Genomic DNA, 57,145 nt, shown 5'->3' on the forward strand with positions numbered 1-57,145 from the left:
GGACGTGGCCGTCGCCGGTGACCACGTACTTGGTGCTGGTCAGCTCCGGCAGGCCCATCGGCCCGCGGGCGTGCAGCTTCTGCGTCGAGATGCCGATCTCGGCGCCGAAGCCGAACTCGCCGCCGTCGGTGAAGCGGGTCGACGCGTTGACCATGACCGCGGCGGCGTCCACCCGGGCCACGAACTCCCGGGCCGTCCGCTGCGAGTCGGTGACGATGGCCTCGGTGTGGCCGGTGCCGTACCGGCGGATGTGCGCGACCGCGTCGTCCAGGGAGTCGACCACGGCGACCGAGATGTCGGCCGAGAGGTATTCGGTGGCGAAGTCCTCGTCGGTCGCCGCGACCACCCCGGCGGAGTGCGCGGCGACCTCGGGGGTGCCGTGGACGGTCACGCCGGCCTCGGCGAAGGCGGCCAGCACGGCCGGCAGGAAGACGTCCGCGACGGCGCGGTGGACCAGCAGCGACTCGGCCGTGTTGCAGGTGGACAGCCGCTGCGTCTTGGCGTTCAACGTGACCGCCAGCGCCTTGTCGAGGTCGGCGGCGGCGTCCACGTACACGTGGCAGTTGCCCACGCCGGTCTCGATCACCGGCACTGTCGACTCCTCGACCACTGCGCGGATCAGCGACGCGCCGCCGCGCGGGATCAGCACGTCGACCAGGCCCCGGGCGCGCATCAGCTCCTTGACCGAGTCGCGCGAGGAGGAGTCGAGCAGTTGCACCGCGTCCGCCGGCAGGCCGGCGCCGGCGACCGCGTCGCGGAGCACCTCGACCAGGGCGGCGTTGGAGTGCGCCGCCGAGGAGGAGCCGCGCAGCAGCGCCGCGTTGCCCGACTTCAGGCAGATGCCGGCGGCGTCGACGGTCACGTTCGGCCGGCCCTCGTAGACGATGCCGACCACCCCGAACGGCACCCGGACCTGACGCAGCTCCAGCCCGTTCGGCAGGGTCGAGCCGCGCACCACCTCACCGACCGGGTCGGGCAGTGCGGCCATCTCGCGCAGCGCGTCGGCGATGGCGGCCACCCGGCCCCCGTCGAGGGCGAGCCGGTCCAGCACGGCCGCGGACAACCCGGCGTCGCGCCCGGCCGCCAGGTCCGTCGCGTTCGCCGCCAGGATCTCCGGGGTACGCGCCACGAGCGCGTCGGCCATCGCGTGCAGCGCGGCGTCCTTGGCCGTACGGGTTGCCGTGGCCAGGACCTCCGCCGCGTCCCGGGCCCGGCGGGCCTGCTCGACGACGCTCATCTGCGCTCCTCAGGTGTTAGGAGGGGCCCCTTGTTATGCAGAATGCGTTAACAAGGGGCCCCTGCTTACAGCAAAACGAGGTCGTCGCGGTGGACGACCTCACGTTCGTAGGCCGGGCCGAGCGCCGCGGCCAGCTCCGAGGTGGAGCGCCCGAGCAGGCCGGGCAGTTCCACCGCGTCGTAGTTGACCAGACCCCGGGCCACCGGCGCGCCGGCGGTGTCGACCAGGTCCACCGGGTCGCCGGCGGTGAACGCGCCGTCCACCGCGGTGATCCCGGCCGGCAGCAGCGACTTGCGCCGGCCGACCACGGCCTGCACCGCGCCGGGGTCGAGGTGGAGCCGGCCGCGGGGCGCGGTGGCGTGCGCCAGCCAGAAGAGCCGGGCGGCGGGCCGCCGGGCACTCGGGTGGAAGTAGGTGCCGACGGGCTCGCCGGCCAGCGCCGCCCCGGCCAGCGGCGCGGCGGTGAGCACCACCGGGATCCCGAAGCCGGTGGCGATCCGCGCCGCCTCGACCTTGGTCACCATGCCGCCGGTGCCCACCCCGGCCCGGCCGGCCCCGCCCACGTCGACGCCGGCCAGGTCACCCTCGCCGCGCACCTCGGTGATGCGGGTGCTGCCCGCGCGGGCGGGGTCGCCGGTCCAGAGCGCGTCCACGTCGGAGAGCAGCACCAGCAGGTCGGCGTCGACCAGCGCGGCGACCAGCGCGGCGAGGCGGTCGTTGTCGCCGAACCGGATCTCCTCGGTGGCCACCGTGTCGTTCTCGTTGACGATCGGCACGGCCCGCAGGTCGAGCAGTTTGCGCAGGGTCCGGTACGCGTTGCGGTAGTGCGCCCGCCGGGTCACGTCGTCGACGGTCAGCAGCACCTGCCCGACGGTGTGCCCGTGCCGGGCGAACGCGGTCGCGTACCGCCCGATGAGCAGGCCCTGGCCGACGCTGGCGGCGGCCTGCTGGGTGGCCAGGTCGCGCGGGCGCCGGGGTAGCCGCAGCGGCGCGAGACCGGCGGCGATCGCGCCGGAGGAGACCAGCACGACCTCGCGACCGGCGGTGGCGAGCGCGCCGAGCGTGTCGACGAGCGCGTCGACCCGGGCGTCGTCCAGCCCGCCCGTCGCGGTGGTCAGCGAGGACGAACCGATCTTGACCACGATCCGGCGGGCCGAGGTGACTGCTTCACGCACCCGACCATTCTGCGCGCTGCGCTCCGCGGGACCGTGGCGCGTTCCCATATCGTGGCAGCTCGTGACACCTGACGAATACGTCGAGGCGGTGCTGACGCTGGTCGAGCGGATCCCGCCGGGCCGGGCCATGTCGTACGGGGCGGTCGCCGACGCGCTGGCGGAGCGCTCCGGGCGGGCGTCGGCGCGGCTGGTCGGCTCGATCATGGCCCGGCACGGAGGCGGGGTGCCGTGGCACCGGGTGGTGAACGCGGCCGGCCGGCTCCCGCCGGGTCACGAGCGGGAGGCCCGGGCCCGGCTGCGCGCGGAGGGCTGCCCGTTGCGCGGGGACCGGGTGGACCTGGCGGCGGCCGCCTGGTCGCCGGAGGAGGGGATGTGACCGCGACCATAACGTGAGTAGCATTCGGCTCCATGACAGCTTCGGGCCTGCCCCGCCGGGTGCACCTCGGATACGCGCTGGGCTCCCTGGCCACCGGCGCGTTCGGCACCGTGCCCGGGCTGCTCCTGCTGCCGTACCTCACCGACACCCTGGGCGTGGCGGCCGGGCTGGCCGCGCTGCTGGTGCTCCTGCCGAAGGCGTGGGACGTGCTGGTCAACCCGGTGGCCGGGCGGATCTCCGACCGGACCCGCTCCCGCTGGGGTGCCCGCCGGCCCTACCTGCTCGGCGGTGGGCTCGCCCTGGCGGTGCTGTTCGCCGCGATCTTCGCCGCGCCGTTCGGGAACGGTCCGGCCGCCGCCGGGTACGTCGCGCTCGCCTTCCTGGCCGCCGCGACCGCGTTCGCCTTCTTCCAGGTGCCCTACGTGGCCATGCCGGCCGAGCTGACCGACGACCCGGCGGAGCGTACCCGCCTCATGACCTGGCGGATCGCGGTGCTGGCACTGGCCATCCTGGTCTCCGGCGCGGTGGCCCCGGCGGTGGTCGCCGCGGGCGGCGACGGCCTGCCGGGCCACCGCTGGATGGGCCTGTTCGTGGCCGCGCTGATCGTGGCCGGCGCGGTCGGCGCGTTCCTCGGCACCCGGTCCGCGCCGGCCGCGACGGTGGGGGAGAGCGAGCCGAGCCTGCGTGCCCAGCTCGCGGTCGCCGGCCGCAACCGGCCGTTCCGGGTGCTGCTGATCTGTTTCGTGATCCAGTCCGCCGGGGTGGCCACCGTGCTGGCCGGCGTCAAGTACTTCGCCGACCAGGTGCTGCGCGCGCCGGACAGCGGCCCGACGCTGCTCTTCGCCTGCTTCGTCGCGCCGGCGCTGCTGGTCATGCCGCTCTGGAGCCGGGCCGGTGCCCGGCTCGGCAAGCGGGCGTCGCTGGTCGCCGCGTCGCTGCTCTTCGCCGCCGGCGCGCTCACCCTGGTGACCGCGCCCGCGCTGCCGGCCGCCGGAGCGTACGCGGTGGTGGCGGTGATCGGCGTCGGGTACGCCGGCCAGCAGGTCTTCGCGCTGGCCATGCTGCCGGACTGCATCGCCTACGACACCGCGCGCACCGGGCGGCGGCAGGCCGGGGTGTTCACCGGGCTGTGGACCGCCGGGGAGACGTTCGGACTGGCCCTGGGGCCGGGCATCTACGGCCTCGTGCTCCAGATCTCCGGCTACGTCTCGTCGTCGACCGGGGTGGCGGCGGCCCAACCGGGCAGCGCCCGGCTCGGCGTGCTGCTCGGCTTCACCGTGCTGCCGGCCCTGCTCGTCGCCGCCCCGGTGGTGCTGCTGCGCGGCTACACGCTGACCCCCGCGCACCTGAGCACCGCGTCCGACGCCGTCCCGCCGACCGTGCGCGCGTGAGCCACCACGTCACACCCGCCGCCGCGGACCGTCACGAGAGGAACACCGGAGACCGATGACCGACACGGCAGGTGCGGGCGCGCTGCCCGCCGAGGGAATGCCCGCGCCGCGGGTGCTGGACGAGATCCGGGCGCTGCGGGCCGGCGACCGACCCACCCACGGTGGGCGGCTCTTCGCCTACGTCTACGACCCGGGCGTGGCCGGGCTGGACGAGCTGGCCCAGGCCGCGTACGCGGAGAGCGCGCACGTCAACGGCCTCGATCCGACCGCCTTCCCGTCGCTGCTGGCGATGGAGAACGCGCTGGTCGCCGCCGCCGCCCGGCTGCTCGGCGGCGGCCCGGGCACGGACGCGCCGGACGTGGTCGGCAGCGTCACCGGCGGCGGCACCGAGTCGCTGCTGCTCGCGGTCAAGGCGGCCCGCGACGCCCGTCCCGACCTCGCCGAGCCGCGGATGGTGGTGCCGGCCAGCGCGCACGCCGCGTTCGCCAAGGCGGCGCACTACCTGCGGGTGGCGCTGGACCGGGTGCCGGTCGACCCGGTGACGCTGCGGCCGGACGTGGCAGCGGTGGCCGCCGCGATCCGCCCGGAGACCGTGCTGGTCGTCGCGTCCGCCCCGTCCTACGCGCACGGCGTGGTCGACCCGGTCGCGGAGATCGCCGCCGTCGCGGCGAAAGCCGGCGTGCGCTGTCACGTGGACGCCTGCTTCGGCGGCTGGGCGCTGCCCTGGCTGCGCCGGCTCGGCGCGCCGGTGCCGCCGTTCGACTTCGCCGTGCCCGGGGTCACCTCGATCTCGGTGGACCTGCACAAGTACGCGTACGCCCCGAAGGGGGTGTCGGTGCTGCTGCACCGGGACGCGGCGCTGCGCTCCCCGCAGTACTTCGCGTACGCCGACTGGCCCGGCTACACGATGGTCAACCCGGTGATCGCCTCCACCCGCTCCGGCGGGCCGATCGCCGCCGCGTACGCGACGCTCCGCCATCTAGGCGAGGACGGCTACCTGCGGCTGGCGGCGTCGACCCGGGACGCGGTCGCCGGGCTGGCCGACGCGGTCCGCGCCGTCGACGGCCTGCGGTTGATGGCGGAACCGGAGTCCACTGTGGTCTGCTTCACCGCCGAGGACCCCACGCTCGACCTGTTCCTGCTGGTGGACGAGCTGACCGCGCGGGGCTGGCACACCCAACCCCAGCTCCGGTACGCCGACCTGCCGGCCAGCGTGCACCTCACGGTGACCGCCGCGGTGGCACCACGGGTGGCCGAGTTCGGCCCGGCGCTGGCCGACGCGGTCGCCGCGGCCCGCGCCGCCGGGCCGGTCGCGCTGCCGCCGGACCTGCTGGCGCTGGCCGGCGGCCTCACCCCGGAGGCGCTCACCCCGGAGTTGGTGGCCGGGCTGGCCGAAGGGCTCGGCCTGGGCGGTGGCGCCGGTGCGCCGGATCGGATGGCGGTGGTCAACACGCTGCTCGACGCCGCCCCGGCGCCGGTGCGGGAGCGGCTGCTGGCGGAGTTCGTCGGGCTGCTCCAGCGCCCGGCCTGGTGACCCGAAGACGTCCGGCCGGCACCCACGGGCGCCGGCCGGACGGACGAGGAACCGGTCAGGCCGCGTCGGCCACCCGGACGGTGAACGAGGCGGTGTTGTCGGCCGGGTCGGCGTCGGTCACGGTGTTGCCGTACCACTGGGTGCCGAGCTGGAACGAGACGGTGCCGAGGTCGCCCGGCGTGGTCTCCGGCTCGGCGCGCAGCAGCACGTCGAAGCTCCGCCGCTCACCGGTCATGAAGCGGTCGCCCGGAACCACGAAGTTGGTGAAGAAGCTCGGCGCGTCCTGCGGGTCGGTACCCCAGATCACCACTCCGGCCGGCAGCCCGGTCGCCTCGACCGACAGGTACTCGTGCGCGGTGTCGCCGGCCCACCCGACGGTCACCGGCAGTCGACCCTGGTAGCTGCCGTCCTCCTGGCGGGTCAGCGTGACCGCCCCGGCCGTGGTGATCGAGGCGCGGGCCTGGGTGTCCTGCACGTAGGGCACCGGGTTGCGCAGCGAGCCCGAGGTGGAGCGGAAGCGGGCGGCGAAGCTGGCCCGGTCGGCGACCTCGTTCCGGCCGTCGCCCACGTTGACCGAGATGCGCCCGCCCTTCGCGATCATCGCGACGTCCCGGGTCGGGGTGAGGACGTCGAAGCCGATCGAGAACGACCGGCTCTCGCCCGGTTCGATGTCGCCGCCGGGCACCGAGCAGGTGGCGGTCCGCCGGTTGTCCTTGGGGGCGCCGAAGCCGCACGCCTCCTCCGGGTCGAGCCGGCCGAGCGAGCCGGCGACCGGCTCGACCACGAAGACGCTGAAGTAGGTGGCGTCCGGGCCGTTGTTGGTCACCGTGACCGGCAGGCTGCCGTGGTAGCCGCGGTTCGTCGGTTCGAGCACCAGCCGGCCCACCGAGATGTCGGCGGCGGAGCTGTCGGTGGTGGGCGCGGCGGTCGCCGGAGCGGCGAGCGCCAGCAACGCGGCGCCACCGCCGAGCACGACGCCGGCCAGTCGACGTCCGGTGCGAGTGTTCATCTGGAAGGTCCTCCCGTGGTCCCCGTCACCGCACGGCTCGTCCGCGCGGTGTCACCCGTAGCACGCGACGGGTGTCGATCCGGTTGCGATCTTTTCTGGGTGAGATCCGACAGTGGTTCAGCGGTACGTGTAGCGGTCCTCGTTGTTCTCGTGGTCCTGGTCCAGCAGCGGGTCGGCGTCGGTGCCGACCGGCGACACCTCGGCGATGCCGGTGCCGCTGGCGCTGTTGGTGTTGCGGAGTCCGAAGCGGAAGGTCCGCTCCGCGCCGGGGCCGAGCGGGCCGAACCGGCAGACGATCGGTCCCTTCGGCGGCGCCCCGTCCCGGCAGGCCGACCAGTCGCCACCGTCCGCCACCGTGCCCACCTGCATCCGCAGGTGCAGCTCGACCAGGTCGGCCGGAACCGCGCCGAGGTTCCGCACCGTGACGGCGATCGTCCCGGTACGCGCGCCGTCCGCGTCCGGCGCGCTCCACGCCACGTTGCCGGCGGAGACCGTCAGATCGGTCAGGTGCGGGTTCGGGGCGAACGAGGTGGGCCCGTCCACCTGGGTGAAGCGCGTTCCGGACCAGCGGTAGCCGCGCCACTGACGCTGCGACCAGTCCAGCGACCAGCCACCGCCGGGTGAGCGGTCCGCCATCTCCACCCGAACCGTGCCCCGGTCGGTGACCTGCGTGTCCAGCAACCACCCGGGCGCCGTCTTCGCGGACCGGGTGACCTGGCCGAGCACGACGATCCGACCGTCGGCATCCCGGTCGAGCGCCACCACCTGCGACGGGCCCTGCTGGAAGATCAGGCAGCGGAGCAGGGCGACCGTCTCGACCGCGCCGTCGCCGTCCACGTCCCCGTGGGCGAGCTTCTCCAGGAGCACGTCGCCCTCCTTCCGGTAGCTGGCGGCGAGCCGGGTCGGCCCGGCCGTGCAGACCGCGCTCGGCGCCCACGCCGGCAGGTCGAGCCGGGCGGCCAGCAGTTGGGACCGGGTGATCCGCCCGTCCGGCGCGGTCGAGGCCGGGCCGCCCGTGCTCGGCGACGCGGACGGCGTCGGCGCCGGCGGTGACGTGCTCGCGGACGGGCTCGGGGTGCCGGTCTGCGCGGGAGCGGGCGACGGGTCGGGCCGCCGCTCCAGGGCGGCGTTCGCGCCCACCGGAATCGCCACGGCGAGCACCACGGCCGCCGCGGTGACCACCGCGGTCCGCCGGCGGCGCCGACGCACGGTCCGCCGGACCGCGGCGGTTCCGGCCGGGTGCACCACCGGGGCGTACGCGGCGCGGAACTCGGCGAACTCGCCGCCGACCAGGATGTCGTCGGGCTCAGTCATGATGGTTCACCTCGTTCGTCGTGGTGAGTTGCGCCGCCAGCGCGGCCCGCCCCCGGTGCAGCCAGGACTTGACGGTGCCCTCCGGCACGTCCTCCTGGGCCGCGATCTGCGCGACGCTGAGATCGGCCAGGTAGTGCAGCACCACCGCGCGGCGTTGGTTGGTGGGTAGGACGGCCAGCGCGGCGGTCAACGCGACGCGGTCCGGGCCGGGCCCCGGCACGTGCTCCTCACGCTGCCGGTGCAGCCACGCCTGGGCCGTCCGCAACCGCCGCCACCGGCTGGTCGCCAGGTTCCACGCCACCCGGCGGACCCAGGCCACCGGGTCGTCGTAGCGGGACACCCGGGACCAGCGCGCGAACGCCCGGCAGAACGCCTCCTGCACCATGTCCTGCGCCTGCGTCAGGTCACCGCAGTAGGCGGTGAGCTGGATGGTCAGCGACCGGAAATGCGCGTGGTAGAGGCCGTCGAAGTCGACCGTCTCCGGCCCGTCCGGGCGCCTCGCCGTCCTTTCGGGCGGCGGATCGTCGAGCCGCGGCTCCCTCGTCACCGTCATCTGGTCCTCCCCGTGAGCATGCCGCCGGCGCGGTCACACCGGTCACACGCCCAGACGTCGGCCCGGGTTGCGGGGTTGCCGCGTCGACGCCGGCGGGGACTGTCCGGTCGGGGACAACTCCGGGCGGTATGACGGCGATCACATTCCGGGAATCCCAACAACCATCGTAAGTATTTACGTTTATGGATTAATGGTGGTTTATGTGGATCTTTCCCATCCGTAGCGTCTTCCTCAACGGAACGACCGACACGGGAGGACACGACATGGACATCCGGAAGATCACACTCGTTGGCGCGACCGGCCTGGCCGGCCTGGCCCTGGGCATCGGCGCCGTGGCGGCGATCGGCCCCGGCCCCTCCGTCGCGCTGGCCATCGGCCCCGGCCCGTCCGTGCCGCTGCCGATCGGTCCGGGTCCGTCGGCGTTGGCCGGGTGGATCGGTCCGACGAAGATCGGCCCCGGCCCGTCCGTGCCGCTGCCGATCGGTCCGGGTCCGTCGGCGTTGGCCGGGTGGATCGGTCCGACGAAGATCGGCCCCGGCCCGTCCGTGCCGCTGCCGATCGGTCCCGGCCCGACCGTGATCACCGCGTGGCTCGGCCCGACCGGGATCGGCCCCGGCCCCGGCGTCGCGGGGAACTGACCGTCTCGACCGCCCGGCCGGCACCGCCGGCCGGGCCGTCGGCCCCACACCCCGGCCGGCGTCCGTCGCGGGCAAACGCCCGGGCGCGCGGGGCCGTGGCCGACCCTCGCTCGGTCGACCTGACGAGGGCGGGGGCGGCCGTCCGGTGCCGCCCGGCGTCAGCCGACCCGGCTCACCCGCACGAAGCCGGCCCTCGCGCGGGCGGGGCGACGGTCAGGGTGGCGGGGACGGCCGGCGCGCCGTCGGATGCGTACGGTCATGGTGTTCCTCCCCGTGTCGTGGACGGCCGACCGGCCGGCCACGTGGCCGGGAACCTACTCGCGCGGGAGCCGACCGGTCGCCCCGAGGGGCAAAGCGTGCAATCCGCCGCCGGCCCCGACTTCCGGTCCGACCGCTGTGGTTGACTGTCGGTCCGGGGACAGCGGAGGGAGGCCCGACGTGCAGCTGCCGGCCGTGCTCGGTGAGCCGATCCGGTTCGTGCTGAACTGGGGCCGCCGCTACTCGCTCTGGGTGTTCAACTTCGGCCTGGCCTGCTGCGCGATCGAGTTCATCGCGACCAGCATGGGCCGGCACGACTTCATGCGGCTCGGCGTGATCCCGTTCGCCCACGGCCCCCGGCAGGCCGACCTCATGGTGGTCAGCGGCACCGTCACCGACAAGATGGCCCCGGCGGTCAAGCGGCTCTACGACCAGATGCCGGAGCCGAAGTACGTGATCTCGTTCGGCGCCTGCTCGAACTGCGGCGGCCCGTACTGGGACTCCTACTCGGTGACCAAGGGCGTCGACCAGCTCATCCCGGTCGACGTCTACGTGCCCGGCTGCCCGCCGCGGCCGGAGGCGCTGCTGCACGGCATCCTCCGCCTCCAGGAGAAGATCGCCGCCGAGGAGTCCGGCGTCGGCGGCGTCCCCCGCCCCGACCGGCTCGCCCCGCCGGCGGACTCGGTCCCGCGGCCGGTGGAGGCGCTGACCGCACCCCCGGTGCGTCCCCCGGTCGGCTGAACCGCCGGGTGGCGCAGCGGGACTAGCCTGCGGACCATGACCGACTCCGCGGAGAAGCGTTCCGCCTTCATCGTCGACGTGCTGACCGAGGAGTTCGGCGCGTCCATGGCGATCGACCCGGCGGCGTTCCGCCGGAAGTTCCGCAAGATGGCCGCCTCACCGTTCGCCTTCTACCGGGGCAGCGCCTCGCTCTTCTACGCCGACCAGCTCGGCGACTTCGCCAGCGAGCGGTTCCTCGACGACCGGACCAGCCGGGTGTGGATCCACGGCGACCTGCACGCGGAGAACTTCGGCACCTACATGAACGCCTCCGGGCAGCTCGTGTTCAACGTCAACGACTTCGACGAGGCGTACGTCGGGCCGTTCACGTGGGACCTCAAGCGCCTGGCCGCGAGCGTGGCGCTGCTCGGTTACGCCAAGGCGCTCTCCGACCGGGTGATCGGCGAGCTGGTGACCGGCTTCGCCCGCTCCTACCTGGCCGAGTTGCGGGCCATCTCCGCCGGTGGGGACGACGCGATCGGCTCGATCACGCTGGAGAACGCGGACGGCGTGCTGCGCCGGGTGCTCCAGCAGGCCCGGCTGAACACCCGGGTGGACCTGCTCGCCGCGCAGACCACGATCGACAACTACGAGCGCCGCTTCTCCCTCGGCGACGGCGTGTACGAGATCGACGCCGCGACCCGGGAGAAGGTCTGCGCCGCGTTCGAGGACTACCTGGGCACGCTGCCGGAGTCGACCTCCCGGCTGCGCCCGGTGGCCACCACCATCAAGGACGTGGTGCTGCGCAAGGGGGTCGGCATCGGCTCGGCCGGGCTGCCCTCGTACAACCTCCTGCTGGAGGGGCACACGCAGGCGCTGGAGAACGACGTCGTCATCTACATGAAGCAGGCCCAGGTGCCGGCCGTGGCGCGGCACATCGACGACGAGCGGGTCCGGTCGTACTTCCGGCACCAGGGGCACCGCACCGCGGAGTCGCAGCGGGCGTTGCAGGCGCACGCCGACCCGTGGCTGGGGTTCACCGAACTGGACGGCGCCGGGCAGCTCGTCGCCGAGGTCTCCCCGTACGCGGCGGACCTCGACTGGGCCGACGTCAACGAGCCGGAGGAGCTGGGCGGGGTGCTCACCGACCTGGGTCGGGCGGTGGCCCGGATGCACTCGGTGGCCGACGACGAGTCCAGCCATGACCTGGTCGACTACTCGACCGAGGACTCGATCGTCGCGGCGGTGGACGCGGACGCCGACGGATTCGTCGACTACCTGGTCGACTTCGCCCACCGGTACGGGATCCGGGCCCGCGAGGACCACCAGCTCTTCGTGGACCTGTTCCGCAACGGCCGGCTGCCCGGCATCTGAGCGGGCACCCGCCCCGCCTCACTGCGCGAAGTCCAGCACCACCTTGATGTCCTCGCCCGTCGAGGCGTACGCCTCCCGGTACGCCGAGACCGGCACCCGGCGGGTGATCAGCGAGTTCAGCCACGACTGGTCGGCCCGGGCGAGCGCCTGGGCGGCCAGGTCCCAGTGCCGGCGGCCGGCGTTGACCGAACCGAAGACCACGTTGTTCTCCAGCACCAGCTCCCGGTTCAGGGCGCCCGCGTCGAAGTCGATGGTCCGGCCGCCGCTGGAGACGCCGGTCAGGCAGACGATGCCGGTGGGCGCGGCCTTGCACATCGCGTCCAGCACCACCGGCGGCGCGCCGGTGCACTCGACCACCACGTCCGGTTGCAGGTCCAGCTCGGCCACGGTCGAGCTGTGGTAGGTGGCGCCGAGCGCGCGAACCAGGTCCGGCTTCGGGCCGGTGGTGTTGCGGTCCAGCACGTGCACGGACAACTCCCGCTGGCTGGCCAGCAGCGCGGCCAGCAGCCCGATCGGCCCGGCGCCCGTGATCAGCGCGGTCTTCGGCTTCCACTCGGCCCGGCGGCCGATCCGCTCGATGTGGTCCCACGCCTTCGCCACCACGCTGGTCGGCTCCAGCAGCATGCCCACCGACGCGAGCGCCTCGTTCAGGCCGACGGCGAACTTGGGCTGCAACCGCCAGCGGTCCCGGGCGAACCCGGGCAGCCCCTTGATGCCGTGCTCGGTGTACTGACCGTTGCGGCACATGTCCCACTCGTCCATCGCGCAGTTCGCGCACGGCACCGGGTCGGGGTGGCGGACCACGCCGGCCACCAGGTCGCCCGGGTGCAGCGTGCCGGTCGGGTCCTCCAGCACCCGGCCCAGCGACTCGTGCCCGAGCACGAGCCGCTCCTGTCCCGGGGGCGCCTCGCCGTACTCCCCGGCGATGATCTCGTGGTCGGTGCCGCAGACGCCGACCGCCAGCGCCTCGACCAGGATCGCGCCCTCCTCGGGCTCCGGCTCGGGCCACTCGTCGGTCAGTCGGAGCGAGTCCGGGACACCCGGGGTCACAGTCACAGCGCGCACGGTCCTCATCTTTCCCCGCCGTGCGCCGGTCCGCCCGGCAAAGCGACGATCCGGGCCGGGCGGCCCGACCCGGCCCGCGGCCGCCGGCCATAGGATCAGCGCATGACTCCGGAAGAGGTCGGCCGGCGGGTGGTCGCGCTGCTCGCGCCCGTGGAGGCCGCCGCGTCGGTCTCCGGCGGTCAGGGGTACGCCCGCGCCACCGTCGACGTACCCCCGGCGAGCTGGGCCGACGCGGTGCGCGCGGCGCGCGACGACGCCGAGCTGGAGTTCGACTTCCTCGACTGGCTGTCGGCGGTGGACGAGCTGGCCGACGGCTTCGACGTGGTCGTGCACCTCTGGTCGGTGCGGCACCGGCACGGTCTGCTGCTGCGCACCCGGGTGCCCCGCGCGGCGCCGGTCGTGGCGTCCGTGGTCGACGTCTTCCCCGGCGCCGACTGGCACGAGCGGGAGACCCACGAGATGTTCGGCATCGACTTCGCCGGGCACGCCGAGCTGCGACCGCTGCTGCTGCCGCCGGAGTTCGAGGGGCACCCGCTGCGCAAGGAGTTCGTGCTCGCGTCCCGGGTGGCCAAGCCGTGGCCCGGCGCCAAGGAACCGGGCGAGTCGGAGGCCGGTGGCGGGCGGCGACCGGTCCGGCCGCCGGGCGTACCGGCGCCGGGGGAGTGGGGAACGACGCCCACCCCGGCCGGCGCGGCCGGGGCGGGCGAGGGCCCGCGCGGCGGTACGCCGGCCCGCCCGGCCCGGGAACGTCCGGCGCGCCCGGCCCCCGGTGGACGTCCCGCGCGCCCCGCGCCCGAGGCGGAGACCGGTGAGCCGGAGCCGCTCGGGCCTCCCGTGCCCGGGGAGCGGCCGACCGGGCCGCCCCGCCAGGAACCGCGGCCCGACGCGGCGGGGGAGTCCTGATGCCCGACTGGTTGGAGCTGGTCCTGCGGGTGGTGGGCGTGCTGGTCGCGTTCCTCACCCTGCCGCTGATCGTCGGGCAGGCCGAGCACAAGGTGATGGCCCACATGCAGGGCCGGCTCGGCCCGATGTACGCCGGCGGTTTCCACGGCTGGGCGCAGCTGGTGGCCGACGGGATCAAGTTCGTGCAGAAGGAGGACGTCACCCCGCGCGAGGCGGACCGGCCGGTGTTCCGGCTCGCGCCGGCGGTGGCCCTGGTGCCGTACCTGCTCGCCCTGCTGGTCATCCCGCTCGGGCCGGGTGACCTGGTCGCCCAGCCGCTGGACATCGGCCTGTTCTTCGTGCTCGCGGTGGTGGGCATCGGCGTGCTCGCGGTGCTCATGTCCGCCTGGGCGTCGGCCAACAAGTACAGCCTGCTCGGCGGGTTGCGCGGCGCCGCCCAGCTGCTCGGCTACGAGCTGCCGCTGGTGCTGGCCGCCGCCTCGGTGGCGATGGCGGCGGGCACGCTCAGCCTGCCCGGCATCGTGGAGGCGTGGCATCCCTGGTGGCTGCTCTGGCAGGCGCCGGCCATGGTGATCTTCTTCGTCGCCGGGCTGGCCGAGATCCGCCGCCCGCCGTTCGACATGCCGGTGGCCGACTCCGAGCTGGTCTTCGGCTACATGACCGAGTACACCGGCCTGCGCTTCGCGTTCTTCCTGCTGGCCGAGTACGTCGGCATCGTGGTGATCGCGGCGCTGACCACGGTGCTCTTCCTCGGCGGCTGGCAGGGCCCGTTCGCGGACGCCCAGCTCGGCTGGCTGTGGACGCTGCTGAAGGTGTTCGCGGTCGCCTTCGTGATCATCTGGCTCCGGGTGAGCTACCCGCGGCTGCGCGAGGACCAGCTCCAGCGCCTCTGCTGGCTGGTCCTGGTCCCCCTGGCCCTGGCCCAGCTGGTCCTCACCGCCGCCGTCCGCCTCGCCCTGTAACCCCCTCACCCCTCCTCGTCGATCTTGCGCTTCCGGCCCCGGCGAAAGGTGCGAAAAGCGCGAACCGGGGGCCCGAAGTGCAAGATCGACGAGGGGAGAGGGGTCAGGGCAGCGGGGTGTGCGCGGGGTCCACGCGCTCGTCGGGGGTGGGGGGCGGGGGTGGGGTGCCGTCGCCGAAGGGGCGGCCGCCCAGGTCCTCCCGGTCGTGCGGGGTGAGCCAGTTGCTCAGGTCGGGGCCGAGCGGCACGATGCCGGTCGGGTTGATGTCGCGGTGGACCTCGTAGTAGTGCCGCTTGATGTGGTCGAAGTCGATCGTGTCGCCGAAGCCCGGGGTCTGGAACAGGTCCCGCGCGTACGCCCACAGCACCGGCATCTCGCTCAGCTTCTGCCGGTTGCACTTGAAGTGCCCGTGGTAGACCGGGTCGAAGCGGACCAGCGTGGTGAACAGCCGCACGTCCGCCTCGGTGATCGTGTCGCCGACCAGGTAGCGCTGCCCGGCCAGCCGCTCGCTCAACCAGTCCAACCGGTCGAAGAGCCGGTGGTACGCCCGCTCGTACGCCTCCTGGCTGCCGGCGAATCCGCACCGGTAGACGCCGTTGTTCACGTCGGCGAAGACCTTCGCGTTGACCTCGTCGATCTCGGCGCGCAGCGGCTCCGGGTAGAGCTGCGGCGCCCCGGGCCGGTGGTGGGCCGTCCATTCGGTCGACAGGTCCAGGCTCATCTGCGCGTAGTCGTTGGTCACCACCTGCCCGGTGGGCACGTCCACCAGCGCCGGCACCGTGATACCCCGCTCGTAGCCGGGGAAGCGGGCGAAGTAGGCGTCGGCGAGCCGCTCGATGCCGAGCACCGGGTCCCGGCCGCCCGGGTCCAGGTCGAACGTCCAGCTCCGCTTGTCGTGGGTGGGCCCGGCCACGGCCATCGAGATGGCGTCCTCCAGGCCGAGCAGGCGCCGGACGATGATCAGCCGGTTCGCCCACGGGCACGCCCGGCTGACCGCCAGCCGGTAGCGGCCCGGCTCCACCGGCCAGCCGTCCCGCGCGTCGGCGGTGATCCGGGTGGCGATGTAGCGCTGGTCGCGGGTGAACTCGCCGCCCGGTTCCACGTACTTGCCGCCGGTCCGGTCGAGAACCTCGTCGTTGCTGCCGGCCACGCCCACCTCCCGAGTTGACTTCCGCCCCCATCATGGTCGCTCCGGCCGGTCCCGGCAGGCCGAGCGGGCCAGGCAGGGGCATAGGCTGCCGGCCGTGACCGATGTGGAGGCGGCGGCCCGACGCTTCATCGCCGACGTGTGGAACGCCGGCCGCGAGGAGAGCGCGTACGAACTGGTGGCCCCGGACTGCCCCGGGCTGGGCGGCACCGGGCCGGAGGCGACGCTCGCCTGGCACCGGGACCGGCGGGCGTCCTTCCCCGACCTGCGCTACAAGATCGTCGAGGTGGTGGCCGGCGGCGGACGGGTCGCGGTGCACTGGCGGGCCGCCGGCACGCAGGCCGGGCAGTTCGGCCCGGTGCCGCCGACCGGCCGGGTGGTCAGCTATTCCGGCGCGACGTTCCTGCGTTTCGACGGCGCCGGCCGGATCGTGGACGTGTGGAGCGTGAACGAGCTGTTCCAGGTGCTCCAGCAGCTGGGCGTGGAGATGCTGCCCCCGCTCACACCCGGTTGATCGTCCGCCAAGAGTCGGGGGGTGGTCGCGCGCGCACGGGCCACAGGGCAGGATGGGCGGCATGAGCGAGCACGGTGGAGTGCCCGGCGCCGGGCTGGTGAAGGGGCTGGCGGTCACGTTGAAGACGATGACCCGCCGCTCGACCACTCAGCAGTACCCGGACGTGGCCCCCGAGTTGCCGCCCCGCTCCCGCGGCGTGATCGCGCTGCTGGAGGAGAACTGCACGGTCTGCATGCTCTGCGCCCGCGAGTGCCCGGACTGGTGCATCTACATCGACTCGCACAAGGAGGAGGTGGCGGTGCCCGGCGCCGCCCGCCCCCGCCAGCGCAACGTGCTCGACAAGTTCGACATCGACTTCTCGCTCTGCATGTACTGCGGCATCTGCATCGAGGTCTGCCCGTTCGACGCGCTCTACTGGTCGCCCGAGTTCGAGTACGCCGAGTACGACATCAAGGACCTGCTGCACGACAAGGACCACCTGGGCGAGTGGATGGCCACCGTGCCCCCACCGCCGGCCCACGACCCGCTCGGTGACCCCTCGAAGGAGGAGACCACCGCCGCCCGCAAGGCCGCCGGCCCGCCCGCCCGTCCGGCCCCGACCCGGGTACGCCCCGAGGCCGACGAGCCGGGCGGAGGCGCGGCCTCGTGACCGGCGCGGACGTGCTGCTGCTCGCCCTCGGCGCGGTCGCGGTGGGCGCGGGCGCGCTGGTGGTGGCCACCCGGCACCTGGTCCGGGCCGGGTTGTGGCTGGTGGTCTGCCTGGGCGCGCTGGCCGGCGACTACCTGGTGCTCACCGCCGAGCTGGTGGCCTGGGTGCAGGTGCTGATCTACGTGGGCGCGGTGGTGGTGCTGCTGCTGTTCGCGGTGATGCTGACCCGCGCCCCGATCGGCCCCTCCGACGACCTGGACCGGCCCGGCTGGCCGGCCGCGCTGGTCGGCGCCGGCAGCGGTCTCGGCCTGGCCGTGCTGCTGGTCGACGCGTTCCGCTGGTCCCGGGTGGAACTGCCCGCCGCAGGCACCGCCGAGCGCCTCGGCGAGCAGGTGTTCCGCTCCTGGGTGCTGCCGTTCGAGGTGCTCTCGGTGCTGCTGCTCGCCGCGCTGGTCGGCGCGATCGTGCTCTCCCGGCCGGACATCGGCCGCCCGTCTCCGTCCGGCCCGACCGTGGCGCCGGCCGCCGGCAGCGGCCCGGTGGGCCCGCCGGGCCCGCCCGCCGCGTCCGACGGCACCGAACAGACCGTGGCGGCCGCGCCGTCCGGACCGACGGGCCCGCCCGCCGTGGCCGCCGACGAGGGCGGGCGCCGGTGAGGCCGGTCATCCCGTACGTCACCGCCGCGCTCCTGTTCGGCCTCGGCGTCTACGGCGTGCTGCGCCGGCGCAACGCGGTGCTGGTGCTGATGGCGGTGGAGTTGATGCTCAACGCGGTCAACCTGGTCCTGGTCACCGCCGACACCACGGTCCGGGCGGCGCTGCCGCACTCCGGGCAGGTGTTCGCGCTGTTCGTCATCGTGCTCGCCGCCGCCGAGATCGGTGTCGGGCTGGCCATCGTGCTCCAGCTCTACCGGCTGCGGGCCAGCGTCACGGTCGACGACGTCCCGCTCGGCGAGCGGGCGCCGGCCGTGCCGGACGAGGTGCGCCAGGGGCGACCCGCGGGTGTGCCGGACGAGGTGCGCCGATGAGCACGTCGACGCTGTGGCTCGCGGCGGCGCTGCCGGGCGCGCCGCTGGTCGCCGGCCTGGTCGGGCTGCTGCTGCCGCCCGCGTCGAGCGGGGACCGGGCGCCGGCCCGCCGGTCGGCCGTCGCGCTGGGCGTGGCCGGCGCGGCGGTGGCCCTGCTGGCCGCGCTGGTGCTGCTGGTCCGGGTGGACGGGCCGGTCGAGGCGGCCACCACCTGGGTCGACCTGGGCGGCCTGCGGGTCACGCTGGGCCTGCGGCTGGACGGCGTGGCGGTGCTGGTCGCCACCGCCGTCGCCGCGGTGGCGCTGGCGGTGCAGGTCTACTCGACCGGCTACCTGCGGCGCGGCCCGCACGACGACGTCGACGTCGACCACCGCTACCCGCCGTACGCGGCGCAGCTCAGCCTCTTCACCGCCGCCATGCTCACCGTGGTGGTGTCCGGTGACCTGATCATGCTGCTGGTCGGCTGGGAGGTGATGGGCATCTGCTCGTACCTGCTCATCGCCCACGACCGGCGGCTGCCCGAGGCGCCCGGCGCGGCGGTCAAGGCGTTCCTGGTCACCCGGGTGGGTGACGTCGGCTTCCTGCTCGGCATCGCGCTGCTCGGGGTAAGCGCGGGCAGCTTCCGGATCGCCGACGTGCTGGCCCACGACTACGGCGCCGGCACGCTGACCGCCGCCTGCCTGCTGCTGCTCGCCGGCGTGGCGGGCAAGAGCGCCCAGTTCCCGTTGCACACCTGGCTGCCCGACGCGATGGCCGGCCCGACGCCGGTCTCCGCGCTGATCCACGCCGCCACCATGGTCGCCGCCGGGGTGTACGCGGTGGCCCGGCTGTTCCCGCTGTTCGAGCGGGCCCCGGCCGCGCTCGCCGTGCTGGGCGTGATGGCGTCGGTGACCATCCTGCTCGGCGCGTTCGCCGCCACCGCCCAGGACGACATCAAGCGGGTGCTCGCCTGGTCGACGGTCTCCCAGATCGGCTACATGACCGGCGCGCTGGCGGTCGGCGCGCCGGCCGCCGCGCTGTTCCATCTGCTCACCCACGCCGCGTTCAAGGCGCTGCTGTTCCTCGCCGCCGGCGCGGTGATCCACGCCGTGGGCACCACGCTGATGTCCCGGATGGGTGGCCTGCGGGCCGGCATGCCGGTCACGTTCTGGTGCATGGTGGTCGGCCTCGGCGCGTTGGCCGGGGTGCCGCCGCTGTCCGGCTTCTGGAGCAAGGACGGCGTGCTCGCCGCCGCCGAGGCCGCCGCGCTGGACGGGGCCGGCCCGACCGCGCCCTGGGTGGGCTGGCTGGTCTGGCTGGCCGGGCTGCTCGGTGTCGCGGTCACCGCCTGGTACGCGACCCGCCTGCTGCTGCGCACCTTCTTCGGCGCCACCCGGATGCCGCTGGTCCGGCCGCACGACCCGCCGGCGTCACTGCGCCTGCCGGTGCTGCTGCTCGCGGTCCCGGCCGCGCTGCTCGGCCTGGCCGCCTTCCTGCCCTGGTTCGCCGACCGCCTGCGGGTGCCGGCCGACGAGGCCACCGGCGAGGCGGTGGAGCTGGTCCACCTCGCGCCGAACCTGATCCTGCCGTTCCTGCTGCTGCTGGTCGGCGCGGGCGTCGCCTGGGCCGGCTGGCGCCGCGACCCGGCCGCCGACCCGGCCCGCTTCCTGGGCCCGCTGCGGCCGGTGTTCGCCCGGGCGTTCCGGCTCGACGACGTCCAGCACGCCCTCGTCGTACGCCCGACCGGCGCGCTGGCGCGGGCCGTGCGGACCGGCGACGAGCTGGGCGTGGACGGCCTGGTCGAGGGGAGCGGCCGGGCGGCGGTGGAGCTGGGCGGCGGGCTGGCCGCGCTGCACCGGGCGGCGTTGCCGCGCGCGGCGGCCGGCGTGCTGGCCGGCGCGCTGCTGATCGGCCTGGCGGTCGCCCTGATCGGAGTCACCTCATGACGTTCGGGCAGGTCCTGCTGGTCGCGGTGCTCGCGGTCCCGGCGCTGGGCGCGATCGCGACCGCGGCCGTGCCCGGGGACCGGGCCGGCCGGCTGGTCGGCACCGTCGCCGCCGCGCTGACGCTGCTGGCGACGCTGCCGCTGGTCGGTGGCGAGCACGGCTGGTTCGGGTACGGGCCGCGCCCGGCCGTGCAGCCCTGGCACCGGCTCGACCTGCCGTGGGTGCCCGGGCTCGACCTGCGTTTCCACCTCGGGGTGGACGGCATCTCCTGGCCGCTGGTGGTGCTGACCGCGCTGCTCACGCTGCTGTGCTGCGCGTACACGCTGTGGCGGGTGCCGGCCGGCGGCGGCAGCGGGCGGGCCCTGGTGGCGCTGCTGCTGGTGGTCGAGGTGGGCATCCTCGGCACGTTCCTCGCGCTCGACCTGGTGCTCTTCTTCCTCTTCTTCGAGGTCGTCCTCCTGCCCATGTACGCGATCATCGCCGGCTGGGGCGGGGACGACCGGCGGCGCGCGGCGCGCAAGTTCGCGCTCTACACGCTGTTCGGCTCGGTGCTGCTGCTGGTCGGCGTCTACGTGGTGGTGGCCGAGGCGGGCACCGCCGACCTGGTCGCGTTGACCGGCGGCGTCGGCCTGTCCCGGGGCACCCAGTTCGCCGCGTTCACGCTGCTGGCGCTGGCGTTCGCGGTGAAGAGCCCGCTCTGGCCGCTGCACTCGTGGCTGCCCGACGCGCACACCCAGGCGCCCACCGTCGGCAGCGTGATCCTCGCCGGGGTGCTGCTCAAGATGGGCACGTACGGGCTGATCCGGGTCGCCGTCGGGGTGGCGCCGGAGGGCGCCCGCTGGGCGTCGCCGGCGCTCGGCGTGCTCGCCGTGGCGGCCATTCTGGTCGGCGGCCTGGTCTGCCTGGCGCAGGACGACCTGAAACGGCTGATCGCCTACTCCAGCGTGGGCCACATGGGCTTCGTGCTGCTCGGCGTGGCCACGCTCACCGCCACCGGGCTCCAGGCCGCGTTGATCGGCAACATCGCCCACGGGGTCATCACCGGCCTGCTGTTCTTCCTGGCCGGCGCGGTCAAGGACCGGACGCACACCGGCGCGCTGGCCGAGCTGTCCGGGCTGCGGGAGACCGCGCCCCGGCTGGCCGGGCTGCTCGGCTTCGCGGCGGTCGCCTCGCTGGGGCTGCCCGGGCTGGCCGGCTTCTGGGGTGAGGCGTTCGCGGTGGTGGCGGCCGTGCGGCGGGGCGGCCCGCTGTGGCTGACGCTGGCCGTGCTGGCGGCGCTGGGCGGGGCGCTGACCGCCGCGTACTTCCTCCGGCTGCTGCGCCGGGTCACCCACGGCCGGCCCAGCCCGGCGGTGGCCGGCCTCACGCCCGGCCTGGCCGGCGCGGAACTGACCGCCTGGGCGCCGCTGGTGCTGCTCGCCCTCGCGGTCGGCCTGGCGCCCGCGCTGGTCCTCTCCTACGCCTCCGGCCCGGTGGAGGCCCTGCTGGGGGTCGTCCCATGAGCCTGGTGCAGAGCGTCGACAACGTGGCGCTGCTGCCGGCGTACCTGGCCGCCGGCACGGCCGTGCTGGTGCTCCTCGTCGACCTGCTGGTGGCACGCCCCGCCGTCACGGTCGCCGTGGCGTCGCTCGGCGCGGCCGGCACGGCGACGGGTGCCGGGCTCGTCGGCGCTGCCGGCGACCGCCGCACGTTCTGTGTCGCGGCGGACTGCTCCTGGGTGTGGAACGGCCGGGCCGCCCTGGTGGCGGTGGTGGTCGCCCTGCTCACCCTCGGTGTGCTGGCCATCTCCGGCCCGCTGCTGCGCGCCGGGCGTACCCCGACCGGCGAATACTGCTTCCTGCTCGCCTGCGCGATGACCGGCGGCGTGGTGCTCGGCGCGGCCGGCGACCTGATCACCCTCGTCGTGGCGCTGGAGACGCTGACCCTGCCGCTCTACGTGCTGGTCGGGCTGCGGCGGGGCAGCCTGGCCGGCGCCGAGGCGGCGGTGACGTTCTTCGTGGTCAGCGTGGTCGCCACCACGGTGACACTGCTCGGCGCGGCGCTGCTCTACGCGGTGACCGGCACGCTGCACCTGGACCGGCTCGGCGCCACGCTGGCCGCCCGCAACGACCTGACCGACCTGCCGCTGACCGCGGTCGCGGTGGCGCTGGTGGTGGCCGGGCTGGCGTTCAAGGTCGCCGCGGTGCCGTTCCACGCCTGGGCGCCGGCCACCTACGACGGCGCGCCGCTGCCGGTGGCCGCCTACCTGTCGACCGCCTCGAAGCTGGGCGGCGTGGTGGCGCTGCTGGCGGTGGTGCAGCGGTCGCTGCCGGGCGAGGTGACCGGTCCGGTGCTGGCGGTGCTGGCGGTGCTGACCATGACCGTGGGCAACCTGGTGGCGCTGCGGCAGCGGCGTACCGTGCGGTTGCTGGCCTGGTCGTCGGTGGCGCAGGCGGGCTACATCCTGGCCCCGCTGGGCGCGCTGGCGCTGGCCGCCGGGCGCACCCCCGACGCCCGGGCCGGGGCCTACGCGGCGGCGGTCGCGTACACCGTCTTCTTCGTGCTGCTGGAGCTGGCCGCGTTCGCCGCGGTGGTGGCGTTGCGGCCGGCGGACGGCGACGGCGGCACGCTGGCCGACCTGCGCGGCGCGGCCCGCCGGCACCCGTGGGTGGGCGGCGCGTTCGCGCTGGCGCTGATCGGGCTGGCCGGCCTGCCGCCGGGGCTGGCCGGGCTGTTCGCGAAGGTGACGGTGGTGCGGTCGCTGCTGGCCGGGCACGCCGGCTGGCTGGCCCTGGTGGTGGCGTTGAACGCGGTGCTCGGCCTGGCCTACTACCTGCGGGTGGCCGCGTCGGTCTACGCCACGCCCGGCCCGGCCGCCGCCCCGCTCCGTCCGGCGCGCCTGGTGCTGGTGGCGCTCGGCGTGGCGACCGTGGCGGCCGTGGTGATCGGTGTCGCACCGCAGCTCGTGCTGGACGTCGCGGCGCGCTGAGGCGGTTCGTGCCCGGGTGGGCGGTTGGTTCAGCGGGCACACAGCGATCCCCAGCCAACTTTCAGCCATGAGCCGGATGGTTGACGGGTACCGGTGTGTTGAACCGGTCAGCGGGTCCCCCGCGTGGGCCCGCGCACCGAAGGAGCGATCGTGCATCACAACCGTCTGAAGACCGCAGCGCTGCTCGGCCTGTTGACCTCGCTGATCCTCGCGGTCGGCTACTGGTTCGGCGGTAGCGGCGGTCTCGTCATCGCCGTCGTCGTCTCGTTGCTGATGAACGGCGTGACCTACTTCTACTCCGACAAGCTCGCCCTGCGCTCGATGCGGGCGCAACCGGTCAGCGAGGCCCAGTTCCCCGAGCTGTACCGGATGGTGCGGGAGCTCTCCACCCAGGCCGGCAAGCCGATGCCCCGGCTCTACGTGAGCCCGACGGCGCAGCCCAACGCGTTCGCCACCGGCCGCAACCCGGAGCACGCGGCGGTCTGCGTCACCCAGGGGATCGTGGAGATCCTCGACTACCGGGAGCTGCGCGGTGTGATCGGGCACGAGCTGTCCCACGTCTACAACCGGGACATCCTGATCTCCAGCGTGGCGGCGGGCCTGGCCGGCATCATCACCATGTTGGCCAACATCGCCTGGTTCATCCCGCTCGGCTCCTCCGACGACGAGGACGCCCCGAACCCGGCCGTGCTGCTGCTCACCCTGATCCTCGGCCCGATCGCGGCGACCGTGATCCAGCTGGCGATCAGCCGCAGCCGCGAATACCAGGCCGACGCGTCCGGCGCCGAGCTGAGCCGCGACCCGCTCGCCCTGGCCAGCGCCCTCCGGAAGATCCACATGGGTACGCAGAGCCGCCCGCTGGCGCCGCAGGGCCAGCTCACCAGCACCGCCCACCTGATGATCGACAACCCGTTCAAGCGGGGCGGCGGCATCGCCGCGATGTTCGCCACCCACCCGCCGATGGAGCAGCGGGTGGCCCGCCTGGAGCAGATGGCCCGCAACTCCGGGCCGGTGCAGTTCCAGCGCTGACCCGCCGCACTCCGCACCGCGCCCGCGTCCCACGACGCGGGCGCGGTGGTGTGTCCGGGCACAATGCGTTTCCCCCGGTCAGGTCGCGCCGTTAGGGTCGAAACGTCTCCCACTCATTACCACCCGGAGGTTCGACCGTGGCCGCACTGCGCCAGTACCTGGGCGTCTGGCGGATCCCCGGCGCGCCGATGCTGCTGATCCTCGGCATCGTCGGCCGGCTCGGGATCGGCATGACCCCGCTGGCGCTGCTGCTCGTCGTCGAGCAGGTCACCGGCCGCTACTCCCTGGCCGCCGTCGCCGGTGGCATCTACGCGCTCGCCGGCGCCGCGCTCAGCCCGGTCGCCGGCCGGATCGCCGACCGGGTCGGACCCACGCCGGTGCTGCTGGCCACCGCGCTGGCCCACCCGCTCGCCCTGCTCGGGCTGCTCGCCGCCAGCCGCTCCGGTGCCGGCAACCTCGCCGTGATCTACCTGGCCGCCGGCGTCGCCGGCGCCACCTACCCGCCGCTCACCGCCGCGATCCGGGGCGCCTGGAACGACCTCACCGCACCGGCCACCGGCCGGGCGCACCTGCGCAACACCGCGCTCGCCGCCGAGACCTCCCTCTTCGAGGTCGTCTTCGTGCTCGGGCCGCTGCTGGTGGCCGGGTTCGTGCTGCTCGCCGACGCGTCCGCCGCGCTGGTCGGCGCCGCCGTGGTCACCCTGGTCGGCACCGGCACGGTCGCCCTCGGCCGGGTCATGCGCGGCTGGCGCCCGCACCCCCGGGAGCACCACGCGCGCGGCCTCGGCCCGCTGCGGGTCGGCGGCTTCCCCGCGCTGCTGGTCTGCGTGGCCAGCCTCGGCATCGCGTTCGGCGCCTCCGGCGTGATCGTCCCGGCCTTCGCCGCGAACACCGGCACCGCCGACCCGGAGAGCCTGGCCGGCGTGCTGCTCGCCGTCTGGGGCATCGGCAGCGCCGTCGGCGGTTTCTGGTTCGGCGTGCGCAAGCCGGCCGCCAACATGACCCGCCAGTTCGCCTGGCTGCTCGCCACCGTCGCGGCCAGCCTCGCCGTCTTCGCGGTGATCCCCGACCCGGCGGCGCTCGGCGTCGCGCTGGTGCTCGGCGGCGCCGCCATCGCCCCCGCGCTCACCCTGGAGAACACCCTGGTCGGGCGGATCGCCCCGGCCGGCATGCTGAACGAGGCGTACACCTGGGTGGTCACCATGTCGGTGGCGGCCAGCGCCGCCGGCGGGTCGATCGCCGGGCTGATCGTCGACCACGCCGGCGGCGTGCCGTGGGCGTTCGTCTTCGCCGGGGCGGCGGTCGGCGTCGGCGCCCTGGTCGCCGCGCTCCCGACCGGCCCGATCGCCCGGGCCGAAGCCACCGCCGTACGCGCCGAGCAGTCGCTCGCCGCCTGAGCGCTCACCGGTCGCCGGTCACCACCACCCGCTCCACCCCGGGCAGCCCCGCCACCGCGTCCCGGATCGGCGTCGGGTCCTCACCGTCTGCCAGCAGAACCGAGGTGACGACCCGTCCGGTGGGGTCCGGCCGGGACGCGACGGTCAGGCCGCCGCAGCGCAGCCCGACGTCCCCCCGCGCCTGCGAGATCCGGTAGCTCACCTCCCCGAGCTGGGGATCACCCGCGCCCGGCCGGAACACGACGTCCAGCCGCACCGGCCGGTCGGCGTGACAGCGGGCCGACGGCGTCGCGGACGCCGCGCCCGCGCCGCCGCCGACCGGCGCCGGCGACGCCGCCGGCCCGAGCAGCGCCGGCAGGGTCGCCGCGCCACCGGCCACCGCCACCGTCGCCACCCCGGCCAGGACCGTCGCCCGTCGCCGGCTGCGTGCCCGACCCCGGGCCCGTACCTCCGCCGACGGGCTCAGCCGCAGCCCGGCCACGTCGTGCTCCAACGCCCGCAGGGCGTCACCGATGCGTGCCGACATCGATCTCCTCCTTCTCGTCGGTGAGCAGAACGGCGAGCGCGGCGCGCGCCCGGGACAGGTGCGACTTGACCGTCCCCACCGGCATGCCGGTGCTCCGGGCGATCTCCGCCACGGGCAGGTCGTGCAGGTGGTGCAGGACGACGACCAGCCGCTGCGCGTCCGGCAGCCGGCGCAGCGCCGCCAGCACCGCGACCCGGTCCGGGCCCGGACCGGGCACCGGGGCGTCCCCGCCCAACCGGGCCCGGGCAGCGAACCAGCGCCGCAGGCCACGCCAGCGGTTGGCGGTCAGCCGCCAGGCCACCATCCGCACCCAGCCCTCCGGATCCTCGTACGCCCCGACGGTCGACCAGCGCTGCCAGGCCCGCGCGTACGCCTCCTGCGTCACGTCCTGGGCCTCGGCCAGGTCACCGCAGAGGGCGTAGACGTGGTGCACGACCCGCCGGGCGGTCGCGGTGTAGAAGGCGTCGAATTCCTCGGACCCGTCCATACCGACCTCCCCGTGTCCGCTCTCACCACACGACACCCCGCGGCGGGTCCGGCGGTTGCACCGGGATCAGGGCACTCCCGGCCGTACCCGGTCCGCCTCGCCGGCCGACGGTTCCTCCCGGTCGCGGTGGGGGTGGCCGCGGCGGTCCTCCGTCGGCGGCCCGGCCCTCCTCCGGGAGCGCCGCGCCGGCCCGGGGCGGGCGAGGAACCCGGCCGTGACCACACCCAGCGCGAGGATCGCCGTGGCGCAGGCCAGCAGCGTGGGCCGCGCGCCGAGCGCGGCGGTCAGCGGGCCGCCGAGCATGGTCCCCAGCGGGACCGCCAGCACGGTGACCGCCCCGTTGGCCGCCAGCACGCGGGGCAGGTCCCCGGCGTCGGCACGGCTCTGGACCAGCGCGGTGGAGGTCGGCCGGTAGGGCGCCCAGGCCAGGCCGGCCAGGGCGAAGGCCGGCAGCGCCAGGGCGAACGGCGCACCCAGCCCGAGCGGCAGCAACGCGGCGCCGAACGCCACCACCACGCCGACGAGCGTCGGCCGCAGCGGCCACCCGCGCAGGTGGCCGGTGACCAGGCCGCCGAGCAGCGAGCCGACCCCGAACGCGGTGTAGTAGGCGCCGAGCGTCGCGGCGGAGGCGTGCGGGTCCTCGCTGACCAGCACCGGCATGGCGACGTAGAACGGTCCGAAGAGGAAGAAGAAGCCGACGGTCAGCGACAGCAGGCCGAGCAACGACCGGTCCCGCCCGATGATCCGGAACCCCGAGGTACGCGACGGACCGTCCCCCGCCGCCCGCCCGGCGCGCCGCTCACGCGCCGGAACGGCGAGGCGGTAGCTCACCGCCAGCACGGCGAAGCTGGCGGCGTCGACCGCGAGCACCCACACCGGGCCGACCTGGACGATGAGAAGACCGGCCAGCGGCGGACCGACCACCGTGGCCGCCTGCCCGAAGAGACCGAGCAGCGCGTTGGCGGCCAGGTGGTGCCGCTGCGGCAGCAACTCGGCCACCAGCGTGAACTGTCCGGCCGCCCCCCACGGGTGCAGCAGCGACGACACCGCGAGCAGGGCCACGTAGAGCCCGACGTCCAACACCCCGGCGAGGTGGGCGACCGGGATCGCCCCCAGCGCGACCGCGCGGACCGTCGCGTCCCAGCCAGCGAGCTGCGCGCCGCCGCGTCCGCCCAGCAGCCGGCCGAACAGCACCGTGCCGGCCGCTCCCGGCAGCGTGTACGCGGCCACCGCGAACGCCGTCCAGGTGCCCCGCTGGTCGACCGGCGCGAGGTGCAGCGCCAACCAGGTGATCGCGACCAGGGCCAGCCCGTCGCCGAGCGCGGACACGGCGAGCCCGGGCAGCAGCCGGCGGAGCACCGGTTGGGCGAACACCGGCCGGTAGGGGAGCAGCATCGTCGGTCGCATGGTGCCCAGCCGACCGCATCAGGGGCGCGTACCCCAAGGAAGTTGCCCGAGGGCAGAAGGCCGGCCGCCGTGCGGGCGGCCGGCGGGCGCGACTACCGGTAGTTGGTGAACTGGAGCGCGACCCCGAAGTCCTCGCCCTTGAGCAGCGTGATGACGGCCTGGAGGTCGTCCTTCTTCTTGCCGGTGACCCGGAGCTGGTCGCCCTGGATCTGCGCCTGGACGCCCTTCGGACCCTCGTCGCGGATCTTCTTGCTGATCGCCTTGGCCTTGTCCGACTCGATGCCCTGGATCACCTTGGCGTCGATCTTGAAGATCTTGCCCGACGGCCGGGGGTCGCCGGCGTCCAGCGACTTCAGCGAGATGTTCCGCTTGACCAGCTTCTCCTTGAAGACCTCCAGCGCCGCCCGGACGCGCTCCTCGGTCTCCGCCTGGAGGCCGATCGCCTCCTCGCCCGACCAGGAGATCTCGGCGCCGGTGCCGCGGAAGTCGAACCGCGTCGCGAGCTCCTTCTCCGCCTGGCGGAGGGCGTTGTCGACCTCCTGGCGGTCGACCTTGCTCACGATGTCGAACGACGGGTTCGCTGCCATGCTTCTGCTCCTGCTGTCCGGCGGTGTGTCCTGTTCCGTCCCGCGCTGACCAGCCCGGGACCCCCTGACGGTACCCGCTTGCGACGGAGCCGGGGGCAACCGCTATCCTTGCTTCCGCCGCCGCGTTGCGACGCGGTGGGGTGCCCTGGCGGGTTGCCCGAGCGGCCAATGGGAGCGGACTGTAAATCCGTCGCGAAAGCTACAGAGGTTCGAATCCTCTACCCGCCACCAGGTGCAGAAAGAGGCCCTTGACCAGCGAGAACGCTGGTCAAGGGCCTCTTTCGTGAGTCTCGCTCGGTCTCGCTCCAGCCCGCTCAATCTCGCTGGCTGTGTCGTATGCGTGTCGCCGTCAGTCAGCTAAAGGAACAGCCGCAGGAGTCCCGTCATGGCTGCAATCACTGTGGCGACGGCGGTGAGTGTGCCCGCGAGTGCCCTCATCCACTCGGCCCGGTCGCTGTGCGTCTTCTTGCCCCGGTGACGCTGCCCGTTGTTTCCCATCACCGGCCTTGCTACCTTCGGCACCTGTTCTCCTTGTCCTGAAAGCTCAGCAGGGGCATTCCGGTGCGGAGAGCGAGCGGCATCCGGGGTCCAGCCGGGTGCCGCTTTGTGTCGTTGGTCTTGCAGCTCCCCGCTCGCGCTCTTGATTGCAGCGTGTCGCCGGCCGAGTGGCAAGTACGGAGAGTGCTGTAAACCCGGGTTTTCAGCTACGGATCGTAACGAAAAGTCGTCCAACTTGGGCGTTTTGCGTCCGGGAAAAGGCTTGAAGGGGTTCTGCCGCGATGCGATAACGCTCCGCTGCATCGCGGCAGTGTATAAACGACGGGTCCCTGCACCCTGCGTGACCCGCCGTTGGTGGCGAGTGATCTAGGACACAGTTTGGGTGCCTCGCTCGCCAAGGGCCGCCTCTATCCGGCGGCGGGCAGCTTCCTCCTGGCCGTAGACACACTTCGCGTAAACCCGCATGAGGACGTGCACGCTGTGTCTGGCCCATTCGGCGACCTGGGTAGCCGGACCCCAGCGTTGAGCCAGAGTGACACGGCGGCGTGCCGTAGGTCGTACGGACGCCTGGCCAGCGCTGAGCGCTGCTGGGCCGGAGTGAGCACCTTTGCCCGCGCGTCGCGCCACGCCTTGCCGTAGGTGTTGGCCGTAGGTGTTGTTCGGGATCGGCTGGCCGGCGGTCGGCACGTACCGACCCCCGGGGCCGCGTCGGGTAACGAACAGCTTGCCGTTCGATCCCGGCGGGTACTCCTTGATGTGGCGATCGAGTAGCCGCACGAGCGGCGGTGGCACGGGTACATCCCGGGTTGCTGCCTTTGCCCGGTGCTTGAGCCCTCGGTCCTCGGCGGTGTCGTCACCATCGCCCCAGTCTCGGCCCACGGCCACCGTCGAGCCGGTCAGGTGCAGCACGGCCCACCCCCCACACTGGGCGGGCCGCTCGTACTCGTCTTCGCGCAGGTGGAGGACTTCTTCGGGCCGCAGCGCGCCGTAGTACATGCATCCGAAGAACGCTTCCAGCTCGGGCACGGTCCGCCCTACCTCGGCGAGTAACGCCCAAGCTTGATCGGGGTTGACCACCGCCCGCCGGTCCACCTCATCGGCCGCCGCATGAAGCCCAACCCGGAACCGATCCTGCAAGCCGTGCGCTCCCTCGGTGAGCTGCCAGCCCAGTGCGTGTTGATCGGTGACTCGCTCTCCGACATCGAGGGAGCGCGGGCCGCCGGCGTCGTGGTGGTCGGCTACGCGAATCGACCGGCGAAGGTCGACGCCTTCCGGCTCGCCGGGGCGGACGCGGTGGTCACCAGCATGGGCGAGATAGCCGCAGTGTTGATCGATCGTTGGGGCGTGCAGACCTGATAGACGTAGGAACGTGGCGCCCTAAATCCCCTATCGATGCTTCGGCTCAAATGTCGGTCACCAAATTACTTTCGCGGACTTGGTACGCTCTCGCTATCGGTCCACGCTAGCGGAGATTTAACGATGTCAGACGAATCGTCAAAGGGTGCGCCAGTCAGCGATGAACCATCCGAGGATGCAGAAGAAAGCGGCGATAAGCTGTCGTCTTCTGGACAAGAAAAGCAGGGTGTCAAGTTCTCGCCGGAACGCTTCCAGGACAACTATCGCAGAGTCGCGGATATTGGCGAAGGTCGCCGTTGGTACGACTTGCCGTACCGAGTTGTAAGTTGGCTTCTTTCCTCGCGGATGCGAAGGGTGGTCCGCCCGCAAAAGCTCCGGGAGCGTCTGGCCTATCTTTCGACCTACCTCGCAGTCTTCAATGATCATGAGCGTAATAAAAAGTGGGACCTCGACGATCCCCTGCATAATGTCCGAGTTCCTCCTCAAGAGCACGTCCACATGCCCGGCATCTGGGTCGTTGAGCTCTTCCCTCCGAGCCAATTCTCTTCGCTTGATCAGGCCATTCGGAAGGGCGATTGGGACCGACATCGCCGGTGGATCTACGACGGCCGAGATAACCGGCGATACCTGGAGCTTTCTCGATCGGGTAAGGGGTGGTCTTGGTGGCGTTTGGCGGACATTGCTCAGAAGGGCAGCAAGATCTGGCTTGCAGATTCGACTAGAGAGGATTTGCCAGAAGCTTTCGAAACTGTGCAGTTAAAAGCCGTCCAAATTGGCGCAGGCTTGACGGCGGTTGTAGCCTTCTTCCGGTTGACTGACACCGCTGCTCGTCGTCTCGACCGCGTGTGGCACGAGAAGCATGAACCGAGGCTCGCTTTCGGCAAGGGCCTGCCGAGGGCTGAGGATCGCCAATGGGCGTCGTTCAGGCTCACGCAGAAAGCGCGTCGCGCTTTGCATGACGCTGCCCGCAGGTGGATGGCGGAGCGCTGCCCCGGCTACTTCTCGTCCTACAGCGAACCTCAACCTTTGCTCGATCTACTCCTCATGAACGAGTTCGACCCGACCAAGGGGGAGCGTGTAGACCGAGAGCTTGCCGATGCGCTAAGGGCGATTGGCTTTACTGGTGATCTTCTCCACACCACCTCATCAGATCTTCCCGGAATTCTTCTTTCGCCCGTTGACGGCGAGCTGTGCCGAGCGCTTGAGGGGAAGCGAACATGGGGCCTCTGGGGGAATCGCAAAGTTCTAGCCGCAATCCCTGGATACCTAGAGGGGCGCGGCAATGATGTTGACCATGCTATTGCGCACGTTGCTGACGATCGTATCCGTAGCTTTTCGGTGATCCTTGCCATTTCTGGCTTTTTGGAGATCGCTGAGTCGGAGTACGCGAAATTGCGCGACAGTGCGCGGGCGCGACATCACACTTTTAAGGCGAGTCGCCTGAATTACTTGCGGCGGAGCCTTCTGACGCTCAGTCTAGACCTGACGAGCGTAGCTCGGGACGTTCAGGAGTTCTGGAAGCGCAACTGGCGAGAGGCCCATGATATAGAGTTTATTGTCGACCAGGCTCCCTGGATCAGTCAGGAGGATCAGGCACTGGGGCGTGAACGCTTCGAGGCAACTAGTATGACCAGCGAGCTTCGCGAGCGGCAGCACAAGTGGTTCGACAAACTAATTACGGCCGATCGCGACTATCGCGATATATTATCGACGGTTGCGGCGCTCGGCGCGTCGGCGGACACCTACAAAATCAGCCGGGTGGCTCTTTGGGCCGCAATAGCTTCTTTGGCTATTGCGGCGGTCACGCTCCTGTTTGCCGAGGTCAAGGACCAGAACGTACTTAGCGCCCTGCTTTCGTGGTTGAAGCGGGTTCTTGAGGCTCAGTGAGTACCAGTCGTGGAGTTCGCAGCGGCGCAAGGGCGTTGGGAGCGGCGTACATGGCGTTGTCCATCCCACCCCATGGCGACGACGCGGTGGTGGAGATGGACGCCGCTCCCGCGTCCCCGCCTGTGCGACCGCTGTGCGCGTGCCGAGCGGCTTGCAGAAGCCCGCACGCATGTTGCATGCGTGTCACTCTGCCCTGGTTGATGTCCGTTTCTGCTGGTCAGCGAGTCGCGGTTGGCGCACTGTAAATCCGTCGCGAAAGCTACAGAGGTTCGAATCCTCTACCCGCCACCAGGTGCAGACGCGGCCCCTGACCAGCAGAGATGCTGATCAGGGGTCGTTGTCATTGGCCCTCCGGCCGGTCATGCTTCCTCGAGCAGCCGGCGCGCTTCGGCGACGACCTCGGCGTCCAGCTCCTCGGTCCCGGTGTCGGTCTGCTCGTGCACCTCGTGGACGGCCTCGACGTACTCGTAGGCGCTCTCGAGGTCGACGAGTTCGCCGGCCAGGGGAGTGCCCGCACGGGTGATGAACCGGTCGACCCACGAGGTGAGGTCGCGGGGTGCGATCGCCCCGGCGAGCAGCCGTCGCGCCATGACGCGGAGGACCTCCTCCTCGGCCTTCCGGCTGTCGTCGCCGTAGTGGGTCAGGGAGAGCTCCGCGAGGGCGCCGGGCAGCCACCGGAGCATCTCGTCGTCCTCGTCGCCCTTCATCGGGGAGACCCCGGCCAGGATCCGCAGGGTGGGAGTGTCGACGCCGGCCACCAGGCAGTCGCAGGCGGCCCCGACGACGTCGGTCGCGGTCGCGGCGCCGACGCGCCAGAAGGCGACGGTGCCCTGGAGGTGGGCCAGGGCCTCGTCGTCGGTCACCGACACATGATCGGTCGGCGGGCCGGAGATGTCGCGAGGTTTTGGGGGCGCCCGACCGGCATCACCAAACGCCGGGATCCGTGGGTGTGTGGGGTCCGCCCGGGTCCGCCGCGTCCGGCATGTGCGCAGTCACCTCCGGCGCCCCGGCCGGATGGGGACGGGTGTCCGCGAATCGGACAGCGTGGGCCCTTGCCCAGACATCGACGATGGTGGAGTCTGGTCGGGGGTCGCCGTCACCGCCCGGGCCGCGGCCCACTGTCGTCAGAGTAGATGATCATGAAGCGTGGTGAGTGAATTCGGTCTTACGCGCGGTTGGTCGGGAAGGCGCTGTGTGGCGTCTTCCGTAGCAGCGCCGGAACCGATCGTGACACCGAGCTGGGTCGGAGGGACGGGCGCGGGAGTCGAACGGATGATTTCCCTGTCTGCCGCGACAGGGGCGGTTCTCCACGCCTTTTGCGCGTGCCCCCCGTGTGGCACCATCGTGGAACCTCCACCTTCGCTGAAACTCTCTCGACAGGAGCAATCATGTTTGGTCGAAGGTTTGGCCGACTGCTTGGCTCACTTTTCGTCCTGGCTGCCTTCGTGGGCGGCGCCGCTGGTCTCGTCGGCGACGGCAGCACCGGGGGCGCGGTCCTCGTGGACATCACCTGGAACTGACCGGGGCTGCCGGTCGGCGTCGTCGGTCGGGCCCGGGCGTGCCTCGACGCTCGCCGACCTACCTGTGACCCGCAACGGACACGAAGCAGGGCGGCGCCAGCCCGAAGGAGCGGCATGACCGGACGCGACCATCCACGACGCCGGTCGTCCGAGGACGCGTGGATCATCACGGCGCCGATGGCGCTGGTCGCCGTCGCCTGCGCCACGGTGACGGCCCTCGTCGCGGAACATCCTGTCGGCCGATGGCCGCAGGCGGTGCTTCTCCTCGTACTCATGGTCGTGGCGGGGTTGCCGTTGCTGACCCTCGTCGTCCGGCGGCAGACGGTCGGCGTCACGTTGGCCGAGCTTCCGCTCGTGCTGGCGCTGTTCTTCCTGCCGCCGCTGACCGTGGTGCTGGTCCACACCCTGGCGTCTCTCATCACGCACCTGCGGCACCGCTTCGCGGCGCCCAAGGTCTGGTTCAACGTCGCCCGGGTGGCCGCCGGCACCTCGCTCGCCGTGCTGGTCCTCCAGGCCTTTCCCCCGTTGGAGGGGGTCGGGCCCCGCACCTGGCTGAGCATCTCCGCGGCGGTGGGCACGTTCATGCTGGTCAGCATGACCAGCGTGACGGCGGTGCACGTGCTGCTGCACGGGTGGCAGGCCGGCTGGGGCGTGCTTCGCAGCACCCGCACGGTGATGCTGACGGCCGCGATCAACGTGTCGGTCGGCCTGATCATGCTGATCCTGCTGCGGAGCAGTTGGTGGTCGCTGCTGCTGCTCGCCGCGTTGGGCGCGGGATTCGCCCTGGTCTACCGCTCCTACGCCCAGTTCTTCCGGCAGCACCGCACCCTGACCGATCTCTACGAGTTGACCCGCGCGGTGGTGGAGAGCGGGCAGAGCGGCACCCTGGCGGACGTCCTCATCGGTCGGGTCCGCGCCCTCATGCAGGCCGAGTACGCGACCCTCTGGCTGCCGGCCCAGGGGCGGCATCCGGCGACGCTGCTCACCGCCCGCATCGACGACCCGGGTCTGCTCGACATGGCCCCCGTCCCGCAGGCGCTGCGGGACAAGGTGCGGGAAACCGGGCGTACGGTGGCGGTCGGGCACGGGGTGACGACCGACGGCGAGTTCCGGGCCCGGCTGACGCAGCAGCGGGTCAAGGACGCCGTGGTGGTGCCGCTGCGCTCCGGGCCGGTGGTGATCGGCACCCTGGAGGTGGCCAACCGGCTCGGCGACGGCAACTACTTCACCTCGGCGGACATCGCGCTCGTCGAGACGGTCGCGGCGCACGCCGCCGTGGCGCTGGAGAACTCCCGCCTGGTCGACCGCCTGCGGCACGACGCCGACCACGACACGTTGACCAAGCTGCCGAACCGGCGCCGGATCAGCGCGGCGGTGGCCGAGGCGGTCAAGATCGCCGCTCCCGGCGAGGTGGTGGCGCTTCTGCTCTTCGACGTCGACCGGCTGCGCCAGGTCAACGAGTCGCTCGGCCACGCGGCCGGTGACAAGGTCCTGGTCGAGGTGGCCCAGCGGCTGCGCGTCTGCGCGCCCTCGTCGGCCCTGGTCGGCCGCGCCGGCGGCGACGAGTTCCTGGTGACGTTGCGGTTGGAGAGCGCCGAGGCGGCGCTGGAGCTGGCCGGTCAGCTGCGGGAGCAGATCCGCGACGAGATGGTGTTCGACGCGCTCACCCTGGACGTGGACACCGCCGTCGGGGTGGCCGTGCACCCCGAGCACGGCAGCGACGCCCAGGCGCTGCTGCAACGGGTGGACCTCGCGGCGACGGCGGCGAAGGCGGTGCCGGGCAGCGTCCAGCTCTACAGTCCGGGGCTGGAGTCCCGTTCGCTGCGCCGGCTCGACCTCGCCGGCGACCTGCGCCGGGCGCTCGACGACGCCGCGCTGGAGGTCTACTTCCAGCCCAAGGTCACCCTGCGCGACCGTCGGTTGGTCGGGGTCGAGTGCCTGGCCCGCTGGGAGCACCCGGCGCACGGCACGGTCGCGCCGGACGACTTCGTCTCGGTGGCCGAGCACACCGGCCAGCTCGGCCGGCTCACCGAGTTCGTGCTGCGGGAGAGCCTGCGCCGCAGCCGCGACTGGAGCCACGGCGACCAGCCGCTCTCCGTCTCGGTCAACCTGGCCGCTCGGACGCTCACCGACCAGCACTTCCCCGCGCTGGTGCGCGACCTGCTGGCGGAGTACGGCGTCCCGCCGCAGCGGCTCACCCTGGAGATCACCGAGGCCGGGGTGCTGGACGGCACCGAACGTCCCATCCCGACCCTGCGGAGCCTGCGCGACCTCGGGGTCCGGCTCTCGGTGGACGACTTCGGCACCGGCAACTCGTCCCTGGCGCAGCTGCGCCGGCTGCCGGTGCACGAGGTGAAGGTGGACCGGTCGTTCGTGCAGGGGATGGCGACCGATCCGAGCGACCTGGCCATCGTCAACGCCGTGGTGACGCTCTCCCAGCAGTTCGGGCTGACCGTGGTGGCCGAGGGGGTGGAGAGCGAGTTGACCCTGGAGCTGTTGCAGGACATCGGCTGCGAGATCGGCCAGGGCTTCCTGTTCAGCCGGCCCCTGCCGTACGAGCGTCTGGAGACCTGGTTCGGCGCCCAGGTCGATCCGGAGACGGTCGCCGCCGGGGAGCTGCCGCGCCTGCGTGTGGTGCCCTGATCAGGGGTGACACCCGACGGGGGGATCCGATTTCACCTCGGCGGCGCGGTCGTGTACTGTTTCCTCTGCGCGACACCCCCCGGGGTGATCGGGTAGGCCCCCTTAGCTCAGTCGGCAGAGCGTCTCCATGGTAAGGAGAAGGTCTACGGTTCGATTCCGTAAGGGGGCTCAGAGGGTCCGGCTGGACCCGCCACGGCGGTGTAGCTCAGATGGCAGAGCAAGCGGCTCATAATCGCTGTGTCGCCGGTTCAAGTCCGGCCACCGCTACTCTCGTCCTCCGGGTGACCCCGGTGGTCGGTGGGATGGGCGCCACAGGCGCCCACTTTGCATGTCTGCGTCGTCAGCGCGTACGCTGACACGCCGTAGTTCGTTATCCGTGAGCGAGGAAGGCACTCCGCCGTGGCGAAGGCGACCGATGTCCGGCCGAAGATCACTTTGGCGTGTGTGGAGTGCAAGGAGCGCAACTACATCACGCGCAAGAACCGCCGTAACGACCCGGACCGCATCGAGCTGAAGAAGTTCTGCCCCCGGGACGGCAAGCACACCGTCCACCGCGAGACCCGCTGACCCGCGGCCGGCGCTGCCGGCCCCGTAGCAGCTTTCGAACGCCGATCCGCCCGGTCGGTGGCCCCCGGGCCGCCCGACCGCACGGATCGGCGTTCGTGTTTTCCGTGTAGGTTCGCGGCATGTCCCTGGACCCGTCCTTCGTCGGCCGGACCTATCCGCCGACCGCCCCCTATCAGGTGGGCCGAGAAAAGATCCGCGAGTTCGCCACCGCCGTCGGCGCGACCGACCCGGCGCACCACGACCCGGAGGCGGCCCGGGCGCTGGGCCACCCCGACCTCGTGGCGCCGCCGACGTTCCCGGTGATCGTGACCATGGCCGCCAGTCGGCAGATCGTCGAGGACCCGGCGTTGGGCGTCGACTACAGCCGGGTGGTCCACGGCGACCAGCGGTTCGCGTACACCCGACCGGTGGTGGCCGGGGACGAGCTGGTGTGCGCGAACACCATCGAGGAGATCACCAACCGGGGCGGGCACGGTTTCCTGACCACCCGCACCGACGTGAGCACCGTCGCCGGCGAGCCGGTGGTCGCGGTCTGGTCCAAGATCGTCGTACGCGGGGAGGCGTGAGGATGGAACTGCCCGTCCAGACCTACCGGGTGACCCGGGCGGACCTCGTCCGCTACGCGGGCGCCTCGGGGGACTTCAACCCGATCCACTGGAGCGACCGGACCGCCACCGGGGTGGGCCTGCCCGGGGTCATCGCCCACGGCATGTTCACCATGGCCCTGGTCGGCCGCGCGGTCGCCGGCTGGGCCGGCTCGCCGGACGCGGTGGTCGACTTCGGTGTCCGCTTCACCCGCCCGGTGGTCGTGCCGGACACCGACGAGGGCACCGAGATCGAGGTCGCCGCGGTGGTCAAGGAAGTCACCGAGGACGGCCTGACCAGGCTCGACATCACCGCGACGTGCCGGGGCGAGAAGGTGTTGTCGCAGGCAAGGGCGTTGGTCCGGACGACGCGCTGAGGGTTCGCCCGACGCGCGAGGGGTGGACCGGTTGGGAAAGTCGCACGACTACCCGTACACTGGTCCGCCGTGGGGCAAGTGACCCCCGCTCAGCACCTTGTGCCCGGGCGGAGGTGAGTTGCCGCACAGGGGTGTAGCTCAATTGGCAGAGCAGCGGTCTCCAAAACCGCAGGCTGCAGGTTCAAGTCCTGTCACCCCTGCGCCTCAGGCCTGACCGTTCCCGTGGGTCGCGCCGCCTCACCGGCGGCGTCCGGCCCGTGGTGGTGGCACCGGTGGGGTGGTTCCGAGGCATTCGGGGCCCTCCTGGCCGGTCCGCCGGCCGCGGCCCGTCGCGGGACGGTTGGTCCGGCCGGTGTGATCAACACGCCGCGCACGCCGCCCGGCGTGCGACCCCATATCCCGCACGGAGGGCGAAGTGGCCGAGAGCAAGCGGCGCGGCGAGGACGACGGCGACGAGCGTCTGGACGACGCAACCGTCGACGGCGTGGCCGACGACGACGCCACCGACGCGGACGAGCCGGTCTCCCGGGGTGGCACCGCCACCCGTAAGCGGGCCAACGCCGAGCCGACCGAGGGCCGCAAGACCCGCAAGGACACCGAGCGGATCGGGCTCTTCGCCCGCATCGCCCGGTTCTTCCGCGAGGTTGTGGCCGAGCTGCGTAAGGTCATCTGGCCGACCCGCAAGGAGCTGCTGACCTACACGGCCGTGGTGGTCACCTTCGTGGCGGTGATGCTGGCGATCGTGGCCGGCCTGGACTACGGCTTCGCCAAGGCCGTGCTGTGGGTCTTCGGCAACCCCAGCTGACCTGCGGACAGCGATACTGACGGAAGTGAGCGAGCGTGCCTGAGTACGACGAGACCGCCGAGACCCCGGACGAGCAGTCCGCGGTGGCGACGGCGGCCAACAACGAGTCGGTCGAGGCCGCCAGCGAGCCGGAGTTCCCGACCACCGAGCCGGCCCCGGACGAGGACTTCGACCCGGTCGCCGAGCTGCGCCAGAAGCTGCGGTACGCGCCCGGCGACTGGTACGTGGTGCACTCGTACGCCGGCTACGAGAACAAGGTCAAGACCAACCTCGAGACCCGGATCACCTCCCTCGACATGGAGGACTTCATCTACCAGGTCGAGGTGCCGACCCGGGAAGAGGTCGAGGTCAAGAACGGCAAGCGGTCGCAGGTCCAGGCGAAGGTTTTCCCGGGCTACATCCTGGTCCGGATGGAGCTGACCGCCGAGTCCTACTCCTGCGTCCGGAACACCCCGGGGGTCACCGGCTTCGTCGGCGCGACCGACCGGGCCGACCGGCCGGCGCCGCTGAGCCTCGACGAGGTGCTCAAGTGGCTGGCCCCGGCGGTCGAGACCGAGCAGAAGAAGGCCAAGCCCGAGGTCAAGGTCCTCGACTTCGAGGTCGGCGACTCGGTCACCGTCACCGACGGCGCGTTCGCGTCGCTGCCGGCGACGATCAGCGAGATCAACGCTGACCAGCAGAAGCTCAAGGTGCTGGTGTCGATCTTCGGCCGGGAGACGCCGGTCGAGCTGAACTTCAACCAGGTCGCCAAGATCTGACGTACGTCGGCACCGGCGGCGCGCCCTCCCGGGGTGGCCGCCGGTGTGTCGTCTCACCGGCTCGCCCACCTCGGCGAAAACTCGGTAGAGGTTTGCGCTACCCTTTAACGTCGGCCCTCCGCATCGCGCTGACCGTGCGCGCCCGCGGGCGGCGGAGAATCCCAGTTCCAAGCCCCAGGAAGAGACATGCCTCCGAAGAAGAAGCTCGTCAAGACGTTCACGCTTCAGCTGCCGGCGGGCCAGGCCACCCCGGCGCCGCCGGTCGGCCCCGCGCTCGGCCAGCACGGCGTGAACATCATGGAGTTCTGCAAGTCCTACAACGCGCAGACCGAGTCCCAGCGGGGCGACATCGTCCCCGCCGAGATCAGCGTCTACGAGGACCGCACCTTCACCTTCGTGCTGAAGACCCCGCCCGCCGCCCGGCTGCTGATCAAGGCCGCCGGCGTGCAGAAGGGCTCGGGCGTCCCGCACACGCAGAAGGTCGGCTCGGTGACCCGCGCCCAGCTGCGCGAGATCGCCGAGAAGAAGATGGCGGACCTCAACGCCAACGACATCGACCAGGCCGAGAAGATCATCGCCGGCACCGCCCGGTCGATGGGCCTGACCGTCGCCGACTGATCTCGCTCCACCGCTCCACCCGATCTTTCTGTTCGTGGGAGGGCCGCGATCGCCGCGCGCCCGCCAGAGACCACAGGAGTCACCAGAAATGCAGCGCAGCAAGAGCTACCGCAAGGCCGCCGAGGTCATCGACCGGTCGAAGCTCTACACCCCCGCCGAGGCCGTCAAGCTGGCCAAGGAGACCACCAACGTCAAGTTCGACGCCACGGTCGAGGTCGCGATGCGCCTCGGCGTCGACCCCCGCAAGGCGGACCAGATGGTCCGCGGCACGGTCAACCTGCCGCACGGCACCGGTAAGACCGCCCGCGTGATCGTCTTCGCCGCCGGCGCGAAGGCCGAGGAGGCCGTCGCCGCGGGTGCCGACGAGGTGGGCACCGACGAGCTGGTCGCCCGCATCCAGGGTGGTTGGCTGGACTTCGACGCGGCGATCGCCACGCCGGACCAGATGGCCAAGATCGGCCGGATCGCGCGGATCCTGGGCCCGCGCGGCCTGATGCCGAACCCGAAGACGGGCACCGTGACCATGGACGTCACCAAGGCCGTCGCGGACATCAAGGGCGGTAAGATCACCTTCCGGGTGGACAAGCACTCCAACCTGCACCTGATCATCGGCAAGTCCTCCTTCTCGGAGGCCCAGCTGGTGGACAACTACGCCGCGGTGCTGGACGAGGTGCTCCGCGCCAAGCCGTCCGCCGCCAAGGGCACCTTCCTCAAGAAGGTCACCCTCACCACCACCATGGGCCCGGGCGTCCCGGTCGACCCGAAGATCGTGAAGAACCTGCAGGAAGCCTCCTCCGAGGCCTGATCGACGCGTACCGCCCGACGGGGCCCCGCCACCATCCGTGGCGGGGCCCCGTCGGTCTGTCCGCTGTGGCACGCTCGGCGGATGCGGCTCGAAGACGTCTGGCTCCGCTACCACCGGCACGGCCCGTGGGTGCTGCGGCAGGTCGAGGTGGCGATCGGTCCGGGTGAGGTCGCGGTCGTGCTCGGCCGCAACGGCGCGGGCAAGTCCACGCTGCTCCAGCTCGCCGCCGGGGTGCTGCGGCCGACCCGGGGCCGGGTGGCCGACCGGCCGCCGACCGTCGGCTGGGTGCCGGAGCGGTTCCCCGCCGACCAGCCGTTCACCGTCGGGGCCTACCTGTCCGCGATGGGTCGCGTCGCCGGCCTCCCGGGGCCTGCCGCCGACCGGGCGGTGCGGCACTGGGTCGAGCGGCTGGGCCTGAGCCGGTTCCACGGCGTGCGCCTGCCGCAGCTGTCCAAGGGCACCGCCCAGAAGGTCGGCCTGGCGCAGGCGCTGCTGCGGCCGCCCGGCCTGCTGGTGCTCGACGAGCCCTGGGAGGGGCTGGACGCGGCGGCCCGCCAGCTGGTCCCCGAGATGATCGGCGAGGTGCTGGCCGACGGTGGCGCGGTGCTGGTCAGCGACCACCGCGGGGAGACGGTCCGCCTGCCGGGCGCGCGGCAGTGGTCGGTCACCGCCGGCACGCTGACGGAGGCCGTGCCGTCCGATGGCCCGGCCGTCGCGGTGGTCGAGCTGGCGGTGCCGGTCGCGGGGCTGGCCGCCGCCGTCGCCCGGCTGCGTGCCGACGGCCACCAGGTCCTGCGGGTACGCGAGCACGCGGCCCCGCCCACCGTCGGGTCACCGGAGCCGGCCGCGGAGGCCGACGGCTCCGGCGAACGGGCGTTCGCCCCCGAGCCGGGCCCCACCGATCCGCCGGCCGCCGACTCCGACGCCGACCCGGAGGTGCCGGTCGCCGGCTCCGACGCCGACCCGAGGGGGCCGGTCGCCGGTTCCGGTGCCGAGCCGGAAATTCCGGCCGCCGACTCCGACGCCGAGCCGGGGGTGCCGGTCGCCGGTTCCGGTGCCGAGCCGGGGGTGCCGGTCGCTGGTTCCGGTGCCGAGCTGGGGGTGCCGGCCGCAGGCTCCGACGACAACCTGGAGGTCCCGGTCGCCGGCGCCGATCGTTCCGGGGTGGCCTCGGAGGTGGGCCGGTGATCGCCCTGGTCCGGCTGCGGCTGGCCGGCTTCGTGCGGACCGGGCGGGCGCTGGCGCCGGTGCTGGCCGGCCTGCTCGTGCTGGGGATCCTGCACGGCGGCGGTCGGGCCCGGCCGGCGGAGGCCTACGGGGTGTCCGCGGTGGTGCTGTTCCCGGTGCTGGCCTGGCAGACCAAGATCCTGCTGGACGTCGAGCCCGACGTGCAGCGCCGGCTGGCCCGGGTGGTGGTCGGGCCGGTCCGGGAGCGGCTCGCCGGCCTGCTCGCGGCGTTCCTGGCCGGGCTCGCCGTGGTGGTGGTCGCGCTGGCGGTGCCGTGGCCGCTCGGCGGGGTGACGCCGGCCGCCGGGCCGGGGGAGCGGTCAGTCCTCGTCGGGGTGGTCCTCGGGCTCTGGGCGCACCTGCTCGCCCTGCCGGCCGCGGTGGCGCTCGGCGCCCTGGCCAGCCGGGCGATCACCCGCAGCGCGGGCTACGGGGTGGCGGTGCTGGCGGTGGGCGCGGTCGGGGTGGTGGTGTTCGGCCTCTCCGACTCGGTGGCGCCGTGGCTGGTCCCGCCGGTGATGGCCACCGCGCGGGCGGTGACCGGTCCGGTCTCGCCCGGCGCCGGCCTGCTCCTCACGGGGTGGGCGGCGCTCTGGGCGGTGGTGGCGCTGGCCGGCTACTCCTGGGGTCGCCGCACCCGGGCCTGACCCGGGTGGGTGACCGGGAGCACACGGGGCGATTTGGCGCTGCGCGAGGCGTCGCGTAACCTGGTGCGGTAGTTCCACCCAAAGACCGCTGGTCACCGTGCCCGGGCACGGTCGAAGGTCCCGCGACGACGGGCGACCCGCGCAGGGCGGCAAGCGAAACTCGGTGTCACGCACGGTCCGCCGACTGTGCCTGTGCCGCCGGCCCTCGCCCCGTGCGCCCTGCGCCGGGGCTTTTCTCGTTGTCGTGGTGTCTCCGCCGCCGTCGCGAGTTCCTCGTCGCCGGCGTACCAGCTCCGAGCAACGAGAGAGGAGGGACATGGCGGACAAGCCGATCCGGGCCGACAAGGCCACGGCCGTCGCCGAGCTGACCGAGAGCTTCCGCGCCGCGGGAGCCACCGTGCTCACCGAGTACCGCGGGCTCACGGTTTCGCAGCTCACCCAGCTGCGACGCTCGCTCGGCAAGGAGACCAGCTACACGGTCGCGAAGAACACGCTGGCCAAGCGTGCCGCGGCCGATGCGGGCATCTCCGGCCTCGATGAGCTGTTCACCGGTCCTACCGCGCTGACTTTCGTTTCGGGCGACGTCGTCGAGGCGGCGAAGGGCCTTCGCGACTTCGCGAAGGCCAACCCGAAGCTCGTCATCAAGGGCGGTGTCTTCGAGGGCAAGGCCATTTCCGCGGCCGAGGTCACGAAGCTCGCCGACCTGGAGTCCCGCGAGGTGCTGCTGGCCAAGCTGGCCGGTGCCATGAAGGGCAACCTGAGCAAGGCCGCGGCCCTGTTCCAGGCTCCGCTCGCCAAGACCGCGCGTCTGGCGGCCGCCCTGCAGGACAAGCGCGAAAAGGAAGAGGGCGCCGAGGCGGCCTGAGGCCCCGCGGCGCACCCACGTTCTTAGTTTTCACTTGTAGAAAGGACGCCAGACATGGCGAAGCTCAGCACCGACGAGCTGCTCGACGCGTTCAAGGAGATGACGCTGATCGAGCTCTCCGAGTTCGTGAAGCAGTTCGAGGAGACCTTCGAGGTCACCGCCGCCGCGCCGGCCGCGATGATGATGGCGGGCCCGGCCGCCGGCGGTGCCGCCGCCGAGGCCGAGCCGGAGAAGGACGAGTTCGACGTCATCCTCGACGCCGACGGTGGCAAGAAGATCCAGGTCATCAAGGTCGTGCGCGAGCTGACCGGCCTGGGCCTCAAGGAGGCCAAGGACCTGGTCGAGGCCGCTCCGAAGGCCGTCCTGGAGAAGGCCAACAAGGAGACCGCCGAGAAGGCCAAGGCCAAGCTCGAGGGCGAGGGCGCCAAGGTCACCCTCAAGTGACCTTGCGTTGACCTGACGCGCGTCCGGCTCACGTGAGCCGGGGCACACCGCGTCGCGGCGGGCGGTGATCCGGGAACGGATCACCGCCCGCCGTGTTGGTGGTGCCCGACGGCAGTGGCGTGAGCAGGGCGTACAGGTTCCTCGCACCGGCTTCCCAGCGATGCCCGCCGGTAGCCCGTCGGTGGGAAAGACACCCCGAGCGGTAACCGGCCCTTGACGCGGCACCGGCCCGGCAGGCACGCTGACATCAGCAAGACCTTCCGCGCTTGCAACGGCCGCCTCTCGGGTAAGGCAACGGCAGCACCACCGCCGCGGCACCCGAGCGGACCGGCAGGAGCGTCGCGTTCCGAGCGGCCCGGTGGACCCGGTTTTTCGAGGTCCCAGGGCTTGTTCCGCGACGACCTGCGGGGTGGGCTGGACAGCGGTTAGCCTCTCGGCTACACTGCTAGTTTGCGCTGCCTTCCGACTTGACCCCTGCTCGGAAATGTCCGTTTGTGGATATTTCTGGTGGGGTCATTGGAGTGCACGCGTACCAGCCGTTCTGCAGCACCGGTCCTCGGAAGGACGCATCTTGGCAGCTTCCCGCCCTGCGAAGACCAGTCGTACGTCGAGCGCATTCGCGCCCCGCCGAGTTTCTTTCGGTCGGATCACCGAACACCTCGAGGTCCCCAACCTCCTCGCCATCCAGAACGAGTCCTTCGACTGGCTCGTCGGCAACGAGGCTTGGCAGGGCCGGTCGGCGGACGACCCGCACGCACGCTCGGGTCTCGCGGAGATCCTCGACGAGATCAGTCCCATTGAGGACTTCTCCGGCACCATGTCGCTCTCCTTCTCGGCTCCGCGCTTCGACGAGGTCAAGGCCTCGATCGAGGAGTGCAAGGAGAAGGACCTGACCTACTGCGCGCCACTGTTCGTGACCGCGGAGTTCACCAACAACACCACTGGCGAGATCAAGAGCCAGACGGTGTTCATGGGTGACTTCCCGATGATGACGCCGAAGGGCACCTTCATCATCAACGGCACCGAGCGCGTCGTGGTCAGCCAGCTCGTCCGCTCGCCGGGCGTGTACTTCGACAAGCAGCCGGACAAGACCTCCGACCGCGACCTCTCCAGCGTCAAGGTCATCCCGAGCCGGGGTGCCTGGCTGGAGTTCGACATCGACAAGCGCGACACGGTCGGCGTCCGCATCGACCGTAAGCGTCGGCAGGCCGTCACCGTCCTGCTCAAGGCCATCGGGTGGTCCGCGGAGCGCATCCGCGAGAAGTTCGGCTGGTCCGAGCTGATGATGACCACGCTCGAGAAGGACCACATCGCCGGGCAGGACGAGGCCCTGCTCGACATCTACCGGAAGCTCCGCCCTGGCGAGCCGCCGACCCGTGAGAACGCCCAGACCCTGCTCGACAACCTCTTCTTCAACCCGAAGCGGTACGACGTCGCCAAGGTCGGGCGCTACAAGTTCAACAAGAAGCTCGAGCTGGACGTGCCGATCACCACCGGCACGCTCACCGAGGACGACATCGTCGCCACCGTGGAATACCTCTGCCGGCTGCACGCCGGTGAGGAGGGCTACGAGGCCGACGACATCGACCACTTCGGCAACCGTCGCCTGCGTACCGTGGGCGAGCTGATCCAGAACCAGGTCCGGGTGGGTCTCTCCCGGATGGAGCGGGTCGTCCGCGAGCGGATGACCACCCAGGACGTCGAGGCGATCACGCCGCAGACCCTGATCAACATCCGCCCGGTGGTGGCGGCGATCAAGGAGTTCTTCGGCACGTCGCAGCTGTCCCAGTTCATGGACCAGACCAACCCGCTGGCGGGTCTGACCCACCGGCGCCGGCTGAGCGCGCTCGGCCCGGGTGGTCTGTCCCGTGAGCGGGCCGGCTTCGAGGTCCGCGACGTGCACCCGTCCCACTACGGCCGGATGTGCCCGATCGAGACGCCGGAAGGCCCGAACATCGGCCTGATCGGCGCGCTCTCCACCTTCGCCCGGGTCAACCCGTTCGGCTTCATCGAGACGCCGTACCGGAAGGTCATCGACGGTCGGGTCACCGACCAGATCGACTACCTGACCGCGGACGAGGAGGACCGGTTCGTCAAGGCGCAGGCCAACGCCCCGCTGCGGGCCGACGGCACGTTCGCCGAGGACCGGGTCCTGGTCCGCCGTAAGGGCGGCGAGACCGAGGACGTCGCGCCCGGCGCCGTGGACTACATGGACGTGTCGCCGCGGCAGATGACCTCGGTCGCCACCGCGATGATCCCGTTCCTCGAGCACGACGACGCCAACCGCGCGCTCATGGGCGCGAACATGCAGCGTCAGGCGGTGCCGCTGGTCAAGGCCGAGGCCCCGCTGGTCGGCACGGGCATGGAGTACCGCGCGGCCGTGGACGCCGGCGACGTGGTCGTCGCCGAGGTCGGCGGTGTGGTCGAGGACCTGTGCGCGGACTACATCACGGTCCACCAGGACGACGGCCACCGCCGGACGTACCTGCTGCACAAGTTCCGCCGCTCCAACGCCGGCTCCTGCGTCAACCAGAAGCCGGTCGTCTTCGAGGGCGACCGCGTCGAGGCCGGCCAGGTCATCGCCGACGGTCCGTGCACCGACGAGGGCGAGATGGCGCTCGGACGCAACCTGCTGGTGGCGTTCATGTGCTGGGAGGGCCACAACTACGAGGACGCGATCATCCTGTCGCAGCGCCTCGTGCAGCAGGACGTGCTCACCTCGATCCACATCGAGGAGCACGAGGTCGACGCCCGGGACACCAAGCTCGGCCCGGAGGAGATCACCCGCGACATCCCGAACGTCAGCGAGGAGATGCTCGCCGACCTCGACGAGCGCGGCATCATCCGGATCGGCGCCGAGGTCGTCCCCGGCGACATCCTGGTCGGCAAGGTCACGCCGAAGGGCGAGACCGAGCTGACCCCCGAGGAGCGGCTGCTCCGCGCGATCTTCGGTGAGAAGGCGCGCGAGGTCCGTGACACCTCGCTGAAGGTGCCGCACGGCGAGACCGGCACGGTCATCGGTGTGCGTACCTTCTCCCGCGAGGACGGCGACGAGCTGCCCCCGGGCGTGAACGAGCTGGTGCGGGTCTACGTGGCCCAGAAGCGCAAGATCCAGGACGGTGACAAGCTCGCGGGCCGCCACGGCAACAAGGGCGTCATCTCCAAGATCCTGCCGGTCGAGGACATGCCGTTCCTGGAGGACGGCACCCCGGTCGACATCGTGCTGAACCCGCTCGGTGTGCCGTCCCGGATGAACATCGGCCAGGTCCTGGAGACCCACCTCGGGTGGGTGGCCAAGACCGGCTGGAGCGTCGACGGTGACGACGAGGAGTGGAAGCGCCAGCTCAAGTCGATCAACGCGCACGAGTCCGAGCCGGACACCAACGTGGCCACCCCGGTCTTCGACGGTGCCCGCGAGGAGGAGATCTCCGGCCTGCTGGCGTCGACCCTGCCCAACCGGGACGGCAACCAGCTGATCGGGCGCACCGGCAAGGCGCAGCTGTTCGACGGTCGCTCCGGTGAGCCGCTGCCCGACCCGATCGCGGTCGGCTACGTCTACATCCTGAAGCTCAACCACCTGGTCGACGACAAGATCCACGCCCGCTCGACCGGCCCGTACTCGATGATCACGCAGCAGCCGCTGGGTGGTAAGGCGCAGTTCGGTGGCCAGCGCTTCGGTGAGATGGAGTGCTGGGCCATGCAGGCGTACGGCGCCGCCTACGCCCTGCAGGAGCTGCTGACCATCAAGTCCGACGACGTCCTCGGCCGGGTCAAGGTCTACGAGGCGATCGTCAAGGGCGAGAACATCCCCGAGCCGGGCATCCCGGAGTCGTTCAAGGTGCTGCTCAAGGAGCTGCAGTCGCTGTGCCTCAACGTCGAGGTGCTCTCCAGCGACGGTGTGGCCCTGGAGATGCGCGAGACCGACGACGAGGTGTTCCGCGCCGCGGAGGAGCTGGGCATCGACCTGTCCCGGCGCGAGCCGAGCTCGGTCGAAGAGGTCTGAGGCGGTGATTCGGGGGCCGGCTCGCCGGCCCCCGATCCCGCCCGTTAGCTAGCAGTACAGACGACGACATAGGGGACACAGTGCTCGACGTCAACTTCTTCGACGAGCTGCGCATCGGTCTCGCCACCGCCGACGACATCCGTCAGTGGTCCCACGGCGAGGTCAAGAAGCCCGAGACCATCAACTACCGCACCCTCAAGCCGGAGAAGGACGGGCTCTTCTGCGAGAAGATCTTCGGTCCGCAGCGGGACTGGGAGTGCTACTGCGGTAAGTACAAGCGGGTCCGCTTCAAGGGCATCATCTGCGAGCGCTGCGGCGTCGAGGTGACCCGCTCCAAGGTTCGCCGGGAGCGGATGGGTCACATCGAGCTGGCCGCTCCGGTGACCCACATCTGGTACTTCAAGGGCGTGCCGAGCCGGCTGGGCTACCTGCTGGACCTCGCCCCGAAGGACCTCGAAAAGATCATCTACTTCGCCTCGTACGTCGTGACGAGCGTGGACGCCGAAGCGCGTCACCGCGACCTCTCGACCATCGAGAACGAGATCCTGGCCGAGAAGCGGCAGTCCGAGAACAGCCGCGACTCGGAGATCGAGAAGCGGGCCGCCAAGCTCGAGGCCGACCTGGCCGAGCTGGAGGCCGAGGGCGCGAAGGCGGACGTCCGGCGCAAGGTCAAGGAGGGCGGAGAGCGCGAGATGCGCCAGATCCGCGACCGGGCCCAGCGCGAGATCGACCGCCTCGACGAGGTCCTCGACACCTTCCGCAAGCTGGAGCCGAAGCAGCTGGTCACCGACGAGCTGCTCTACCGCGAGCTGCGCGACCGTTTCGGTGAGTACTTCACCGGCAGCATGGGCGCCGAGGCCATCAAGGCCCTGGTCCAGAACATGGACCTGGAGGCCGAGGCGGAGAACCTCCGCGAGACCATCCGCTCCGGCAAGGGCCAGCGGAAGATCCGCGCGCTCAAGCGGCTGAAGGTCGTCGCGGCGTTCCAGAACACCCGGAACTCGCCGCTCGGCATGGTGCTGGACTGCGTCCCGGTCATCCCGCCGGACCTGCGCCCGATGGTGCAGCTCGACGGTGGCCGCTTCGCGACCTCCGACCTGAACGACCTGTACCGGCGTGTGATCAACCGGAACAACCGCCTCAAGCGGCTGATCGACCTCGGCGCGCCCGAGATCATCGTCAACAACGAGAAGCGGATGCTCCAGGAGGCCGTCGACGCGCTGTTCGACAACGGTCGTCGCGGTCGTCCGGTCACCGGCCCGGGCAACCGGCCGCTGAAGTCGCTCTCCGACATGCTCAAGGGCAAGCAGGGCCGGTTCCGCCAGAACCTGCTGGGCAAGCGCGTCGACTACTCCGGCCGTTCGGTCATCGTGGTCGGCCCGAAGCTCAAGCTGCACCAGTGCGGTCTGCCCAAGCAGATGGCGCTGGAGCTGTTCAAGCCGTTCGTGATGAAGCGGCTGGTGGACCTCAACCACGCGCAGAACATCAAGTCCGCCAAGCGGATGGTCGAGCGGCAGCGGCCGGTCGTGTGGGACGTGCTGGAGGAGGTCATCGGCGAGCACCCGGTTCTGCTGAACCGCGCGCCGACCCTGCACCGCCTGGGCATCCAGGCCTTCGAGCCGCAGCTGGTCGAGGGCAAGGCCATCCAGATCCACCCGCTGGTCTGCACCGCGTTCAACGCCGACTTCGACGGTGACCAGATGGCGGTCCACGTGCCGCTGTCCGCCGAGGCCCAGGCCGAGGCGCGGATCCTGATGCTGTCGTCGAACAACATCCTCAAGCCGGCCGACGGCAAGCCGGTCACCATGCCCACCCAGGACATGGTCATCGGCCTCTACCACCTCACCCACCTCACTCCGGGGGGCAAGGGCGAGGGCCGGGCGTTCAGCTCGGACGCCGAGGCGCGGATGGCGTACGACAACGGCGAGCTGCACCTGCAGACCCCGGTGAAGATCCGGCTGCACGACGTGGTCGGTGTCGACAACGGCGCCGGCGCCGAGCCGTGGACCGCGCCCGAGGGCTGGGTCGAGGGCGAGCCGGTGACGGTGGAGACCACCCTGGGCCGGGTCCTGTTCAACGAGACGCTGCCCCCGGGCTACCGCTTCGTGAACTACGAGATCCGCAAGGGCCAGCTCTCCGCGATCGTCAACGACCTCGCCGAGCGCTTCCCGAAGGTGGCCCTGGCGGCCACCCTGGACGGGCTCAAGGAGGCCGGTTTCCACTGGGCCACCTGGTCCGGCGTCACCATCGGCATGGAGGACGTCATCGCTCCGCCGCGCAAGCGGGAGATCCTGGAGCGGTACGAGAAGGAAGCCGACCGGATCGACAAGCAGTACCAGCGTGGTCTGATGACCGCCGAGGAGCGTCGCGGCGAGCTCATCGAGATCTGGACCAAGGCGACCAACGAGGTCGCCAAGGAGATGGACACCGCGCTGCCGCAGGAGAACCCGCTGTGGAAGATGATCAACTCGGGTGCCCGCGGTAACCTGCTCCAGCTCCGGCAGATCGCGGCGATCCGTGGTCTGGTGGCCAACCCGAAGGGTGAGATCATCCCGCGGCCGATCAAGGCCTCGTACCGGGAGGGTCTGTCCGTGCTGGAGTACTTCATCTCCACGCACGGCGCCCGTAAGGGTCTCGCGGACACCGCCCTGCGTACCGCCGACTCGGGTTACCTGACCCGGCGTCTGGTGGACGTCTCGCAGGACGTCATCATCCGCGAGGAGGACTGCGGCACCGACCGGGCCATCCCGATGCAGATCGGCGAGCGCGTCGACGGCAAGCTGGTCGTGCACGAGCACGCCGAGACCAGCGTGCACGCCCGGACGCTGGCCGACGACATCAAGGGGCCGGACGGCACCGTGGTGGCCCACCGGGGCCAGGACATCAACTCCATCGGCGTCGACGCGATCGTCGCCGCCGGGACCGAGACGGTGCGGGTGCGCAGCGTGCTCACCTGCGAGTCGAAGCTGGGCGTCTGCGGTGCGTGCTACGGCCGCTCGCTGCCGACCGGCAAGACCGTGGACGTCGGCGAGGCGGTCGGCATCATCGCCGCCCAGTCGATCGGTGAGCCGGGTACGCAGCTGACGATGCGTACCTTCCACACCGGTGGTGTCGCGGGTGAGGACATCACCCAGGGTCTGCCCCGTGTCCAGGAGATCTTCGAGGCCCGGGTGCCCAAGGGCAAGGCGCCCATCGCCGACACCCCGGGTCGCATCCGGATCGAGGACGGCGAGCGGTCCCGCAAGATCGTGGTCATCCCGGACGACGGCAGCGACGAGATCGTCTACGACAAGATCTCGAAGCGGGTCCGGCTCCGGGCGCACGACGGCGACCACGTCGAGGTCGGCGAGAAGCTCACCGAGGGCACCATCGACCCGCACGAGCTGCTGCGCATCCTCGGCCCGCGCGCGGTCCAGGTCCACCTGACCCAGGAGGTCCAGGAGGTCTACCGCTCGCAGGGTGTGCTCATCCACGACAAGCACATCGAGATCATCATCCGCCAGATGCTCAAGCGGGTGACGGTCATCGACTCCGGCTCGACCGAGTTCCTGCCGGGTGTGCTGGTCGACCGGGCGCTGTTCGAGTCGGAGAACCGCCGGCTCGTCGGCGAGGGCGGCGAGCCCGCCGCCGGTCGCCCGGTGCTGATGGGTATCACCAAGGCCTCGCTGGCCACGGATTCCTGGCTGTCGGCGGCCTCCTTCCAGGAGACCACCCGGGTGCTGACGGACGCGGCGATCCACGCCCGCAGCGACTCGCTGATCGGCCTCAAGGAGAACGTGATCATCGGTAAGCTCATCCCGGCCGGTACGGGCATCAGCAAGTACCGCAACGTCCGGGTCGAGCCGACCGAGGAGGCGAAGGCCAAGGTCTACTCGATGACCGGCTACCCCGAGACCGACTACGGCTTCGGGCCGGCCAGCGGCCAGGCCGTGCCGCTGGACGACTTCGACTTCGGGTCGTACCGCTAAACCGCACGAACGACGAGGCCCCCGGCGGATGCCGGGGGCCTCGTCGCGTCCTGGGCGGCTGGCCGGGAACGGGAGTCCGGATCGGGGCATGATGGAGGGCATGACGACCGTGCCCGGGCAGGTGCCCGTCGTGCCGCAGGCGCAGCGCCATCCGCACGATCCTGAGCCGGTCCGCTCCACCAAGGCCCGCGCCGTCTTCGCCCTCGGTCTGATCGGGGCGCTGACCGGCTTCTTCGTCGGCGGGGTGGTGCCCGCGACGCTCGCGCTCACCCTCGCCCGCCAGGCCCGCCGGGAGGCGTACGCGTCGGGGGGTTACCTGACCGGCGCCGACTGGCTGCGCCGCGGCGAGCGGTTGGCCCGGATCGGTCTGGTGCTGACCGCCGTCGCGGTGGTGGCCGCGGTGGTGATCGGGCTGGTCCGGCACGCCGACGCCTCGTTCGGGCACGACTACGCGCCGAACTTCGACTGACCCGGCGGGGGAGCGGCACCGCGCCCGCCCACCCGGTGGTGACCGGCGACGGTAGCCTGGCCGGTGTCCGCCGCGCGGCGGGTGAGCCATGTGGACAGGAGGACCCCGTGACGGAACCGGCTGCGCCGCCGGGAGGCGACCCGAACCGCCCCGGTGCCGGGCCGGATCCCGCCGCCCCGCCGGCCCTTGAGCCGGTGAGCCCGTGGGCGCCGCCGACCACGCACGGGGAGCGCTCCGCCGGTGCTCCCGGCCCGTCGTCCGGGGCGACCCCGCCCGGGTACGCCCCGACGCCGCCGAGCCCGTCGTCCGCGGGCCCGTCTGAGCCGTTCACGGGAGCGCCGGCCGGTCCGTCCTCGGCCCCGCCCGGCGCACCGCATTCCGGAGCGCCCGCCCCCTGGCCGCCGGCCGGCCCGTACCCGCCCGCCGGCCCGGCTCCGGGGCACCAACCCGGGCACGGATTCCCCGCCCCGGCGCCCGGGACCGGGCACCACCCGGGGCAGCCGGGCCACCTCACCGGCCCGCATCCCGGGAGTGGACCGGGCCAGGGATTCGGGGCGTACCCGGGGAGTGGGCCGGGGTTCGGGGCGTACCCGGGGAGTGGGGCCGGGCACGGCGGCGGGTGGCCGGCTCCGGGGAGCGCGCCCGGCGGCGGCTGGGGCCCGGCCGGGCCGGCGCTGCCGCCGCCCCCGAGTGAGGCGCCCCGGCCGCCGAAGCGGGTGGAGCCGGTCCCGGGCACCCCGTTCGGGGTGGTCCACCTGGACGTGCCGCCGGTCACCTCCGGGCTGGCCATCGGCTCGCTGGTCACCGGCGTCGGCTCGATCCTGGTGTCGCTGCTGGTCTTCTGCTTCGGCGTCGCAGGGCCGGACTACGGCGGAGCGTGGGCGGCCGGGGCGTTCACCCTGCTCGGCGGGCTGGCCGGGGTCGGCGCGATCGTGGCCTGGCTGCTGGCGCGGCGGCAGATCCGGCGTCCGGCCCCGCCGCCGGCGGTCCGGTTCACCGGCGGGGGACTGGCGGTGGCCGGGCTCAGCTGCGGCGCCGCGGGCCTGCTGCTGAGCGTGGTCGGGCTGGCGCTGGCCCTGGTGGTGCAGATCACGTGACGCCGTCGGCGCGTCGTCCGGGGCCGATGACCAGCGCCGACCGGTTTGTCCCGGTGTCCGGGAGGCGGGCGCTGCCGGGGGCGACGGGTCGCACGACGGACGAGCCGGTACACTTGTCATCGTAGGTGCCCATCAGGGGCGCACCGACGATCCGGACGTCGACCGGCGGGGCTGTGAACCAGCTTCTCCGGACCGATCCGTTTTGACCGGCGCGCTTGTGGTAGGTACTCTTTCCCCTTGTGCCCGGGCTCGCCCGGGCAATGCGTGCGTGCGCGGGAACCGGTCAGCCGGTCATCCACTGTCGCACCACCACAGACCCAAAGATCCGGTACGCCGCGCGAGCGAACGCACCGGACCGTGACTCGGGCGACACGCCCGACCGCGGGTGCTGGGGCCTCCGTCAGGCGGCCCTGGTTGGAATGTAGGAGAGCCGTCCATCAGGCCGGCTAGAGCAGACGGCGCGGTCGCCTCGCAGCGGCCGAAGGGAGCGGAGAAACCCGGTGCCCACCATTCAGCAGCTGGTCCGAAAGGGCCGTCAGGCCAAGACGACCAAGACCAAGACCCCTGCGCTCAAGGGGTCTCCCCAGCGGCGCGGCGTGTGCACCCGCGTGTACACCACCACCCCGAAGAAGCCGAACTCGGCGCTGCGCAAGGTCGCTCGTGTCAAGCTCAGCAGCCAGATCGAGGTGACCGCCTACATCCCGGGCGTCGGCCACAACCTGCAGGAGCACTCGATCGTGCTCGTGCGCGGCGGCCGTGTGAAGGACCTCCCCGGCGTGCGGTACAAGATCGTTCGCGGCTCGCTGGACACCCAGGGTGTCCGCAACCGCAAGCAGGCTCGCAGCCGTTACGGCGCGAAGAAGGAGAAGAGCTGACATGCCGCGTAAGGGACCCGCTCCGCGGAAGCCGCTGGTCGCTGACCCGGTGTACAACTCGCCGCTGGTCACCCAGCTGGTGAACAAGATCCTGCTGCGCGGCAAGCGTCAGCTCGCCGAGCGCATCGTGTACGCCGCCCTGGAGGGCTGCCGCGAGAAGTCCGGCACCGACCCCGTCGTCACGCTCAAGCGCGCGATGGACAACGTGAAGCCGACCCTCGAGGTGCGCAGCCGTCGTGTCGGTGGCGCCACCTACCAGGTTCCGGTCGAGGTCCGGCCGGCCCGCGCGACCACCCTCGGTCTGCGCTGGCTGGTGACCTACTCCCGGGCCCGGCGCGAGAAGACCATGGTCGAGCGGCTGATGAACGAGCTGCTGGACGCGAGCAACGGCCTCGGTGCCGCCGTCAAGCGGCGCGAGGACACGCACAAGATGGCCGAGTCGAACAAGGCCTTCGCGCACTACCGCTGGTAACACCTGAGGTTCCGGCGCCCCCGGGCGCCGGAACCGCCACCAGTTGTGTCGAGACGACGATAAGTAGGGATTGAAGTGGCCGCCGCAGACGCGCTCGCCAACGTACGCAACATCGGCATCATGGCGCACATCGATGCCGGTAAGACCACTACCACCGAGCGAATCCTGTTCTACACCGGCATCACGTACAAGATCGGTGAGGTCCACGAGGGCGCCGCCGTCATGGACTGGATGGAGCAGGAGCAGGAGCGCGGTATCACCATCACTTCCGCCGCCACCAAGTGCGAGTGGAAGGGCCACACGATCCAGATCATCGACACGCCCGGCCACGTCGACTTCACGGTCGAGGTGGAGCGGTCGCTGCGTGTTCTGGACGGTGCGGTCGCGGTGTACGACGGCGTGGCCGGTGTGGAGCCCCAGACCGAGAACGTCTGGCGCCAGGCCGACAAGTACCACGTCCCGCGCATGTGCTTCGTCAACAAGCTGGACCGCACCGGCGCGGACTTCTTCCGCTGCGTCCAGATGATGATCGACCGGCTGAACGCCACCCCGCTGGTGCTCCAGATCCCGATCGGCCTCGAGGGCGACCACATCGGCGTCGTCGACCTGGTCGGCATGCGCGCCCTCACCTGGCGCGGGGAGACCCAGAAGGGTGAGGACTACGCCATCGAGGAGATCCCGGCCGAGCTGGCCGACTCCGCGGCGGAGTGGCGCGAGAAGCTGATGGAGACCCTGGCCGACGTCGACGACGCGGTGATGGAGAAGTACCTGGAGGGCGAGGAGATCTCCGTCGAGGAGATCAAGGCCGCCATCCGTCGGGCCACCATCGCCAGCAAGGCCAACCCGGTCCTCTGCGGCTCGGCGTTCAAGAACAAGGGCGTGCAGCCCATGCTCGACGCCGTCATCGACTACCTGCCGTCGCCGCTGGACGTCCCGGCGATCGAGGGCACGGCCACCGACGGCGAGACGCCGATGCAGCGGAAGCCGTCGCCGTCCGAGCCGTTCTCCGGCCTGGCCTTCAAGATCCAGACCGACAAGCACCTCGGCAAGCTCACCTACGTCCGGGTCTACTCCGGCGTGGTCGAGTCCGGGTCCCAGGTGGTCAACTCCACCAAGGACCGCAAGGAGCGCATCGGCAAGATCTACCAGATGCACGCCAACAAGCGTGAGGAGCGCGGCTCCGCCAAGGCCGGCGACATCATCGCGGTCCAGGGTCTGAAGCAGACCACCACCGGTGACACCCTGTGCGACCCGGCGAACCCGGTCATCCTCGAGTCGATGACCTTCCCGGAGCCGGTCATCGAGGTGGCCATCGAGCCGAAGACCAAGGCCGACCAGGAGAAGCTCAGCACCGCCATCCAGCGGCTGGCCGAGGAGGACCCGACCTTCCGCGTCAAGCTGGACGACCAGACCGGTCAGACGGTCATCTCCGGCATGGGCGAGCTGCACCTGGACATCCTGGTGGACCGGATGCGCCGCGAGTTCAACGTCGAGGCGAACATCGGCAAGCCGCAGGTGGCGTACCGTGAGACCATCCGCCGCACGGTGGAGAAGGCCGAGTACACCCACAAGAAGCAGACCGGTGGCTCCGGCCAGTACGCCCGCGTGATCGTGAGCCTCGAGCCGCTGCCCATGGGCAACGACTCGCCGACCTACGAGTTCGCGAACGCCGTCACCGGTGGCCGCATCCCCCGGGAGTTCATCCCCTCGGTGGACGCCGGCGCCCAGGACGCCATGCAGTACGGCATTCTCGCCGGCTTCCCGCTGGTGGGTGTCAAGCTGACGCTGCTGGACGGGCAGTACCACGAGGTCGACTCGTCCGAGATGGCGTTCAAGATCGCCGGTTCGATGGTGATGAAGGAGGCGGCCCGCAAGGCCGACCCCGCACTGCTCGAGCCGATGATGGCTGTTGAGGTCACCACTCCTGAGGAGAACATGGGTGACGTCATCGGCGACCTCAACTCCCGGCGGGGGATCATCCAGGCGATGGAGGAGCGCAGCGGCGCTCGCGTCGTCCGGGCCCTGGTCCCGCTGTCGGAGATGTTCGGCTACGTCGGCGACCTGCGGTCGAAGACCCAGGGCCGGGCTAGCTACAGCATGCAGTTCGACTCCTACGCCGAGGTTCCGCAGAGCGTGGCGAAGGAGATCATCGCCAAGGCGACGGGTGAGTGACGCTCACTCCGAGCTGACCCGGTGATCCGGGGCCGGTCGCGGGAGGGTTCTCCCGCCCGCGACCACCTCGGTCGGGTTGTGTGATTCCGGGCCTGTAGGCTTCATCGCCGCAGAACCCACCAAGGCTCTCCGGCCGTCAGGCCGGAAAGGCTGTCGACAGAGTCCTAAGCGCCGACCGGCGCACCGGGGCGAACGAACCAAGAAAGTCCACAGGAGGACACCAGTGGCGAAGGCGAAGTTCGAGCGGACTAAGCCGCACGTCAACATCGGCACCATTGGTCACATCGACCACGGTAAGACGACGCTGACGGCGGCC

General features: G+C 71.9%; 51 protein-coding genes, 4 tRNA genes and 1 pseudogene (2 of these 56 running past the window's edge). 43 read left to right on the forward strand and 13 right to left on the reverse strand.

Translation table 11 applies throughout. The annotated features are described in order from the left end of the window. Together GA0070622_RS06075 and proB are read right to left on the reverse strand one after the other, a co-directional pair. Positions 1-1,237: the 5' portion of a glutamate-5-semialdehyde dehydrogenase gene (locus tag GA0070622_RS06075; RefSeq protein ID WP_091569861.1), read on the reverse strand. It extends 5 nt beyond the left edge of the window; only the first 1,237 of its 1,242 coding nucleotides appear in the window; it begins with the start codon at positions 1,235-1,237; the stop codon falls past the left edge of the window. A gap of 65 nt (positions 1,238-1,302) precedes the next feature. Beyond that, entirely contained in the window at positions 1,303-2,460 is a 1,158-nt protein-coding gene (proB, locus tag GA0070622_RS06080; protein WP_091569866.1) for a glutamate 5-kinase, read from the reverse strand. A 13-nt stretch (positions 2,461-2,473) separates the two neighbouring features. Here proB and GA0070622_RS06085 point away from each other — a divergent pair, with 13 nt between their 5' ends. From GA0070622_RS06085 to GA0070622_RS06095, 3 genes are read left to right on the forward strand one after another with little or no spacing between them, the layout of a single operon-like run. After that, entirely contained in the window at positions 2,474-2,788 is a 315-nt protein-coding gene (locus GA0070622_RS06085; RefSeq protein WP_091569870.1) for an MGMT family protein, read from the forward strand. A 32-nt stretch (positions 2,789-2,820) separates the two neighbouring features. Beyond that, a complete protein-coding gene (locus tag GA0070622_RS06090; protein ID WP_091569874.1) occupies positions 2,821-4,179 on the forward strand; it encodes an MFS transporter in 1,359 nt (452 codons plus the stop codon). A gap of 55 nt (positions 4,180-4,234) precedes the next feature. After that, positions 4,235-5,713 carry a pyridoxal phosphate-dependent decarboxylase family protein gene (locus GA0070622_RS06095; protein WP_091569879.1) on the forward strand — a complete coding sequence of 493 codons (1,479 nt, stop codon included), beginning with the start codon at positions 4,235-4,237 and terminating at the stop codon, positions 5,711-5,713. Between the two features lie 55 nt (positions 5,714-5,768). Here GA0070622_RS06095 and GA0070622_RS06100 read toward each other — a convergent pair whose 3' ends face one another. The 3 genes from GA0070622_RS06100 to GA0070622_RS06110 form a co-directional block, all read right to left on the reverse strand. Beyond that, positions 5,769-6,722, reverse strand: a complete 954-nt coding sequence (locus GA0070622_RS06100; RefSeq protein ID WP_091569883.1) for a hypothetical protein — start codon at positions 6,720-6,722, stop codon at positions 5,769-5,771. 117 nt (positions 6,723-6,839) lie between these two features. After that, on the reverse strand, positions 6,840-8,036 hold the full coding sequence (locus GA0070622_RS06105; RefSeq protein ID WP_091569888.1) for a hypothetical protein: 1,197 nt from the start codon (positions 8,034-8,036) through the stop codon (positions 6,840-6,842). Further along, entirely contained in the window at positions 8,029-8,589 is a 561-nt protein-coding gene (locus tag GA0070622_RS06110) for a SigE family RNA polymerase sigma factor (protein WP_091569892.1), read from the reverse strand. Before GA0070622_RS06110 ends, GA0070622_RS06105 begins: the two co-directional genes overlap by 8 nt. A gap of 263 nt (positions 8,590-8,852) precedes the next feature. On the opposite strand from GA0070622_RS06110, the gene GA0070622_RS06115 reads away from it, so the two are divergent. The 3 genes from GA0070622_RS06115 to GA0070622_RS06125 all read left to right on the forward strand — a co-directional run bounded on the left by GA0070622_RS06115 (position 8,853) and on the right by GA0070622_RS06125 (position 11,579). Further along, positions 8,853-9,227: a hypothetical protein gene (locus tag GA0070622_RS06115; protein WP_091569896.1), complete on the forward strand. Its 375-nt coding sequence runs from the start codon at positions 8,853-8,855 to the stop codon at positions 9,225-9,227. Between the two features lie 438 nt (positions 9,228-9,665). Next, a complete protein-coding gene (locus GA0070622_RS06120) occupies positions 9,666-10,226 on the forward strand; it encodes an NADH-quinone oxidoreductase subunit B (protein ID WP_091569900.1) in 561 nt (186 codons plus the stop codon). A 36-nt stretch (positions 10,227-10,262) separates the two neighbouring features. Beyond that, positions 10,263-11,579: a DUF2252 domain-containing protein gene (locus GA0070622_RS06125; protein ID WP_091569905.1), complete on the forward strand. Its 1,317-nt coding sequence runs from the start codon at positions 10,263-10,265 to the stop codon at positions 11,577-11,579. 18 nt (positions 11,580-11,597) lie between these two features. On the opposite strand, the gene GA0070622_RS06130 is transcribed toward GA0070622_RS06125, so the two are convergent. Continuing rightward, positions 11,598-12,644, reverse strand: a complete 1,047-nt coding sequence (locus GA0070622_RS06130) for a glucose 1-dehydrogenase (RefSeq protein WP_176710426.1) — start codon at positions 12,642-12,644, stop codon at positions 11,598-11,600. Between the two features lie 102 nt (positions 12,645-12,746). Between GA0070622_RS06130 and GA0070622_RS06135 the strand changes: the two genes are divergently transcribed. Together GA0070622_RS06135 and nuoH are read left to right on the forward strand one after the other, a co-directional pair. After that, positions 12,747-13,547 carry an NADH-quinone oxidoreductase subunit C gene (locus tag GA0070622_RS06135; protein ID WP_091569910.1) on the forward strand — a complete coding sequence of 267 codons (801 nt, stop codon included), beginning with the start codon at positions 12,747-12,749 and terminating at the stop codon, positions 13,545-13,547. Further along, complete coding sequence (nuoH, locus tag GA0070622_RS06140) at positions 13,547-14,509, forward strand: NADH-quinone oxidoreductase subunit NuoH (protein WP_091569914.1); 963 nt, start codon at positions 13,547-13,549, stop codon at positions 14,507-14,509. The genes GA0070622_RS06135 and nuoH overlap by 1 nt, the downstream gene beginning before the upstream one ends. Positions 14,510-14,612: 103 nt before the next feature. Here nuoH and GA0070622_RS06145 read toward each other — a convergent pair whose 3' ends face one another. After that, positions 14,613-15,665 (reverse strand): glutathione S-transferase family protein, encoded by a 1,053-nt coding sequence (locus GA0070622_RS06145; protein WP_091569918.1) that lies wholly within the window; start codon positions 15,663-15,665, stop codon positions 14,613-14,615. Positions 15,666-15,753: 88 nt separating this feature from the next. Between GA0070622_RS06145 and GA0070622_RS06150 the strand changes: the two genes are divergently transcribed. The 9 genes from GA0070622_RS06150 (at position 15,754) to GA0070622_RS06190 (ending at position 25,165) form a co-directional block, all read left to right on the forward strand. Continuing rightward, complete coding sequence (locus tag GA0070622_RS06150) at positions 15,754-16,170, forward strand: ester cyclase (RefSeq protein WP_091569921.1); 417 nt, start codon at positions 15,754-15,756, stop codon at positions 16,168-16,170. Between the two features lie 61 nt (positions 16,171-16,231). Continuing rightward, complete coding sequence (locus GA0070622_RS06155; RefSeq protein WP_091569924.1) at positions 16,232-16,819, forward strand: NuoI/complex I 23 kDa subunit family protein; 588 nt, start codon at positions 16,232-16,234, stop codon at positions 16,817-16,819. Further along, positions 16,816-17,475, forward strand: a complete 660-nt coding sequence (locus GA0070622_RS06160) for an NADH-quinone oxidoreductase subunit J family protein (protein WP_245666131.1) — start codon at positions 16,816-16,818, stop codon at positions 17,473-17,475. Before GA0070622_RS06155 ends, GA0070622_RS06160 begins: the two co-directional genes overlap by 4 nt. After that, a complete protein-coding gene (gene nuoK, locus GA0070622_RS06165; protein ID WP_091569927.1) occupies positions 17,472-17,846 on the forward strand; it encodes an NADH-quinone oxidoreductase subunit NuoK in 375 nt (124 codons plus the stop codon). Before GA0070622_RS06160 ends, nuoK begins: the two co-directional genes overlap by 4 nt. Next, entirely contained in the window at positions 17,843-19,771 is a 1,929-nt protein-coding gene (locus GA0070622_RS06170; RefSeq protein WP_091569934.1) for an NADH-quinone oxidoreductase subunit 5 family protein, read from the forward strand. Before nuoK ends, GA0070622_RS06170 begins: the two co-directional genes overlap by 4 nt. Further along, positions 19,768-21,273 carry a complex I subunit 4 family protein gene (locus tag GA0070622_RS06175; protein WP_091569940.1) on the forward strand — a complete coding sequence of 502 codons (1,506 nt, stop codon included), beginning with the start codon at positions 19,768-19,770 and terminating at the stop codon, positions 21,271-21,273. The genes GA0070622_RS06170 and GA0070622_RS06175 overlap by 4 nt, the downstream gene beginning before the upstream one ends. Continuing rightward, complete coding sequence (locus GA0070622_RS06180) at positions 21,270-22,739, forward strand: NADH-quinone oxidoreductase subunit N (RefSeq protein ID WP_091569945.1); 1,470 nt, start codon at positions 21,270-21,272, stop codon at positions 22,737-22,739. Before GA0070622_RS06175 ends, GA0070622_RS06180 begins: the two co-directional genes overlap by 4 nt. A 150-nt stretch (positions 22,740-22,889) precedes the next feature. Beyond that, the gene (gene htpX / locus GA0070622_RS06185; protein ID WP_091569949.1) at positions 22,890-23,768 is read left to right on the forward strand and encodes a zinc metalloprotease HtpX; all 879 of its coding nucleotides are present in this window, start codon (positions 22,890-22,892) and stop codon (positions 23,766-23,768) included. 137 nt (positions 23,769-23,905) lie between these two features. Then, entirely contained in the window at positions 23,906-25,165 is a 1,260-nt protein-coding gene (locus GA0070622_RS06190) for an MFS transporter (RefSeq protein WP_091569953.1), read from the forward strand. 4 nt (positions 25,166-25,169) lie between these two features. Here the strand turns inward: GA0070622_RS06190 and GA0070622_RS06195 are convergent, their stop codons facing one another. From GA0070622_RS06195 to GA0070622_RS06210, 4 genes are all read right to left on the reverse strand, one after another. Next, positions 25,170-25,691 (reverse strand): hypothetical protein, encoded by a 522-nt coding sequence (locus GA0070622_RS06195; RefSeq protein ID WP_091569957.1) that lies wholly within the window; start codon positions 25,689-25,691, stop codon positions 25,170-25,172. Further along, a complete protein-coding gene (locus GA0070622_RS06200; RefSeq protein ID WP_091569961.1) occupies positions 25,672-26,178 on the reverse strand; it encodes a SigE family RNA polymerase sigma factor in 507 nt (168 codons plus the stop codon). The genes GA0070622_RS06195 and GA0070622_RS06200 overlap by 20 nt, the downstream gene beginning before the upstream one ends. 66 nt (positions 26,179-26,244) lie before the next feature. Continuing rightward, complete coding sequence (locus GA0070622_RS06205; protein WP_091569967.1) at positions 26,245-27,585, reverse strand: MFS transporter; 1,341 nt, start codon at positions 27,583-27,585, stop codon at positions 26,245-26,247. A gap of 92 nt (positions 27,586-27,677) precedes the next feature. After that, positions 27,678-28,172: a YajQ family cyclic di-GMP-binding protein gene (locus GA0070622_RS06210; RefSeq protein ID WP_091569971.1), complete on the reverse strand. Its 495-nt coding sequence runs from the start codon at positions 28,170-28,172 to the stop codon at positions 27,678-27,680. A 147-nt stretch (positions 28,173-28,319) separates the two neighbouring features. Between GA0070622_RS06210 and GA0070622_RS06215 the strand changes: the two genes are divergently transcribed. After that, a tRNA-Tyr gene (locus GA0070622_RS06215) sits at positions 28,320-28,403 on the forward strand. A gap of 633 nt (positions 28,404-29,036) precedes the next feature. Here GA0070622_RS06215 and GA0070622_RS32985 read toward each other — a convergent pair. Then, a complete protein-coding gene (locus tag GA0070622_RS32985; RefSeq protein ID WP_245666652.1) occupies positions 29,037-29,807 on the reverse strand; it encodes a site-specific integrase in 771 nt (256 codons plus the stop codon). On the opposite strand from GA0070622_RS32985, the pseudogene GA0070622_RS06225 reads away from it, so the two are divergent. Together GA0070622_RS06225 and GA0070622_RS31950 are read left to right on the forward strand one after the other, a co-directional pair. Beyond that, positions 29,775-30,026 (forward strand): annotated as a pseudogene (locus tag GA0070622_RS06225) (HAD family hydrolase); the annotation flags it as partial. The gene GA0070622_RS32985 and the pseudogene GA0070622_RS06225 sit on opposite strands and share 33 nt — an antisense overlap. A gap of 123 nt (positions 30,027-30,149) precedes the next feature. Then, positions 30,150-31,913, forward strand: coding sequence for a hypothetical protein (locus tag GA0070622_RS31950; RefSeq protein WP_141684535.1), 1,764 nt, complete (start codon positions 30,150-30,152; stop codon positions 31,911-31,913). Positions 31,914-32,272: 359 nt separating this feature from the next. Here GA0070622_RS31950 and GA0070622_RS06240 read toward each other — a convergent pair whose 3' ends face one another. Further along, positions 32,273-32,776: a hypothetical protein gene (locus tag GA0070622_RS06240; RefSeq protein WP_141684536.1), complete on the reverse strand. Its 504-nt coding sequence runs from the start codon at positions 32,774-32,776 to the stop codon at positions 32,273-32,275. A 771-nt stretch (positions 32,777-33,547) separates the two neighbouring features. Between GA0070622_RS06240 and GA0070622_RS06245 the strand changes: the two genes are divergently transcribed. The 23 genes from GA0070622_RS06245 to tuf all read left to right on the forward strand — a co-directional run. Further along, positions 33,548-36,076, forward strand: coding sequence for a putative bifunctional diguanylate cyclase/phosphodiesterase (locus tag GA0070622_RS06245; protein ID WP_091569989.1), 2,529 nt, complete (start codon positions 33,548-33,550; stop codon positions 36,074-36,076). Positions 36,077-36,172: 96 nt separating this feature from the next. Next, a tRNA-Thr gene (locus GA0070622_RS06250) sits at positions 36,173-36,245 on the forward strand. A 25-nt stretch (positions 36,246-36,270) separates the two neighbouring features. After that, positions 36,271-36,343 (forward strand) — tRNA-Met (locus tag GA0070622_RS06255). Between the two features lie 132 nt (positions 36,344-36,475). Next, a complete protein-coding gene (rpmG, locus tag GA0070622_RS06260; protein ID WP_013288652.1) occupies positions 36,476-36,643 on the forward strand; it encodes a 50S ribosomal protein L33 in 168 nt (55 codons plus the stop codon). 119 nt (positions 36,644-36,762) lie between these two features. Next, positions 36,763-37,209, forward strand: a complete 447-nt coding sequence (locus tag GA0070622_RS06265; RefSeq protein WP_091569995.1) for a MaoC family dehydratase N-terminal domain-containing protein — start codon at positions 36,763-36,765, stop codon at positions 37,207-37,209. A gap of 2 nt (positions 37,210-37,211) precedes the next feature. Beyond that, positions 37,212-37,604 (forward strand): MaoC family dehydratase, encoded by a 393-nt coding sequence (locus GA0070622_RS06270; protein ID WP_091570006.1) that lies wholly within the window; start codon positions 37,212-37,214, stop codon positions 37,602-37,604. 127 nt (positions 37,605-37,731) lie between these two features. Further along, positions 37,732-37,804, forward strand: a tRNA-Trp gene (locus tag GA0070622_RS06275). A gap of 215 nt (positions 37,805-38,019) precedes the next feature. Continuing rightward, positions 38,020-38,409 (forward strand): preprotein translocase subunit SecE, encoded by a 390-nt coding sequence (secE, locus tag GA0070622_RS06280; RefSeq protein WP_091570011.1) that lies wholly within the window; start codon positions 38,020-38,022, stop codon positions 38,407-38,409. Positions 38,410-38,444: 35 nt separating this feature from the next. Then, the gene (gene nusG / locus GA0070622_RS06285) at positions 38,445-39,167 is read left to right on the forward strand and encodes a transcription termination/antitermination protein NusG (protein ID WP_091570014.1); all 723 of its coding nucleotides are present in this window, start codon (positions 38,445-38,447) and stop codon (positions 39,165-39,167) included. 186 nt (positions 39,168-39,353) lie between these two features. Further along, positions 39,354-39,785: a 50S ribosomal protein L11 gene (rplK, locus tag GA0070622_RS06290; protein WP_091570017.1), complete on the forward strand. Its 432-nt coding sequence runs from the start codon at positions 39,354-39,356 to the stop codon at positions 39,783-39,785. A gap of 88 nt (positions 39,786-39,873) precedes the next feature. Beyond that, the gene (gene rplA, locus GA0070622_RS06295; protein ID WP_091570020.1) at positions 39,874-40,590 is read left to right on the forward strand and encodes a 50S ribosomal protein L1; all 717 of its coding nucleotides are present in this window, start codon (positions 39,874-39,876) and stop codon (positions 40,588-40,590) included. Between the two features lie 81 nt (positions 40,591-40,671). Continuing rightward, on the forward strand, positions 40,672-41,778 hold the full coding sequence (locus GA0070622_RS06300; RefSeq protein WP_245666132.1) for an ATP-binding cassette domain-containing protein: 1,107 nt from the start codon (positions 40,672-40,674) through the stop codon (positions 41,776-41,778). Beyond that, on the forward strand, positions 41,775-42,464 hold the full coding sequence (locus GA0070622_RS06305) for a hypothetical protein (RefSeq protein WP_091570026.1): 690 nt from the start codon (positions 41,775-41,777) through the stop codon (positions 42,462-42,464). The genes GA0070622_RS06300 and GA0070622_RS06305 overlap by 4 nt, the downstream gene beginning before the upstream one ends. Positions 42,465-42,780: 316 nt before the next feature. Beyond that, the gene (gene rplJ / locus GA0070622_RS06310; protein ID WP_091570029.1) at positions 42,781-43,329 is read left to right on the forward strand and encodes a 50S ribosomal protein L10; all 549 of its coding nucleotides are present in this window, start codon (positions 42,781-42,783) and stop codon (positions 43,327-43,329) included. A 54-nt stretch (positions 43,330-43,383) separates the two neighbouring features. Continuing rightward, positions 43,384-43,773: a 50S ribosomal protein L7/L12 gene (gene rplL / locus GA0070622_RS06315; protein ID WP_091570033.1), complete on the forward strand. Its 390-nt coding sequence runs from the start codon at positions 43,384-43,386 to the stop codon at positions 43,771-43,773. 571 nt (positions 43,774-44,344) lie between these two features. After that, positions 44,345-47,776: a DNA-directed RNA polymerase subunit beta gene (rpoB, locus tag GA0070622_RS06320; RefSeq protein ID WP_091570037.1), complete on the forward strand. Its 3,432-nt coding sequence runs from the start codon at positions 44,345-44,347 to the stop codon at positions 47,774-47,776. An 80-nt stretch (positions 47,777-47,856) separates the two neighbouring features. Then, the gene (locus GA0070622_RS06325; protein WP_091570040.1) at positions 47,857-51,744 is read left to right on the forward strand and encodes a DNA-directed RNA polymerase subunit beta'; all 3,888 of its coding nucleotides are present in this window, start codon (positions 47,857-47,859) and stop codon (positions 51,742-51,744) included. Between the two features lie 100 nt (positions 51,745-51,844). Further along, entirely contained in the window at positions 51,845-52,213 is a 369-nt protein-coding gene (locus tag GA0070622_RS06330) for a hypothetical protein (RefSeq protein WP_176558989.1), read from the forward strand. Positions 52,214-52,929: 716 nt separating this feature from the next. Continuing rightward, on the forward strand, positions 52,930-53,310 hold the full coding sequence (locus GA0070622_RS06335) for a hypothetical protein (RefSeq protein ID WP_091576935.1): 381 nt from the start codon (positions 52,930-52,932) through the stop codon (positions 53,308-53,310). A 500-nt stretch (positions 53,311-53,810) separates the two neighbouring features. Further along, positions 53,811-54,185, forward strand: a complete 375-nt coding sequence (gene rpsL / locus GA0070622_RS06340) for a 30S ribosomal protein S12 (protein ID WP_007465318.1) — start codon at positions 53,811-53,813, stop codon at positions 54,183-54,185. A gap of 1 nt (position 54,186) precedes the next feature. Next, positions 54,187-54,657 (forward strand): 30S ribosomal protein S7, encoded by a 471-nt coding sequence (gene rpsG, locus GA0070622_RS06345; protein WP_013735957.1) that lies wholly within the window; start codon positions 54,187-54,189, stop codon positions 54,655-54,657. Positions 54,658-54,732: 75 nt separating this feature from the next. Further along, a complete protein-coding gene (gene fusA, locus GA0070622_RS06350) occupies positions 54,733-56,829 on the forward strand; it encodes an elongation factor G (protein ID WP_091570045.1) in 2,097 nt (698 codons plus the stop codon). Between the two features lie 223 nt (positions 56,830-57,052). Next, positions 57,053-57,145, forward strand: partial view of an elongation factor Tu gene (gene tuf, locus GA0070622_RS06355; protein WP_091570050.1) — the start only. Its footprint extends 1,101 nt past the window's final position; 93 of the gene's 1,194 nt are visible here — the first part of the coding sequence; it begins with the start codon at positions 57,053-57,055; its stop codon lies beyond the right edge, outside the window.

It is taken from the genome of Micromonospora sediminicola, assembly GCF_900089585.1.
Taxonomy (GTDB): domain Bacteria; phylum Actinomycetota; class Actinomycetes; order Mycobacteriales; family Micromonosporaceae; genus Micromonospora; species Micromonospora sediminicola.

Bases quoted from the DNA above. Each gene is read 5' to 3' on its own strand.
- proB (WP_091569866.1), bottom strand. From the start codon at position 2,460: ATGGGAACGCGCCACGGTCCCGCGGAGCGCAGCGCGCAGAATGGTCGG.
- GA0070622_RS06090 (WP_091569874.1), top strand. From the start codon at position 2,821: ATGACAGCTTCGGGCCTGCCCCGCCGGGTGCACCTCGGATACGCGCTG.
- GA0070622_RS06095 (WP_091569879.1), top strand. From the start codon at position 4,235: ATGACCGACACGGCAGGTGCGGGCGCGCTGCCCGCCGAGGGAATGCCC.
- GA0070622_RS06100 (WP_091569883.1), bottom strand. From the start codon at position 6,722: ATGAACACTCGCACCGGACGTCGACTGGCCGGCGTCGTGCTCGGCGGT.
- GA0070622_RS06105 (WP_091569888.1), bottom strand. From the start codon at position 8,036: ATGACTGAGCCCGACGACATCCTGGTCGGCGGCGAGTTCGCCGAGTTC.
- GA0070622_RS06110 (WP_091569892.1), bottom strand. From the start codon at position 8,589: ATGACGGTGACGAGGGAGCCGCGGCTCGACGATCCGCCGCCCGAAAGG.
- GA0070622_RS06115 (WP_091569896.1), top strand. From the start codon at position 8,853: ATGGACATCCGGAAGATCACACTCGTTGGCGCGACCGGCCTGGCCGGC.
- GA0070622_RS06125 (WP_091569905.1), top strand. From the start codon at position 10,263: ATGACCGACTCCGCGGAGAAGCGTTCCGCCTTCATCGTCGACGTGCTG.
- GA0070622_RS06135 (WP_091569910.1), top strand. From the start codon at position 12,747: ATGACTCCGGAAGAGGTCGGCCGGCGGGTGGTCGCGCTGCTCGCGCCC.
- nuoH (WP_091569914.1), top strand. From the start codon at position 13,547: ATGCCCGACTGGTTGGAGCTGGTCCTGCGGGTGGTGGGCGTGCTGGTC.
- GA0070622_RS06155 (WP_091569924.1), top strand. From the start codon at position 16,232: ATGAGCGAGCACGGTGGAGTGCCCGGCGCCGGGCTGGTGAAGGGGCTG.
- GA0070622_RS06170 (WP_091569934.1), top strand. From the start codon at position 17,843: ATGAGCACGTCGACGCTGTGGCTCGCGGCGGCGCTGCCGGGCGCGCCG.
- GA0070622_RS06175 (WP_091569940.1), top strand. From the start codon at position 19,768: ATGACGTTCGGGCAGGTCCTGCTGGTCGCGGTGCTCGCGGTCCCGGCG.
- GA0070622_RS06180 (WP_091569945.1), top strand. From the start codon at position 21,270: ATGAGCCTGGTGCAGAGCGTCGACAACGTGGCGCTGCTGCCGGCGTAC.
- GA0070622_RS06195 (WP_091569957.1), bottom strand. From the start codon at position 25,691: ATGTCGGCACGCATCGGTGACGCCCTGCGGGCGTTGGAGCACGACGTG.
- GA0070622_RS06200 (WP_091569961.1), bottom strand. From the start codon at position 26,178: ATGGACGGGTCCGAGGAATTCGACGCCTTCTACACCGCGACCGCCCGG.
- GA0070622_RS06205 (WP_091569967.1), bottom strand. From the start codon at position 27,585: ATGCGACCGACGATGCTGCTCCCCTACCGGCCGGTGTTCGCCCAACCG.
- GA0070622_RS06210 (WP_091569971.1), bottom strand. From the start codon at position 28,172: ATGGCAGCGAACCCGTCGTTCGACATCGTGAGCAAGGTCGACCGCCAG.
- GA0070622_RS31950 (WP_141684535.1), top strand. From the start codon at position 30,150: ATGTCAGACGAATCGTCAAAGGGTGCGCCAGTCAGCGATGAACCATCC.
- GA0070622_RS06245 (WP_091569989.1), top strand. From the start codon at position 33,548: ATGACCGGACGCGACCATCCACGACGCCGGTCGTCCGAGGACGCGTGG.
- GA0070622_RS06265 (WP_091569995.1), top strand. From the start codon at position 36,763: ATGTCCCTGGACCCGTCCTTCGTCGGCCGGACCTATCCGCCGACCGCC.
- GA0070622_RS06270 (WP_091570006.1), top strand. From the start codon at position 37,212: ATGGAACTGCCCGTCCAGACCTACCGGGTGACCCGGGCGGACCTCGTC.
- rplK (WP_091570017.1), top strand. From the start codon at position 39,354: ATGCCTCCGAAGAAGAAGCTCGTCAAGACGTTCACGCTTCAGCTGCCG.
- rplA (WP_091570020.1), top strand. From the start codon at position 39,874: ATGCAGCGCAGCAAGAGCTACCGCAAGGCCGCCGAGGTCATCGACCGG.
- GA0070622_RS06300 (WP_245666132.1), top strand. From the start codon at position 40,672: ATGCGGCTCGAAGACGTCTGGCTCCGCTACCACCGGCACGGCCCGTGG.
- rplJ (WP_091570029.1), top strand. From the start codon at position 42,781: ATGGCGGACAAGCCGATCCGGGCCGACAAGGCCACGGCCGTCGCCGAG.
- rplL (WP_091570033.1), top strand. From the start codon at position 43,384: ATGGCGAAGCTCAGCACCGACGAGCTGCTCGACGCGTTCAAGGAGATG.
- GA0070622_RS06330 (WP_176558989.1), top strand. From the start codon at position 51,845: ATGACGACCGTGCCCGGGCAGGTGCCCGTCGTGCCGCAGGCGCAGCGC.
- rpsG (WP_013735957.1), top strand. From the start codon at position 54,187: ATGCCGCGTAAGGGACCCGCTCCGCGGAAGCCGCTGGTCGCTGACCCG.